This window comes from Streptomyces sp. P9(2023), from assembly GCF_032436795.1.
Lineage (GTDB): Bacteria > Actinomycetota > Actinomycetes > Streptomycetales > Streptomycetaceae > Streptomyces.
In genome coordinates this window covers 1-56,141 of record NZ_JAUPWM010000020.1, presented here as the reverse complement: position 1 = coordinate 56,141, position 56,141 = coordinate 1, and the positions used below count along the sequence as shown (strand labels likewise).

At 72.2% G+C, this 56,141-nt stretch carries 51 protein-coding genes and 2 pseudogenes (1 of these 53 running past the window's edge); 22 read left to right on the top strand and 31 right to left on the bottom strand.

The window, feature by feature from the left end; all coding sequences use genetic code 11:
- The 3 genes in view from Q5762_RS23725 to Q5762_RS23715 are tightly spaced (each overlapping or abutting the next) and all read left to right on the top strand, a layout consistent with a single transcriptional unit that may run on beyond the window.
- Positions 1–385, top strand: partial view of a glycosyltransferase family 4 protein gene (locus tag Q5762_RS23725; protein ID WP_315894236.1) — the final stretch only. Its footprint begins 761 nt before the window's first position; the window shows 385 of its 1,146 coding nt (coding positions 762–1,146); its start codon lies beyond the left edge, outside the window; its stop codon occupies positions 383–385.
- Positions 382–1,521, top strand: coding sequence for a glycosyltransferase family 4 protein (locus Q5762_RS23720; RefSeq protein WP_315894235.1), 1,140 nt, complete (start codon positions 382–384; stop codon positions 1,519–1,521). Before Q5762_RS23725 ends, Q5762_RS23720 begins: the two co-directional genes overlap by 4 nt.
- Positions 1,496–2,575 carry an LCP family protein gene (locus Q5762_RS23715; protein ID WP_315894234.1) on the top strand — a complete coding sequence of 360 codons (1,080 nt, stop codon included), beginning with the start codon at positions 1,496–1,498 and terminating at the stop codon, positions 2,573–2,575. The genes Q5762_RS23720 and Q5762_RS23715 overlap by 26 nt, the downstream gene beginning before the upstream one ends.
- Here Q5762_RS23715 and Q5762_RS23710 read toward each other — a convergent pair.
- From Q5762_RS23710 to Q5762_RS23685, 6 genes are read right to left on the bottom strand one after another with little or no spacing between them, the layout of a single operon-like run.
- Positions 2,572–3,621 carry a hypothetical protein gene (locus Q5762_RS23710; RefSeq protein WP_315894233.1) on the bottom strand — a complete coding sequence of 350 codons (1,050 nt, stop codon included), beginning with the start codon at positions 3,619–3,621 and terminating at the stop codon, positions 2,572–2,574. The genes Q5762_RS23715 and Q5762_RS23710 overlap by 4 nt on opposite strands.
- Positions 3,584–5,137, bottom strand: a complete 1,554-nt coding sequence (locus Q5762_RS23705; RefSeq protein ID WP_315894232.1) for an oligosaccharide flippase family protein — start codon at positions 5,135–5,137, stop codon at positions 3,584–3,586. The genes Q5762_RS23710 and Q5762_RS23705 overlap by 38 nt, the downstream gene beginning before the upstream one ends.
- Positions 5,134–6,201 (bottom strand): glycosyltransferase, encoded by a 1,068-nt coding sequence (locus tag Q5762_RS23700; protein WP_315894231.1) that lies wholly within the window; start codon positions 6,199–6,201, stop codon positions 5,134–5,136. Before Q5762_RS23700 ends, Q5762_RS23705 begins: the two co-directional genes overlap by 4 nt.
- Positions 6,198–7,253 carry a GDP-mannose 4,6-dehydratase gene (gene gmd / locus Q5762_RS23695; protein WP_315894230.1) on the bottom strand — a complete coding sequence of 352 codons (1,056 nt, stop codon included), beginning with the start codon at positions 7,251–7,253 and terminating at the stop codon, positions 6,198–6,200. The genes Q5762_RS23700 and gmd overlap by 4 nt, the downstream gene beginning before the upstream one ends.
- Positions 7,254–7,257: 4 nt before the next feature.
- The gene (locus Q5762_RS23690; protein ID WP_315894229.1) at positions 7,258–8,589 is read right to left on the bottom strand and encodes a hypothetical protein; all 1,332 of its coding nucleotides are present in this window, start codon (positions 8,587–8,589) and stop codon (positions 7,258–7,260) included.
- Positions 8,586–9,419 (bottom strand): glycosyltransferase, encoded by an 834-nt coding sequence (locus Q5762_RS23685; protein WP_399495250.1) that lies wholly within the window; start codon positions 9,417–9,419, stop codon positions 8,586–8,588. The genes Q5762_RS23690 and Q5762_RS23685 overlap by 4 nt, the downstream gene beginning before the upstream one ends.
- A gap of 287 nt (positions 9,420–9,706) precedes the next feature.
- Here Q5762_RS23685 and Q5762_RS23680 point away from each other — a divergent pair, with 287 nt between their 5' ends.
- Positions 9,707–11,152, top strand: a complete 1,446-nt coding sequence (locus tag Q5762_RS23680; protein ID WP_315894227.1) for a polysaccharide biosynthesis tyrosine autokinase — start codon at positions 9,707–9,709, stop codon at positions 11,150–11,152.
- A 163-nt stretch (positions 11,153–11,315) separates the two neighbouring features.
- The gene (locus Q5762_RS23675; protein WP_315894226.1) at positions 11,316–11,855 is read left to right on the top strand and encodes a low molecular weight phosphatase family protein; all 540 of its coding nucleotides are present in this window, start codon (positions 11,316–11,318) and stop codon (positions 11,853–11,855) included.
- Here the strand turns inward: Q5762_RS23675 and Q5762_RS23670 are convergent.
- The 4 genes and pseudogenes from Q5762_RS23670 to Q5762_RS23655 form a co-directional block, all read right to left on the bottom strand.
- Positions 11,821–12,819 (bottom strand): polysaccharide deacetylase family protein, encoded by a 999-nt coding sequence (locus tag Q5762_RS23670; RefSeq protein WP_315894225.1) that lies wholly within the window; start codon positions 12,817–12,819, stop codon positions 11,821–11,823. The genes Q5762_RS23675 and Q5762_RS23670 overlap by 35 nt on opposite strands.
- Positions 12,816–13,712: a class I SAM-dependent methyltransferase gene (locus Q5762_RS23665; protein ID WP_315894224.1), complete on the bottom strand. Its 897-nt coding sequence runs from the start codon at positions 13,710–13,712 to the stop codon at positions 12,816–12,818. Before Q5762_RS23665 ends, Q5762_RS23670 begins: the two co-directional genes overlap by 4 nt.
- Positions 13,713–14,377: 665 nt before the next feature.
- Complete coding sequence (locus Q5762_RS23660; RefSeq protein WP_315894287.1) at positions 14,378–14,770, bottom strand: hypothetical protein; 393 nt, start codon at positions 14,768–14,770, stop codon at positions 14,378–14,380.
- Positions 14,771–14,788: 18 nt separating this feature from the next.
- Positions 14,789–14,884, bottom strand: a pseudogene (locus Q5762_RS23655) (helix-turn-helix domain-containing protein); the annotation flags it as partial.
- A 431-nt stretch (positions 14,885–15,315) separates the two neighbouring features.
- Here Q5762_RS23655 and Q5762_RS23650 point away from each other — a divergent pair.
- A complete protein-coding gene (locus Q5762_RS23650) occupies positions 15,316–16,857 on the top strand; it encodes an amino acid permease (RefSeq protein WP_315894223.1) in 1,542 nt (513 codons plus the stop codon).
- A gap of 18 nt (positions 16,858–16,875) precedes the next feature.
- On the opposite strand, the gene Q5762_RS23645 is transcribed toward Q5762_RS23650, so the two are convergent.
- Positions 16,876–17,562 carry a helix-turn-helix domain-containing protein gene (locus tag Q5762_RS23645; protein WP_315894222.1) on the bottom strand — a complete coding sequence of 229 codons (687 nt, stop codon included), beginning with the start codon at positions 17,560–17,562 and terminating at the stop codon, positions 16,876–16,878.
- A gap of 157 nt (positions 17,563–17,719) precedes the next feature.
- Between Q5762_RS23645 and Q5762_RS23640 the strand changes: the two genes are divergently transcribed.
- The 6 genes from Q5762_RS23640 (at position 17,720) to Q5762_RS23615 (ending at position 26,348) form a co-directional block, all read left to right on the top strand.
- The gene (locus Q5762_RS23640; protein WP_315894221.1) at positions 17,720–18,562 is read left to right on the top strand and encodes an urea amidolyase associated protein UAAP1; all 843 of its coding nucleotides are present in this window, start codon (positions 17,720–17,722) and stop codon (positions 18,560–18,562) included.
- On the top strand, positions 18,559–19,209 hold the full coding sequence (locus Q5762_RS23635) for an urea amidolyase associated protein UAAP2 (protein WP_315894220.1): 651 nt from the start codon (positions 18,559–18,561) through the stop codon (positions 19,207–19,209). Before Q5762_RS23640 ends, Q5762_RS23635 begins: the two co-directional genes overlap by 4 nt.
- A gap of 5 nt (positions 19,210–19,214) precedes the next feature.
- A complete protein-coding gene (gene uca, locus Q5762_RS23630) occupies positions 19,215–22,802 on the top strand; it encodes an urea carboxylase (protein ID WP_315894219.1) in 3,588 nt (1,195 codons plus the stop codon).
- A complete protein-coding gene (gene atzF, locus Q5762_RS23625; RefSeq protein WP_315894218.1) occupies positions 22,799–24,499 on the top strand; it encodes an allophanate hydrolase in 1,701 nt (566 codons plus the stop codon). Before uca ends, atzF begins: the two co-directional genes overlap by 4 nt.
- Before the next feature lie 206 nt (positions 24,500–24,705).
- A complete protein-coding gene (locus tag Q5762_RS23620; RefSeq protein WP_315894217.1) occupies positions 24,706–25,848 on the top strand; it encodes a caspase family protein in 1,143 nt (380 codons plus the stop codon).
- Complete coding sequence (locus tag Q5762_RS23615) at positions 25,845–26,348, top strand: hypothetical protein (RefSeq protein ID WP_315894216.1); 504 nt, start codon at positions 25,845–25,847, stop codon at positions 26,346–26,348. Before Q5762_RS23620 ends, Q5762_RS23615 begins: the two co-directional genes overlap by 4 nt.
- A 104-nt stretch (positions 26,349–26,452) precedes the next feature.
- Here Q5762_RS23615 and Q5762_RS23610 read toward each other — a convergent pair whose 3' ends face one another.
- The 3 genes from Q5762_RS23610 to Q5762_RS23600 form a co-directional block, all read right to left on the bottom strand.
- Positions 26,453–27,811, bottom strand: a complete 1,359-nt coding sequence (locus Q5762_RS23610) for an AMP-binding protein (RefSeq protein WP_315894215.1) — start codon at positions 27,809–27,811, stop codon at positions 26,453–26,455.
- A 156-nt stretch (positions 27,812–27,967) separates the two neighbouring features.
- Entirely contained in the window at positions 27,968–28,495 is a 528-nt protein-coding gene (locus Q5762_RS23605; protein WP_315894286.1) for an NUDIX hydrolase family protein, read from the bottom strand.
- A gap of 83 nt (positions 28,496–28,578) precedes the next feature.
- Positions 28,579–28,983 (bottom strand): heavy metal-responsive transcriptional regulator, encoded by a 405-nt coding sequence (locus tag Q5762_RS23600; RefSeq protein WP_315894214.1) that lies wholly within the window; start codon positions 28,981–28,983, stop codon positions 28,579–28,581.
- A gap of 105 nt (positions 28,984–29,088) precedes the next feature.
- Between Q5762_RS23600 and Q5762_RS23595 the strand changes: the two genes are divergently transcribed.
- Together Q5762_RS23595 and Q5762_RS23590 are read left to right on the top strand one after the other, a co-directional pair.
- Positions 29,089–29,295 carry a hypothetical protein gene (locus tag Q5762_RS23595; protein WP_315894213.1) on the top strand — a complete coding sequence of 69 codons (207 nt, stop codon included), beginning with the start codon at positions 29,089–29,091 and terminating at the stop codon, positions 29,293–29,295.
- The gene (locus Q5762_RS23590; RefSeq protein ID WP_315894212.1) at positions 29,292–29,507 is read left to right on the top strand and encodes a heavy metal-associated domain-containing protein; all 216 of its coding nucleotides are present in this window, start codon (positions 29,292–29,294) and stop codon (positions 29,505–29,507) included. The genes Q5762_RS23595 and Q5762_RS23590 overlap by 4 nt, the downstream gene beginning before the upstream one ends.
- 58 nt (positions 29,508–29,565) lie before the next feature.
- Here the strand turns inward: Q5762_RS23590 and Q5762_RS23585 are convergent, their stop codons facing one another.
- The 4 genes and pseudogenes from Q5762_RS23585 to Q5762_RS23570 form a co-directional block, all read right to left on the bottom strand.
- Positions 29,566–30,264, bottom strand: a complete 699-nt coding sequence (locus Q5762_RS23585) for a sigma-70 family RNA polymerase sigma factor (RefSeq protein WP_399495249.1) — start codon at positions 30,262–30,264, stop codon at positions 29,566–29,568.
- Positions 30,265–30,417: 153 nt separating this feature from the next.
- Complete coding sequence (locus Q5762_RS23580; protein ID WP_315894210.1) at positions 30,418–30,741, bottom strand: hypothetical protein; 324 nt, start codon at positions 30,739–30,741, stop codon at positions 30,418–30,420.
- Positions 30,742–31,363: 622 nt separating this feature from the next.
- Positions 31,364–31,846, bottom strand: a pseudogene (locus Q5762_RS23575) (malate synthase A); the annotation flags it as partial.
- Between the two features lie 27 nt (positions 31,847–31,873).
- Positions 31,874–32,041: a hypothetical protein gene (locus Q5762_RS23570; protein WP_315894209.1), complete on the bottom strand. Its 168-nt coding sequence runs from the start codon at positions 32,039–32,041 to the stop codon at positions 31,874–31,876.
- Between the two features lie 285 nt (positions 32,042–32,326).
- Between Q5762_RS23570 and Q5762_RS23565 the strand changes: the two genes are divergently transcribed.
- Both Q5762_RS23565 and Q5762_RS23560 read left to right on the top strand, forming a co-directional pair.
- A complete protein-coding gene (locus Q5762_RS23565) occupies positions 32,327–33,277 on the top strand; it encodes an ion transporter (protein ID WP_315894208.1) in 951 nt (316 codons plus the stop codon).
- A gap of 51 nt (positions 33,278–33,328) precedes the next feature.
- Positions 33,329–33,628, top strand: a complete 300-nt coding sequence (locus Q5762_RS23560; protein ID WP_315894207.1) for a DUF1876 domain-containing protein — start codon at positions 33,329–33,331, stop codon at positions 33,626–33,628.
- Between the two features lie 57 nt (positions 33,629–33,685).
- On the opposite strand, the gene Q5762_RS23555 is transcribed toward Q5762_RS23560, so the two are convergent.
- The 5 genes from Q5762_RS23555 to Q5762_RS23535 all read right to left on the bottom strand — a co-directional run bounded on the left by Q5762_RS23555 (position 33,686) and on the right by Q5762_RS23535 (position 38,377).
- The gene (locus Q5762_RS23555) at positions 33,686–34,393 is read right to left on the bottom strand and encodes a CBS domain-containing protein (protein ID WP_315894206.1); all 708 of its coding nucleotides are present in this window, start codon (positions 34,391–34,393) and stop codon (positions 33,686–33,688) included.
- A 75-nt stretch (positions 34,394–34,468) separates the two neighbouring features.
- Positions 34,469–35,698 (bottom strand): glycoside hydrolase family 64 protein, encoded by a 1,230-nt coding sequence (locus Q5762_RS23550; RefSeq protein ID WP_315894205.1) that lies wholly within the window; start codon positions 35,696–35,698, stop codon positions 34,469–34,471.
- Between the two features lie 111 nt (positions 35,699–35,809).
- Positions 35,810–36,370, bottom strand: coding sequence for a 3'-5' exonuclease (locus Q5762_RS23545; protein WP_315894204.1), 561 nt, complete (start codon positions 36,368–36,370; stop codon positions 35,810–35,812).
- A gap of 95 nt (positions 36,371–36,465) precedes the next feature.
- Entirely contained in the window at positions 36,466–37,131 is a 666-nt protein-coding gene (locus Q5762_RS23540; protein WP_315894203.1) for a GntR family transcriptional regulator, read from the bottom strand.
- A 70-nt stretch (positions 37,132–37,201) separates the two neighbouring features.
- Complete coding sequence (locus Q5762_RS23535; protein ID WP_315894202.1) at positions 37,202–38,377, bottom strand: CoA transferase; 1,176 nt, start codon at positions 38,375–38,377, stop codon at positions 37,202–37,204.
- A gap of 135 nt (positions 38,378–38,512) precedes the next feature.
- On the opposite strand from Q5762_RS23535, the gene Q5762_RS23530 reads away from it, so the two are divergent.
- Complete coding sequence (locus Q5762_RS23530; RefSeq protein WP_315894201.1) at positions 38,513–39,727, top strand: acyl-CoA dehydrogenase family protein; 1,215 nt, start codon at positions 38,513–38,515, stop codon at positions 39,725–39,727.
- Positions 39,728–39,757: 30 nt separating this feature from the next.
- Here Q5762_RS23530 and Q5762_RS23525 read toward each other — a convergent pair whose 3' ends face one another.
- Both Q5762_RS23525 and Q5762_RS23520 read right to left on the bottom strand, forming a co-directional pair.
- Complete coding sequence (locus Q5762_RS23525) at positions 39,758–40,297, bottom strand: FBP domain-containing protein (protein ID WP_399495248.1); 540 nt, start codon at positions 40,295–40,297, stop codon at positions 39,758–39,760.
- Between the two features lie 46 nt (positions 40,298–40,343).
- Positions 40,344–41,726: a DUF6777 domain-containing protein gene (locus tag Q5762_RS23520; protein ID WP_399495247.1), complete on the bottom strand. Its 1,383-nt coding sequence runs from the start codon at positions 41,724–41,726 to the stop codon at positions 40,344–40,346.
- A 106-nt stretch (positions 41,727–41,832) separates the two neighbouring features.
- On the opposite strand from Q5762_RS23520, the gene Q5762_RS23515 reads away from it, so the two are divergent.
- Positions 41,833–43,173 carry a streptophobe family protein gene (locus Q5762_RS23515; protein ID WP_315894198.1) on the top strand — a complete coding sequence of 447 codons (1,341 nt, stop codon included), beginning with the start codon at positions 41,833–41,835 and terminating at the stop codon, positions 43,171–43,173.
- A 13-nt stretch (positions 43,174–43,186) separates the two neighbouring features.
- On the opposite strand, the gene Q5762_RS23510 is transcribed toward Q5762_RS23515, so the two are convergent.
- The 3 genes from Q5762_RS23510 to Q5762_RS23500 all read right to left on the bottom strand — a co-directional run bounded on the left by Q5762_RS23510 (position 43,187) and on the right by Q5762_RS23500 (position 47,740).
- The gene (locus tag Q5762_RS23510) at positions 43,187–44,221 is read right to left on the bottom strand and encodes a serine/threonine-protein kinase (RefSeq protein ID WP_315894197.1); all 1,035 of its coding nucleotides are present in this window, start codon (positions 44,219–44,221) and stop codon (positions 43,187–43,189) included.
- Positions 44,221–44,871, bottom strand: a complete 651-nt coding sequence (locus Q5762_RS23505; protein WP_315894196.1) for a hypothetical protein — start codon at positions 44,869–44,871, stop codon at positions 44,221–44,223. The genes Q5762_RS23510 and Q5762_RS23505 overlap by 1 nt, the downstream gene beginning before the upstream one ends.
- A 121-nt stretch (positions 44,872–44,992) precedes the next feature.
- Complete coding sequence (locus tag Q5762_RS23500; RefSeq protein ID WP_315894195.1) at positions 44,993–47,740, bottom strand: FHA domain-containing protein; 2,748 nt, start codon at positions 47,738–47,740, stop codon at positions 44,993–44,995.
- Between the two features lie 88 nt (positions 47,741–47,828).
- Between Q5762_RS23500 and Q5762_RS23495 the strand changes: the two genes are divergently transcribed.
- Positions 47,829–48,449, top strand: a complete 621-nt coding sequence (locus Q5762_RS23495) for a helix-turn-helix domain-containing protein (protein ID WP_315894194.1) — start codon at positions 47,829–47,831, stop codon at positions 48,447–48,449.
- 13 nt (positions 48,450–48,462) lie between these two features.
- Here the strand turns inward: Q5762_RS23495 and Q5762_RS23490 are convergent, their stop codons facing one another.
- Positions 48,463–49,269 (bottom strand): class II aldolase/adducin family protein, encoded by an 807-nt coding sequence (locus tag Q5762_RS23490; protein WP_315894193.1) that lies wholly within the window; start codon positions 49,267–49,269, stop codon positions 48,463–48,465.
- A 187-nt stretch (positions 49,270–49,456) separates the two neighbouring features.
- Here Q5762_RS23490 and Q5762_RS23485 point away from each other — a divergent pair, with 187 nt between their 5' ends.
- Together Q5762_RS23485 and Q5762_RS23480 are read left to right on the top strand one after the other, a co-directional pair.
- A complete protein-coding gene (locus tag Q5762_RS23485; protein ID WP_315894192.1) occupies positions 49,457–50,152 on the top strand; it encodes a ThuA domain-containing protein in 696 nt (231 codons plus the stop codon).
- A 135-nt stretch (positions 50,153–50,287) separates the two neighbouring features.
- Positions 50,288–51,679: an NADP-dependent succinic semialdehyde dehydrogenase gene (locus Q5762_RS23480; RefSeq protein WP_315894191.1), complete on the top strand. Its 1,392-nt coding sequence runs from the start codon at positions 50,288–50,290 to the stop codon at positions 51,677–51,679.
- Between the two features lie 15 nt (positions 51,680–51,694).
- On the opposite strand, the gene Q5762_RS23475 is transcribed toward Q5762_RS23480, so the two are convergent.
- Positions 51,695–52,708, bottom strand: a complete 1,014-nt coding sequence (locus Q5762_RS23475; RefSeq protein ID WP_315894190.1) for a PHP domain-containing protein — start codon at positions 52,706–52,708, stop codon at positions 51,695–51,697.
- A gap of 16 nt (positions 52,709–52,724) precedes the next feature.
- Positions 52,725–54,830: a SpoIIE family protein phosphatase gene (locus tag Q5762_RS23470; RefSeq protein WP_315894189.1), complete on the bottom strand. Its 2,106-nt coding sequence runs from the start codon at positions 54,828–54,830 to the stop codon at positions 52,725–52,727.
- Between the two features lie 138 nt (positions 54,831–54,968).
- Between Q5762_RS23470 and Q5762_RS23465 the strand changes: the two genes are divergently transcribed.
- Positions 54,969–56,141 (top strand): BTAD domain-containing putative transcriptional regulator (locus Q5762_RS23465; protein WP_315894188.1); only part of this gene is annotated, 1,173 nt, incomplete at its 3' end.

The window sequence follows — 56,141 nt, the reverse complement described above, 5'->3', positions numbered from 1 at the left end:
GGACTGCCGCGCCCTCGCGCCCGCCTCCGTACGCTTCCTCGGAGCCCTGGACCGCCGCGCGTTGCGCGAGCTGCTCCCCGGATACCGCGGCGCCGTCTTCACGAGCCGCTGCTACGAGGGGGCCGTGCCGCTCGTCTACGTCGAGGCCCTCGCGGCCGGTCTGCCGGTCCTCGCCGTCGAAGGCTCGTCGGTGCCGCTCGCGGTCAGAGCCGAAGGGACCGGAGCGGTCACGTCGTGGGACGCCCCGCTCGCGGACGCCCTGCACGCGGCCGACCGCGCTTTCCCCGCATTGCGGGAACACTGCCGGGGCGTGTACGCGCGGCGGTACGGCGAGCGGGCCTGGACGGAGCGCATGGTCGGGCTCTACCAGGAGGTGACGGCGTGACCACGGCCCGGGTGGGCCTGGTCGTGCCGTACCTCACCGCCTACCGGCTGCCGTTCTTCGCCCGGCTCCGCGGCGAACTCGACGCACGGAACATCGAACTGGCCGTAGCCCACGGCCTGCCGACCGGACTGTCCGCGGCGCGGCGCGACACCGTCGAACTGCCCGGCTCCGTCGCGCTGCGCCAGCGCGCGTGGAAGATCGCGGGCCGTGACCTCATCTGGCTCGGGCTCGGCGAACTCGCCCGCACCAGCGATGCCCTGGTCCTGCCGCAGTCCATGCACCATCTGCACACCTATCCGCTCCTGGCCCGGCGTCGCCCCCGGATCGGGCTCTGGGGGCATGGCAGGACCCATGTGTCGGCCCACGGGTCGGTGGCCCGGCGCGCCAAGGCGGCGCTGACCCGCCGAGCCGACTGGTTCTTCGCCTACACCGAGGCGGGCGGGGCCTACGCCGTACAGGCCGGGCTGCCCCGCCAGCGCGTCACCGTCGTCCACAACTCCCTGGACACGACGGCGCTCGCCGCAGCCCGCGACGCCGTCACCGACGCCGACGTGGCGGTCCTGCACGAGCGGTACGGCCTGACCGCCGGCCGCACCGCGCTCTACATCGGAGGACTCGACGAGCTCAAGCGAACTCCGTTCCTGATCGCGGCCGCCGAGCGCGTCGCCCGACAGCTGCCCGGCTTCCGGCTGGTCGTCGCCGGCGACGGCGCACACCGGCCGCTTGTCCAGGCCGCCCAGGCCTCCGGCGGTCCCCTCGTCTACCTCGGGACCGTCGGCGACCGCGACAAGGCGCTGCTCGGCGCCGCCTCGGACGTCCTCCTGGTGCCGGGCGCCGTCGGGCTGTGCGCCGTCGACTCCTTCGCGCTGCGCACGCCCGTGATCACCTGTCCGTGGCCCTACCACGGACCGGAGTTCGAGTACCTGGAGAGCGGACGCAACGCGCTCGTCGCACCCGGCGACCCGGAGGCGTTCGCGGCGGCCGTCGCCGGACTCCTCACCGAGCCGGGCGAGCTCTCCCGGCTGCGCCGTGCCTGCCAGGCGGACGCGACGCGCTACACGGTCGAGGGAATGGCCGCCAGGTTCGCGCGCGGCGTGGAAGGTCTCCTCCATGGCACGACGCGAGGCGGAAACTGACCAGCCGGACGCAGCGCGCCCGGGACCCCGAACCCGAACCCGGCGGATCCTCATCCTGACCGGACTCGGACTGGCGCTGCTCCTGGTGACGACCGCGGCAGCGGCCTCGCTGCTCTACGCGCGCCTCGACGGGAACATCCGCACCGACGAGGCGGCCGCTCGTGCCCTCGCCGCCGACCACGCCTCCCGTCCCCAGGCGCTGGCACCCCGGGCACGGAACATCCTGCTGCTGGGCTCCGACCTGGAGACGGTCAAGGACAGCGAGCGCAGCGACACGACGATCCTGCTGCACCTGTCCGCGGACCGGAAGAGCGCCGCCGCTGTGAGCGTGCCCCGCGACCTCATGGTGAACATCCCCAGCTGCCTGCGGCCGGACGGCAGCCGCAGCCGGGCGCAGTACGCCCAGTTCAACTGGGCCTTCCAGTTCGGCGGCGCGGGCTGCGCCATCCGCACCTTCGAGGACCTGACCGGCATCCGGGTCGACCACCATCTGGTCGTCAGCTTCACCGGATTCGAGGAGGTCATCGACGCCGTCGGTGGCGTCGAGGTCGATGTGACGGAACCGGTGAGCGAACCGGAGTACGGGGTGACGCTCCAGCCCGGGCACCAGCTCGTGAAGGGCAAGGAGGCGCTGACCTTCGTACGGACCCGGGTCGGCGTCAGCGACGGCAGCGACCTCCAGCGCATCGAGCGGCAGAAGCAGTTCGTCCGTTCGCTCTACGACAAGCTGCGCGACGCGGGCACGCTCAGCAACCCCACCCGGCTCTGGCCGCTCCTCGACGCCGCCACCTCCGCGCTGACCACCGACCCCGGTCTCGAGTCGCCGGGGGAGCTGTTCGAGCTGATGAGCAGTGCCGGCAAGATCCCCTCCGACCAGGTGCGGATCGTCACGCTCCCGTGTGTGGAGGACCCGCAGCGCTGGGGCAACTACCAGATGGTCGAGGGGCAGGGGCAGGCGCTGCTCAGGGCGCTCCGCGAGGACAAGCCACTGCCGGAGCACCTCTACAACGCCTACCGGCCGGACGGCCGCCCAAGCACTGAGGCAGCCCCCTAGCCGGTGCCGAGCGCGGCGATCGCCGGCCAGGGGCCCGACCGGGGCGCCGGCACGGGCAGATGATGCGCGAGCATGTGGCGCAGCGCGTGCAGCTCGGTCAGATGGGCGCGGGCCCACGCCCGGCCGCGGGCTCCGTCGGCGAGCAGGCGCTCGGGTCCGGCGCCGAGCAGGTCCCGCACCCGCTCGGCGGCCTCGCGCGGGGTGTCCGTGAGATGCAGCCCGGTCTCCGGTCCCGGCAGCCAGCCCAGGTCCGGCTGCCGGGAGGTGACATGGGGGCGCCCCGCGGACATGGCGATGGGCAGGCGGTCCGAGAAGTACCCCGGGTGGCGACGGAAGCGGTCCCAGCCGGCGGTGATCAGCGCCCGCCGCATGACCGCCACCTGATCGTCGTACGGGACGGGGCCGACGGCGTGCGGGCCGCGCCAGCCCCTCCCGTAGATCGACAGCCCGCAGTCCGGGACGCGCGCCAGCTCACGCGCCAGCCGGGTGCGTTCGCCGTCGTCCGGGATCAGCTCGATGCCGCAGAAGGTGAGCCGGGAACCCACCAGGGCGACCCCGCGCGGCGCGGCGCCTTCGTGCGGGGCTTCGTCGGGGGCCTCGGCGAAGCAGAGCGGCGTCACGTGCGGGACGTAGCGCACGGGGCGCCCGCCGGCCCGCCGCAGCAGCTCGGCCTGCCGGCCGAGCGCCACGCTGTACACACCGTCGGCGTGCCGCAGCCACGCCACGTTCCGTGCCCGCAGCCGCTTGCGCCCGCCCCAGGCGTCGCCCTCCCAGACGACGACAGGAGGCGAGCCGAGCCTCCGGAGCAGCGCGGCGACGTCCCGCCGCGTCCAGGGGTGGGGCTGTGGCGACTGGACGAAGACGAGGTCGGGCAGGCCGCCGGCCGCGAGCCCGGCGATCCGTTCCGGGGTGGCGGCCGGGGCGATCCACTCGTGCCGGAGCACGCCCTGGGCGGACAGCTCGCGAAAGGCGCGCAGGAAGCCGTAGTCGGCACTGACGGGCGGGTGCTCATTGCTGACGTGCAGGACGAGCGGCGGACTGGCCACGGATACTCCAGGTGGACGGACGGGGGAGCAGACCGTGGCGCTCGGCCACGGTGTACAGCGGAAGCCGGGCGCGCAGCGGCAGCGCGCACACGAGGACGGCGAGCAGCGCCGCGGTGCCCAGCAGCAGCCCGTGGAACGGGGTGTCACCGGCCGCCGCGCCCCCGTACGCGGCCAGCGCCAGTGCGGCCCCGGCCGCGAGGTGCGTGGCGTGGACGCGCAGCAGCGGAGCCAGGGCGATGACGCCGTGGGCGCGCCAGCGCAGCAGTTGAGCCACATGTCCGACGAGCGGACCGCTGACGGTGGCCGCGGCGAGCAGCGTGAGCGAGTGCCGGGCGACGACCGCGGCCAGCGTGACGGCGATCGCGGAGGCCGTCCAGGCCTGGGTGACAAGGAGTGAGCGCCGGTCGTCCCGCGCCTGGTTGACGCTGTCGCCGACCGAGGTAAGCAGCGTCAGGGCCGAGGCGACGGCCAGAAGCGGCACCAGCGCGGCCGCGGTGTCCCAGCCCGGCCCGAGCAGCAGGTTCAGCGCGGAAGGCCCCAGACCCGCGACGGCGCCGAAACCGATGAAGGCGATCGCGGACGTCAGACACAGCACGTCGGACACCGCCTGCCGGGACCGGCCGCGGTCGGCGGCGAGCGCCGGGGTGCTGGTGAGGCTGATGCCCCGCGCCAGCACCGTCAGTGGGAGGCCGGTGAACAGGCTCGCACGCGAATAGTGCCCGGCCGCGCTCGCGCCGAGCCGGCCGGCGAGCCACAGGGGTGCGCTGTTGAACACGTACTGCGTGAGGCTGAATCCGCTGAAGAAGCCGGAGGCGTCGACAAGCCCGCGCACCTTGGGCCGGGAGCCTTCGGGCAGGTTCTGTCCGCGCAGCAGCCACAGCGCACCCGCCAGCAGGACGGCCGAGCCCACCGGGGCGGAGACCGCCAGGGCCAGGGGGGACCATCCGGCGGCGAGCAGCCCGAGCGAGGCGGCGGCTCCGACCGTGTGTCCCACCAGTTCGAGCCGCACGGCCTGCGGTGTGAGCCCGCAGCGCCGCAGCGCCGCCGCCGCGGCGAGCCCCGCGGGCAGCGACAGGAACTGGCAGCTGACCAGCCGCAGCATCGGACCCGCCTCGGGCATGTCCCACACGGCGGTCACCGCGAAGGTGACCGCCTGTGCCGCGAGGAAACACAGGACTCCGCTCACCGCGCCGATGCGCAGGGCCATCGCGGTCAGGGACCTGGTGAGCCGCTCGGCGGTCAGCAGGCAGGTGGCGACGCCGCTGTTGGAGAAGAACCCGAGCACCCCGGCCACGGCGGACGCCGTGGCGAAGGCGCCGAACGCGGCGGGCGACACCATCCGCGAGGTGCACGCCGTGTAGACGAGCTGCAGCACGATGGTGGCGGCGGAGCCCGCGTAGTTCCACAGCAGCCCGCGCACGGCGCGGTGTGCGCGGCTGCCCGACGGGTGGTCCGCCGGCGGCTGTTCGGAAGCCGGAGGTTCTGCGGTGGTGGAGGCGTCGGACGTCCCGCTCATGCGGGGACGAGGGGCTGGGCGAAGGCCTGCCACGGGTCCGCCGGCGGCAGCGGCAGCGTCACCAGGCCGCCCAGCATGTGCAGCAGCGCCTCCCGGTCGGTGAGCCGCTCCCGGACCCACGCGTGGCCGCGCAGACCGGCGGCGTGCAGTTCGTCGTCGTCCACCGCGAGCAGACGGCGCACGAGGGACACCGCTTCGGCGGGAGTCCCGGCGAGGTGCAGGCCGGTCTCCGGGCCCGGCAGCCACTCCAGGCCAGGCTGCCGGGACGTGACATGGGGGCGCCCCGCGGACAGGGCGATGGGCAGCCGGTCGGAGAAGTAGCCCGGATAGCCGGTGAAATGATCCCAGCCCGCCGTGATCCGTCCCTGACGCAGGACCTCGACCTGACGGGGGAAGGGCGCCGGACCGCGCGCACCGCGCCCGCGCCAGCGCGAGCCGTACACCGCGAACCGGCAGCCGGGCAGCCGGCGCAGTCCGCGGACCATGCGGACACGGTCCAGACTGCCCTCAAGCCCGCCCCAACAGCCGAAGCGGACATAGCAGTTGCCCACAGCGACGACATCGTCGGAGGCCTGGTCGAGCGGCGGCACGGGGGTGTCGTCGAACGACAGCGGCAGCACATGGGGGACGTAGCGCACGGGTGCACGGGAGTGCCGTCGCAGCAGGGCGGCCTGGGGGCCGAGGGCGACGGAGTGCACACGGGCGGCGGCACCGAGCCAGGCCACGGACCCCGGCGTCAGTTGCTTGCGGCCTCCCCAGGCATCGCCCTCCCAGAAGACTACGGGCGGGTCTCCGAGCAGGCCGAGCAGGGCCCGGACGTCCCCGTCGGTCCAGGGGAAGGCTCCCGGAGACTGGACGAGGACCGCGGCGGGCCGCAACCCCCGCACCTCGGTGTGAAGTTGATCCAGTGCCGTTTCCCGCCCGCCCGCGAGCAGGGTGAGCGGGGAGACCACGGTGTGGCGCAGCAGCCCTTCGGAGGCGAGTCGGCCGAAGGCCCGCACGAAACGCGAACCTGGCTCCAGGGCCCGCTCGTTGGCGATCTGCAGGACCAGCGGTGGCGTCATCGGGGCGGTACGGGGACGGTGGCGGAGGGCAGATCCGAGGAGGCGGCGGGCACGGCCGGGCCGGGCACCGCGGGGGTGTTCCGGCCGAGCTCGGCGTCGACCATGATGCGGGCGAGCTCCGGGGTGCGGACCGATGCCCGCCAGCCGAGGAGTCGCTCGGCCCTGGAGGCGTCGCCGATCAGCTCCGGTACCTCCGCGGGCCGCAGGTACCGCTCGTCGAAGCGGACATGGCATTCCCAGTCGAGTCCCGCGTGCTCGAAGCACAGGGTGAGGAAGTCGCGCACGCTGTAGCTCGTGCCGGTGGCCACGACGTAGTCGTCGGGCTCGTCGCGCTGGAGCATCCGCCACATGGCCTCCACGTACTCGGGCGCGTACCCCCAGTCGCGGCGCGCCTCCAGATTGCCGAGGTGTAGTTCCTTCTGCTCGCCGCGGGCGATCCGGGCCGCGGCGATGGCGATCTTGCGGGTGACGAAGGTCTCGCCGCGACGCGGGGACTCGTGGTTGAAGAGAATGCCGCTGACGGCGTGGATGCCGTATGCCTCACGGTAGTTGCGGGTGATCCAGTGCGCGTACACCTTGGCGCAGGCGTACGGCGAGCGCGGGTGGAACGGTGTGGTCTCCGACTGCGGGGCGGGCGAGATGCCGTACATCTCGGAGCTGGACGCCTGGTAGAAGCGGCAGGGCAGTCCGGTCATGCGGATCGCTTCGAGGAGCCGGGTGGTGCCGAGGCCCGTCGTGGAGCCGGTGAACTCGGGCTCGTCGAAGGAGACCCGGACATGGGACTGGGCGGCCAGGTGGTAGACCTCGTCGGGCTGGATCGCCTCCAGCAGCGTGCTGATGCGGGAGCCGTCGGCGAGGTCCCCGTAGTGCAGCCGCAGCCGGGCGTCGGGCTCGTGGGGGTCCTGGTAGAGGTGGTCGATCCGTCCGGTGGAGAACGACGACGAGCGGCGGATCAGGCCGTGCACCAGATAGCCCTTGGAGAGGAGCAGTTCGGCGAGGTACGAGCCGTCCTGTCCGGTGATTCCCGTGATCAGTGCAACCTTCGGCGGCATGAGGTCACCTCAACTGTGCGGTAGGGGGAGCGCGGGTCGGGTCGGGTGGGGGAGAGGCCGGACCAGTCGGCCCGGACGGTGCGAGGTGGGGTGCGAGGCCGACGCCGAGGGCGCAGAGCACACCGAGGACCAGGCCTTGTTCGGGGAAGACCTGATAGGTCAGCGCATAGACGAGCTGGCCGCAGGCGAGCATGCCCAGCGCCCGGGAGGTGAGGTCCGCGTCGCGCCGCAAGGCGGGTGCAAGGACCGCCGCGTACAGGGCGAGGAAGGCGAGCAGTCCCAACAGGCCGATGCGAAGCAGCAGATGGAGGAAGTAGTTGTGCGGGGAGACGCCGACGACGCGGCCGTCGACCAGCCGGTCGAACCCCGCGCCGAAGGGCCGGCCGGTCAGCCACTCTCCGGCGCCGTCGAGGGTGCTGAGCAGTCCGTACCAGCCGGTCGCCCGCCAGGCGAGCGTGCCGCTGTCGGAGGCGGAGACGGTCAGACCGGTGCCGAACCGGCCGAGCAGACCGGTCGACACGGCGAAGGCGCCGAGGCAGAGGCCGGCCGCGGTGAGCCCGAGCCGCAGCCCGCGTCGGCCGCGGGCCGAGGCGTTCCCGGCGCCGGTCCCGGTGATCAGCCAGCAGGCCAGCATCACGGCGGTCACCAGCCACACCGTCCGGTGCTGCAGCAGGACCACGGTGAGCAGCAGGGGAGCGGCGAGCAGGTGACGACGGGCGCCGAGCGGGGTCGCGTACAGCAGGATCATCGCGGCCTGGGCGATCAGCAGCGCTTCGGGGGCCGACAGCGCGCGGGACTCGCTCGCCAAACCGTCGATCACCACCTGTCCGACGGCCGAGCCGATGCCGTGCTCCGTCCACCACAGCACGGCCCACAGGGTCTCGACACACGCGGCCACGACCCAGACGGCGGCCAGGCGGTGCACCAGCGGTGCGGTGTACGGCAGTGTGATGCCGTACAGGGCGAGCCCGAAGACGTACAGGAACGGCATGCGCATGTCGTTGCCCGCGGCCTGCGGCCCGAACACGGCCGCCCCGACGAGGAACGATCCGGCCGTCAGCAGCAGGATGAGCGACAGCAGCAGCAGGGCCCGGTGGGCGCGGGGCGGGCGCCGCACCAGATTGACGCCGGCCGCCGCCAGCGCGCAGGACACCAGGAGGTCCTGCGGCGTCAGGCTCACGCCCAGGTGGACGACGGTCTCGGAGCGGGCCGCGGGCCACAGTCCTGCGGTCAGCAGCAGCGCGACACCGACGCTGGGCGCGCGTACGTAGAGAACGGTCAGCATGCCGAGGGTGAGCAGGCCGGTGAGGGCGAAGAGCAGGAGCGTGGGGGTCACCGGGCGGCCGCCGCCCCCAGTACGGTCCGCACATACGGCGAGACCATCAGCAGCGGCGCCCAGGGCCAGTTGTGCCGCAGGCAGTAGACCCACCATTGGCGGGGCGGTAGTTCGCGCTGCGAGGTGACCCGGCGCAGGGCCTCGCGGACACCGATGCCCGGTTCGCGGGAGCCGGCGAGCGGCGGATTGGCCTCGCACACGCCCACGTGGCGCGGTGCCACATAGGCGCGGAAGCCCGCCTTCCGTGCCCGGAACCCGTGGTCGTAGTCGCCCATGCCGTGGTTGAAGGGCCGATCGATGTCCCCGACGCGCTCGCGTACGGCGCGCGGCAGCAGGACGACATTGCCGTTGTACGTGTCGCAGGGCTCGGGGCGGCCGGTCGGCTCGACCAGGTCCAGCGCGCGGCCCCGGCGGCCGGAGTACGTGGTGCGCGTGCCGGTGCCTTCGCCGCTGCTCTCGGGGGAGCGCACGGCGCCGACGACCACCGCGTCCTCGCCGACTTCCTGCGCGGTGGCGAGGAGCACCGCCAGGGCGTCGTCGGCGAGTTCGACGTCGTCGTTGAGCCACAGCTGGTGCGTCCAGGGGGCGCCGTCGCCGGCGGCACAGCTCTCACGGCCGGCGATGCGCATGCCCTCACCCCAGAAGACATCCGTGCCGACACTCCGCAGCCGCACCCCGGGGTGGAGGCGCCGCACGGCGTCCGGCGTACCGTCCGTGCTGCCCGCGTCGACCAGGTGGGTGCGCACCACGGTCCCGGCGGGCAGCGCACGCTGCCGGTCCAGCGCGGCCAGCGCCGACAGGGTCTTGGCGCACCGGTTGTGACTGGTCATCAGGACGGCTACGTGGGGAGCTGGCGGCATACGGCCCTCGGGTTGCGTTTCGCGGATATGTGCCGCATGAGTGTTGAACACGGTGTCGGGAGAATCGCCGGACCACGCTCAAGAGGGCGCCGTCGACCGCCCGCTTGGCCGCACAGCCCCGGGACCGGCCCACGCATGGCTGAACGTACGGCTCGGCTGCGTGTGATGCCGCGGAGCGAATGCCTATGCTCAGCACGCAAGTATGAATAAATCGGAAAAGTCGGGCGTCCGGTCCTGACCTGGCTGAGGGGCATTCCTTGGATCTCCGTGGTTTCCTGACCGTTGTCGTCAGACGCTGGCCGTCCTGCGCCGCGTGCCTGCTGCTCGGAGCCCTCGCCGCCTGGGCGGTGAACGCGCTGACCACTCCCGTGTACGAGGCCCGCACGCAGCTGTTCGTTGCCACCCACGCCGGCTCCGACACCATGCAGCTCAACCAAGGTCAGAGCTTCTCGCAGGCCCGAGTCCTCTCGTACGCCGACATCGTGAACACCCGTCAGGTGACCGAAACGGTGGTCAAGGAGCTGAAGCTGCCCACCACCCCGGACGAACTCGCCGGACGCATCCGGGCCGAGGCGCCCGTCAACACCGTCCTCATCGACATCACGGTTTCCGACACAGACCCGCGGCGCGCCGCCCGCACCGCCAACGCCGTCGCCGTCCGCTTCGGTCAGGTCGTCGAGCGACTGGAAACCCCCCACACCGTCGAATCCGCCGACTCCATGGGGGTCGCTGTCGCGCCGGTCTCCCCGGTGACGCTCGGAGTGACCGATCGAGCCACCGTGCCGGATGTCCCCGTCTCACCGAGGCCGCTGCTCAATCTCGCGGTCGGGCTGCTCGGTGGACTCCTGCTCGGCGTCGCGCTCGCCGCACTGCGGGAGACCCTCGACACCACCTTCAAGACCGCCGAGGCGCTGAGCGAGCTGACCGCGCTGCCGCCGCTGGCCACGATCCCGTTCGACAGCGACGCCCCGCTCCACCCCATCACGGTGGGCGAGGCGGCACACTCGCCGCGCGCCGAGGCCTTCCGCAGACTGCGCACCAACCTGCAGTTCGCCCAGGTCAGCGAGCGGCCCCGGATCATCTCGGTGACCAGCTCCCTGCCCGGCGAGGGCAAGACCAACACCGCGGCCAACCTGGCGGTCTCCCTGGCCCGGGCGGGCATCGCGACCTGCCTCGTCGACGCCGACCTGCGCCGGCCCTGCGTGGCCCGCACCTTCGGACTCGTCCAGGACGCGGGACTGACGAGCGTCCTGATCGGGCAGGCGTCGGCCGCGGACGTGACGCAGCAGGCGACCGCCGGACTCGCGGTCCTCACCAGCGGCCCGATGCCACCCAACCCCACCGAGCTGCTCTCCTCGGCCCGGATGGGCGAGGTGCTCCAGGAGCTCGCCGCCACCTACGAGGTCGTCATCGTCGACACCGCGCCGCTGCTCCCCGTCGCGGACACCGTCGGCCTCGCCCCGCTCACCCAGGGCACCCTCCTCGTCGTACGTGCGTCGAAGACCTCGCGCGAGCAGGTCCGCACCGCCGTGGACTCGCTGCGCAACGTCGGCGCCCGCCCGCTGGGCGCGGTGTTCAACATGGCGGAGGTCGCCAAGGGCGGATACGGCAGCTACGGCACGTACGGCGAACTGCCCGCGCCCCGCCCAGCGGTGTGGCGACGGCCCGCGAGCGAACCGCACGACACCGGGGCGCGCGGATGACGCGGCGGAACGGTGCCCGTCGAGGAGTACGCCGATGATTCCCGAACCCGCGCCGGCGGCATGCTCCGTTCCTGCCGATCCGGTGACCGAGGCGGGCCTGTCCCCCTCGGCGGGTCCGTCGGACGTCGGGTCCGGTCCGCATGCGACCTTCACAGTGCTCTTCGTGTGCACGGGAAACACCTACCGGTCGCCGCTCGCCGAGCGGCTGCTCGCCGCCCGACTCGGACCGGGTACGGGAGTGCGGGTCGGCAGCGCCGGCACCGAGGCGCCCTGGGGCGATCGGATGGACCGGGCCACCCGGTCCGTACTGACGGGTCTCGGCGGCGATGCCGAGGGCTTCCGGCCCCGGCTCCTCACGGCGGAACTGGTGGCGGACGCCTCCTTGGTGCTGGGTCTTGAGCGTCGACACCGGGAAGCCGCTGTCCGGCTGGTTCCGGTGGCGCTGCGCCGCTGCTTCACGCTCAAGGAGTTCGTCCGGCTAGCGGAGGGCGACGCGGGACCCGAGCAGGGGATCGACGTCGTCGCGCGAGCCGTCGCCCGCCGCGGCACGGTGTGCGCGCCCCGCCCCGCGGACGACGACATCGCCGACCCGTGGGGCGAGCCCTACGACGTGCTGAGGCGCTGCGGGGAGGACATCGACGCGGTGGCCGTCCGCCTCGCCGCGCTGCTCAGCGCCGAGAGCGGATCTGCCGCACCGCTCTGACCACACCGAGACCGGTCCGGTACACGGCGGGCTGCAGTCCTGACAGCACCGTCGCGAACCGGGCCGGCGAGGTACGCGTCGATACCCTCAGCCGGCTGAGCCGCAGCGGGTGCTGGACTGCCGGGTTGCTCAGCGCGTGGTCGTAGAGGAAGCCGGAGTGGTAACCAAGCTCGCGCAGCACGGCGTCGGCGCGTACGTCGAAGTCACCGTTGGGGTAGGCGAAGGCGGTCGGCGCGTGCCCCAGATGGTCTGTCAGTAGCCGGTGCGCCTCTTGTACTTCGTCCCGGATCGTCGTCTCGTCGCAGCGGTGGAGGCACGGATGCGTGAGGGTGTGGCTGCCGACCATGACGCCACCCGCTTCCAGGGTGCGCAGGTCGGCGGCGGTGAGTTGACGCCCGCGGGGCGCGGGCAAGGAGGACGTCTGCCGCAACTCGGCGAAGGCGTCGAGGCGTTGGGCGTCGGGAAGCTGTTTGAGGGCGTAGGCCGCCGCACGCGGGGGGACGTCCCGCGACAGGCCGCGATACGTTCCGCCGTGCGCGAGCAGATGGTCCAACTCGTCCCACCAGAAGGGTTCGTCGCCGCCGATGAGTCCGGCGATGACGAAGCACACGGCGGGGACGCCCCGCTCGGCCAGCAGCGGCAGCCCGTACTCCAGTACGGACGGGTCACCGTCGTCGAAGGTGACCAGCACACTGCGGGGCGGCAACGGGACGCCGTCGCGCACCGCCGCCTCGACCTGGCCGAGGGAGACAGGGCGGGCGGTCGCGGTCAGCCGGTCGAGCTGGGCGGCGAAGCCGGCCGGGTCCTCGACGCCGTGATATCCGAGCACGGCGAGGCGGCCGGCGGCGCGGTGACGGAACCACAGCTGGGCGGGGGAGCGGTGCAGCGCCCGGTCGAGGCCGTGCCACCGTTCGTAGCGTTCGTACCAGGCGGTGCGGCGGGCCGCGTCCGTGGTGAGGCTCATCCGCGAGGCCCGGGAGTCGCGGCGTCGGTGGAGACACCGGTGAAGAGGTCGGGTGACGCGCTGGGGAAGGACGCTCCGTACCCCTCACCGGGATGCCAGTGCTCGGCCGGGTCCTCGCGGAAATGCAGGAAGGCGCGGTCGTGGCGCTCGGACCACTCCGCCAGCGAGCCCAGGAAGTGGCTCGTCGTCGACAGCACCACGGCCCGTTCGCCGAGCACGGGCAGCGCGGCAGCGAGCTCCGAGGTCTCGTGCCGACTGTCGACGTACGTGTCGAGCACGAGCAGGTCGATGGCCCGTTCCCGCACCCGCGCACTGCCCAGGGTGGCGACCGAATCGCCCACGACCCGGTCGACGACGGAGGCGTACGGGCCGCCCCGGATCAACTCCCCGGACTGCGGATCGAAGTCCACGGCCGTCAGCCGCCCCTGGCCGTTGCGCAGCAGAGCGGCAGCGATCAGGCAACTGGTGATGCCGCGATGTACCCCTGCCTCGACGACATGCTCGGGTCGCAGAGCCCGCACCACGGCGTAGGCAGCGGCTCGCCGCGCATAGCGCACCAGATGATCGCAGGTCCGCCGCCGGGGTCCGGCGGCGAGCACCTCACGCATGTGGGTGCGCAACGCCGCGTCGGCCTCGACCTCGTCGAGGTAGCCGCGCAGCTCCCCGACCGGCCGCCCGGTGATGGTGGCGGTGAACCAGGCGAGGTGCTCACGGTTGACCGGGGTCAGGTCGTAGGTGAAGCAGGCGTTCTCACGGGACCGGATCAGCCAACGGCCGGAGCGGCGCAGGACGGACGCGTTGTGTCGTGCGACGGTGGCGAACCGGAGGGGAAAGGCGGCGAGTGGCGCGAACGGACTGGCGGCCAGCCGCCGCGTCAGAGAAGTGGGTTGCACCGACTCACCGTAGAAGGGGCGAGCCATTCTTCACCGAGCGAAATGCACAGCCCTCGCGGGATGTCACTCGACTGGAGAGCCGGGTGCGGCCGACGCCGCGCCCGAGGGAGGAACAGGGATTCGTCAGCTGCCGGTGGCGCTCCGGTCGCCGAGCCAGTCCTCGATGTCTGGTCGGCACCCTGGGGCGTCCGCCAGCTTCGGACGATCGCCGCCCACGACGCCTCTGCCGGACGCCTGACGGGCAGGAGACCAGGTCAGGCGCCTTCTGTCGTATGCCTAGAAGAAGCCCAGCTTGTTCGGGGAGTACGACTTGGCGCTTTCGCTGCGGCGGGGGAACGAACGGCGACGAGGTGGCCGAGAGGACGGCGCCCGCTCGGTGCCGATCCAGGGAGGGCCGGTCGAGGTAGTCGGTTCGACCAAGTCACCACCGATGTCACCACGGGTATCGGCGCCGTCGTCTACACGGCAGGCTGATACCTGAGGAGGTCGGGAACCAGCTGAAAGCCGCGAGCTGTTGCCTGCGCTGATCCGCCCTTGCAGTCCACCTGATGCCGCGGCGACGGCGACAGGCCCTGCCGAAGCCCTCAGGGGCGGGCATGGCTCGGCGGCCAACGGGGCCGGACGGAGCTCCGACCGGTCGGAACCCGTCCGCGGGCAGAAGTCCGTCAGCTCGACAGGAGCAACGCGGAGCCGATCTCGGTGAGGCGGTCCGCCAGGTCCGCGCGCCGGCCCAGGCGGCCCGTGCGGGCCGCGTTGTCGACGATGGTGAGGACCGCGCAGACGGTGATCTTGGCCTCGGCCGTGTCGAGGCCAGGCCTGACTTCGTCCAGGACGCGGAGCCAGAGGGCGAGGTAGTCGCGCTGTGCCTGCTTCGACGCCTTGCGTTCCTTCTCCGGCAGCTGGTCGAGCTCGCCGATCAACAGGCCGATCAAGTGGCTGTGCTGGAGTGCGAATTCGACGTACGAGCGCAGCAGGAGGCGCAGGCTCTCGTCAGGGGTGGTGGCGCGGGCCAGTGCCGCCGCGGTGCCGGCGCGGCGCTGTTCGCCGGCGCGGACCACTGCGGAGACGAGGAGGTCGGTCTTGCTGGGGAAGTGCTTGTAGATGCTCGGGCCCGACGAGCCGATGGCCTCTCCGATGTCGTCGGTGCTCACCGACTGGTAGCCGCGCTCGTCGAAGAGGCGTCGCGATCGTCCCGTAGAACGGGTCGGGCTCGTCGTCGAGCCCCAGAGAGATCACTGGTCTGTCCATCGCCACTTGCTGTGTAGGAGACCCACAAGGGTCGGAGAATCGCCGCACTCACCTCGGGCGCTCCGTCACGTGGTGAGGAGGCTGGTTCCGCGGCAGCAGTGCCACATTCAAGCTTCTCCTTTTCGTACGGGCAAGTACCGGTGTGATGGATCGCCGCCGGTTGCCGCACGTGAGGCCCTTTTCGCCTGAATTGCCCGGACGGGAACGGTTCGCCGGTGATCGTCGACAGGGCCGCCCGGAGAGGAGTCACTTACCGCGGAGACATGGTCGCGATACGCGGCGGAAACCGGCCGTCCCTAATTTCTGTCATCCGACAGGTATTCGCAGGAACTCGCCTCCGCGACAGGGGACCGCCATGACCGTCACCATCGATCCCACTCCGCCGGCGCCTCCCTCGCCCGGCGCCGCGGACGACGGCTCGCTCGCCGCGTTCGGCTACCCCCAGGAGCTGCGGCGCCGGATGGGGCGGTACGCGTCCTTCGCTGCCGGGTTCTCCTTCATCTCCGTGCTGACCACGGTCTTCCAGTTCTTCTCGCTCGGCTACTCCTTCGGGGGACCGCTCTTCTTCTGGACCTGGCCCGCCGTCCTCGCCGGCCAACTCCTCGTCGCCGCCTGCTTCGCCGAACTCGCCGCCAGGCTGCCCATCGCGGGGGCGATCTACCAGTGGGCGAGCAGGCTCGGCAGCCCGGCCTTCGGCTGGTACGCGGGTTGGATCATGGTCATCGGGCGGATCGTGGTCGTGGCAGCCGCCGCCCTCGCGCTCCAGGTCGTCCTGCCGGCGGTGTGGCCCGGCTTCCAGATCGTCGGCGGCGATCCGTCACCCACGACGACCAGCGGCGCCGCGAACGCCGCTCTCCTCGGACTGGTCCTGCTCGCGCTCACCACCCTCCTCAACGTCCTGGACAACCGCGCGCTGTCGGCCGTCAACACCATCGGCGTCACCGCCGAGATCGCCGGCGTCGCTCTGATCGTCACCCTCCTCGCCACCCACGCGGAGCGCGATCCCGGCATCACCCTGCACACCGGCGGCGAGGGCGGCCTGATCGCGGCGCTCCTGGTGGGCTCGTTCACGGCCGCGTACGTACTCATCGGCTTCGAGAGCGCGAGCGAGATGAGCGAGGAGACCCTCAACCCGCGGCGCACAGCCCCTCGTACGACGCTCAGCGCGCTCACCACGTCCGGCGTCTGCGGCGGGCTGCTGCTGCTCGGCGGGCTGCTCGCCGCGCCCAGCCTCACCGACGGACGCCTGGCGACCGAGGGCCTCGGCTACGTGCTCACCAGCACCCTCGGCGACGACCTCGGCAGGGTCCTGCTCGCCGACGTGGCCCTGGCCATCTGCGCGGCGACCCTGGCGATCCAGACCTCGGCGACCCGCATGCTCTACTCCATGGCGCGCGACGGCGTCCTCCCGTGCTCGGCGCGGCTGGCCAGGGTGCCGCGGCGGACGGGGATGCCGGGCACAGCCGCGGTGGTGGTCGGCGTCGGCGCGGGGCTGCTGCTCCTGCTCAACCTCGCCTCGCCGCAGGCGTTCCTGGCCATCGGCACTACGTGCATCGCGATGGTCTATCTGGCGTACGCCATGGTCACCGGGCCGATGCTGGTCCGGCGACTGAGGGGCGAGTGGCCGCCGGCAGCCGACGGCGACCGCGACGAACTCGGCAAACCGCTGTTCTCCCTGGGCCGCTGGGGGCTGCCCGTCAACGCGCTCGCGGTCGGCTACGGACTCTTCATGACGGTCAACCTCGCCTGGCCGCGCGCCGAGGTGTACGACCCGGAGGGCGGACACTGGTACTTCCAGTGGTTCACCGTCCTGGTCGTCGGCGCCACCGTCGCGACGGGTGCGGCGTACCGCTGGTACCGCCGCCGGTCCCCGTCGGCCGAGGTCGGCGTCAGCTGATCATCGACGGCCGCCGGGTCAGGCATCCGCCGCGAGGAGCCGCCGCCCCTCGCGGCGCAGCCGTGCCAGGGAGCGCTGCGGCACGCCCGCCACCCGAAGTGCCGCGTCGGCCGTGGCCGGCGCCAGGGCCCGCTGGTCGCGGGCCGGGTCGCCGCGCCGGATGAGGATCACGCTCTCGGTGAGGCCGAAGAGAAGGTCCGTCCGGAGCGCCAGGTCCTCCGCGCCGAGCGCCGCTCCCGGCTCCGTGGCGGCCAACAACTCCCCGTAACACTCCTTGAGTTCGTACCGGACCCGGTGAAAGTCGGCGAAGTGGTCCGTCCGCACCTCGGGCAGCAGGTAGAGCGCCCCGAGGTTGTACGGTCCGCCGCACAGCAGCGCCGCGTCGGAGTGGCACAGGGCCCACAGGTGTGCCTCCGGGGCCGCCTCCGCGTGGGACACCAGCCCGCGCGCCACCTCGAGCGAGGGGCGGACGGTTCCTTCGAGCAGCTCCGCGAGGATCGCTTCCTTGCCGTCGAAGTAGTGGTACAAGGACGCCTGCCGCAGTCCGGCGCGCTCGGCGATCGCGCGGGTGGAGGTCGCGGTGTAACCACGGGTGGTGAACAGCTCGGCCGCCGCGGCCAGGACTTCGTCGCGGGGCTCAAGGCCGCTCGCGGGACGCTCCTGGACCCGCGGTCGGCCGACTCTTCTGCTGGTGGGCGTGGTCACCCGGTGATCCTCGCACAGGCCGGGCGGCTCCCTCCGGGACGAGGCCTCGGGTGAGCTTCCGGTAACCGACCCGAAACGCAAGGGCAATGGCCGTGAAGCGACTGCTCCCTAATTTCTGTCAAGCGACAGAAATTACTCCCGGACCGGAGGTTGAGCGATGGCGACACCGTCAGCGACAGCGTCGACACACGGCGCGCGCGATCACGCCCGCGCCCAGGAGGGCACGTGGGTCGACGCCATGCCCGTCCTGCCCGCGAGCAGCTGGCCGGCGCCGCCCGAGGGCGTGGCCGCCGGGGACGTCGTGTGGGCCGAGACCGTGGCGGGCGGCACCTACACCCACAAGGTGCTCGCCCGTGGCACCGAGCTGCGACTGACCGACGTCACGGGTGACGCCTGCGCGCACGTCCTGCTCCACAGCGCCGACCGCCCCTGGGAGCGGCTGAACGTGGCCGACACCGTCAAGGTGCTCTGGAACGCGTACCTCGGCGCGGGGCACCTGCTCCTGTCCGACCAGGGCCGGGTCCTCGCCTCCCTCGTCCAGGACACCTCCGGCCGGCACGACGCCCTCACCGGCACCTCGACCCTCGCGCGCAACACCGAGCGGTACGGGGACGGGACCCCGCAGTCGGCTTCCCCAGCGGGGCGCGAACTGTTCAAGCTCGCCGCCCTGAAGAACGGCCTCGACCCGCGCGACCTTCCGCCGTCCGTCTCCTTCTTCCAGGGCGTACGGATCGACGAGGACGGCTCCACCCGGTTCACCGGCTCCGCGGGCCCCGGCGGGAGCGTCACGCTCCGCGCCGAGCAGGACGTCACCGTCCTCGTCGCCAACGTCCCGCACCCCTTGGACCCTCACCCCGAGTACGTCTGCGGGAACCTCGGCGTCCTCGCGTACCGGGCCCGCCCGACCGCCCCGGGCGACGCGCTGTGGGACGCCACTCCCGAAGGTCGCCGTGCCTTCCTGAACACCGCCGACCACCTCACCGCCAGGGGGATCGTATGACCACCACCGCCCTTCCGGGCGGGGACCGTGTCGTCTCCGACGACACGGTCCCCGCCCGCGCTGCCTGGTCCGCGGTCGTCCGTAAGGGCCAGTCGCTGACCATCACCGACCTTCACGGCAACCAGGCCGCGGACTTCCTCCTCTACGACGCGCACGACACCTCCGTGCGCTACAGCGCCCCCGACACGATCCAGGCCCAGGGCACCCTCTTCCTGACCACCGGCTCGGTGCTGGTGTCCAACGAGCACACCCCGCTGATGACCGTCGTCGAGGACACCTGCGGACGGCACGACACCATCGGAGGCGCCTGCTCAAAGGAGTCCAACACCCTCCGCTACGGCCACCACACCTGGTCGCAGCACGCCTGCGTGGAGAACTTCCTCGCCGAGGGCGCCCGGCACGGGCTCGGCAAGCGCGACCTGGTCTCCAACATCAACTGGTTCATGAACGTGCCGGTCGAGCAGGACGGCACCCTCGGCATTGTCGACGGCATCTCGGCCCCCGGTCTGAGCGTCGTGCTCCGTGCCCAGACCGACGTCCTGGCGCTGCTCTCCAACTGCCCGCAGATCAACAACCCCTGCAACGGATTCGAGCCGACGGCCGTACGGATGACGATCACCGAGCCCGACGACAGCGACGAGGTCTGACCACGATGACGTTCGACACCCTGCTGGTCGCCAACCGCGGCGAGATCGCGGTACGCATCATCCGCACGGCCCGGCAGCTCGGCCTGCGCACCGTCGCGGTGTACTCCGACGCCGACCGCGGCGCCGAGCACGTCCGGCTGGCCGACGAGGCCGTCCGGCTCGGCCCGGCGCCCGCCAAGGAGTCCTACCTCGACGCCGACCTGGTCCTGAGGGCCGCGAAGGACACCGGCGCAGGCGCCGTCCACCCCGGCTACGGGTTCCTGTCCGAGGACGCCGACTTCGCCCGCCGCTGCGCCGACGCCGGCATCGTCTTCGTCGGCCCCACCCCCGAACAGCTGGAGCTGTTCGGAGCGAAGCACACCGCGCGCGCCGCCGCTCAAGCGGCGGGGGTGCCGCTCGCGCCAGGCACCGGCCTCCTCCCCGAGCTGGGAGCGGCCCTCGCGGCGGCCGAGGAGATCGGCTACCCGGTGATGCTCAAGGCGACCGGCGGCGGTGGCGGCATCGGCATGCGGGCCTGTCACTGCGCGGCCGACCTCGCCGACGCCTGGGAACGGGTACAGCGCGTGGCCGCGGCCTCCTTCTCCTCCGCCGGCGTCTTCCTGGAGCGGCTCGTGGAGCGGGCCCGGCACGTCGAGGTGCAGGTCTTCGGCGACGGGCAGGGCAAGGTCGTCACCTTCGGCGACCGCGACTGCTCGCTGCAGCGCCGCAACCAGAAGGTCCTGGAGGAGGCGCCGGCGCCCGGCCTTCCGGATCGTGTCCGACGCCGCCTCGCCGCAGCCGCCCGGGACCTGTGCGCGTCGGTGGGCTACCGCTCCGCCGGCACGGTCGAGTTCGTGTACGACGCCGCCTGTGAGGAGGCGTACTTCCTGGAGGTCAACACCCGCCTCCAGGTCGAGCACCCGGTCACCGAGGAGATCTACGGCGTCGACCTGGTCGAGTGGATGCTGCGGCTGGCGCAGGGCGACACCGCGGTCGTCAGCGAACCCCCGTCGCCCGAGGGACATGCCGTCGAAGCCCGTATCTACGCGGAGGATCCCTCCCGTGACCACCGCCCGAGCGCGGGCCTGCTGACCCGCGTCGCCTTCCCCGCGGGCGTCCGCGTGGACACCTGGGTGGAGACGGGTACGGAGGTCACGACCGCGTACGACCCGATGCTCGCCAAGGTCATCGCGCACGGCGCCGACCGCGCCCAGGCACTCGACCGGCTGGACGCGGCGCTCGCCGCGACCCGCGTCGACGGCATCGAGACGAACCTCGGCCTGGTGCGGGCCGCGCTCCAGGACACCGCCGTACGCGCCGCCGGCCACTCGACCGCCTCGCTCGCCGCCGTCACCGACCCGACCCCGCGCATCGAGGTCGTCGCCCCGGGCACGCTGACCACCGTGCAGGACTGGCCCGGACGCACCGGCTACTGGCAGGTCGGCGTCCCGCCCGGCGGTCCGATGGACGACCTGTCCTTCAGGCTCGGCAACACCGCACTCGGCAACGACGAGGGCGCGCCCGGCCTGGAGTGCACCCTCCAGGGCCCCTCCCTGCGGTTCACCCACCCGACGACGGTCTGCGTCACCGGCGCCCCCGCACACCTGACGATCGACGGCAACCCCGCACCGCAGTGGGAGCCCGTCACCGTCGACGCCGGACAGACCCTCGCCGTAGGAGCCCCCGACGAACAGGGACTGCGCACCTACGTACTGTTCGCGGGCGGCCTCGACGTACCGGAGTTCCTGGGCAGCGCCGCCACCTTCACCCTCGGCCGGTTCGGCGGACACGGCGGGCGCGCCCTGCGCGCGGGCGACGTCCTGCACGGCGGCGAAGCCCGTACGGAAACCTGCGTCGTCCCGCTCGACGAGCGGCCGGTTCTCGACGCCGCCTGGCGCATCGGTGCGGTGGAGGGCCCGCACGCCGCACCCGAGTTCTTCACCGAGGACGACATCCGCGACTTCTACGCCGCGGACTGGAAAGTGCACTTCAACTCGGCCCGCACCGGCGTCCGCCTGGTCGGACCCAAGCCACGCTGGGCCCGTACGGACGGCGGCGAGGCGGGCCTGCACCCGTCGAACATCCACGACACGCCGTACTCCGTCGGCGCCGTCGACTACACCGGCGACATGCCCGTCCTCCTCGGCCCCGACGGCCCCTCCCTCGGCGGCTTCGTCTGCCCGGCGACGGTCGTCACCGGGCAGCGCTGGAAGCTCGGCCAGCTCCGGCCCGGCGACACGGTCCGCTTCGTACCGGTCACCACTGCGGCGGCGGGCGAGCTGCGGCGCACACCTGCCTCGGCCCCGCGGGCCGACCGTGAGGCCATCGTCGACGGCGGAGTCCTCGCGCGTCTGGAGGAGAACGAAGGCCGTCCGGCGGTCACCTACCGGCGCAGCGGCGACGACAACCTCCTCATCGAGTACGGGCCCATGCAGCTCGACCTGGCGCTGCGCATGCGCGTCCACGCGCTCGCCGAGTCGCTGGCCGCGCTCGGACTCCCCGGCGTCGTCGACCTGACACCGGGCATCCGCTCGCTCCAGATCCAGACCGACCCCGACGTGCTGCCGCAGCACGAACTCCTCGACGTCGCGCTGCGCGTGGAGGAGGAACTCCCCGCCACCGACGAACTGGTCGTGCCCAGCCGGACCGTGCACCTGCCGCTCTCCTGGGACGACCCGGCGACCCGCGAGGCCATCGCCCGCTACACGGCCGGCGTGCGCGACGACGCCCCGTGGTGCCCCTCGAACATCGAGTTCATCCGCCGCGTCAACGGCCTGGACAACACCGGCGACGTGTACCGCACCGTCTTCGACGCCGAGTACCTGGTCCTGGGCCTGGGCGACGTGTACCTGGGAGCCCCCGTCGCCACACCGCTGGACCCCCGGCACCGTCTGGTCACGACCAAGTACAACCCGGCCCGCACCTGGACCGCCGAGAACTCGGTCGGCATCGGCGGCGCCTACCTGTGCATATACGGCATGGAAGGCCCGGGCGGCTACCAGTTCGTCGGCCGCACCACGCAGGTGTGGTCGGGCTGGCAGCAGCGCGGCGCCTTCGAACCGGGCAAGCCCTGGCTGATGCGGTTCTTCGACCGGATCAAGTGGTATCCGGTCGGGCCCGACGAACTCCTGGAACTGCGCGCGGACATCATCTCCGGCCGCTTCGTCCCGAAGACCGAGGAGGGCACCTTCTCGCTCGCCGAGTACCGCGCGTTCCTCGACCGGAACGCCGCGTCGATCGCCGCGTTCCGGGCCCGGCAGAGCACGGCGTTCGGTGCCGAGCGCGACGCCTGGGAGGCCGCCGGCGAGTTCGCCCGCGCCGAGGCGGCCTCCGAGGTCACGCCCCCGGCCGCCGACGTCGAGGTGCCCGAGGGCGGCCGACTGGTCGAGGCCGAGTTCACCGCCTGCGTCTGGCAGGTCGACGTCGAAGTCGGAGACCGGGTGTCGGCGGGTCAGCAGCTGGTGTCGCTGGAGGCGATGAAGATGGAGGCGCCGGTACCGGCACCCGCCGACGGCATCGTCGCGGAGGTCCTGATCAAACCGGGCAGCCAGGTCGAGGCGGGCACCGCGCTCGTCGTCCTCGCTCCCGTCGAGACCGCGGAGGCGACAGCATGATCACCGCAGTGGAGCGGGTACGGGCCGCGTACGCCCGCATCGCCCAGGTGGACCGGCCCGAGGTGTGGATCGGCCTGCGCCCGCAGGAGGAGGCGGAGGCGGACGCCGCCGCGGTGGACGCGAAGACCGCGGTCGGCGAACGGCTGCCGCTGGCAGGAACGGTGTTCGCGGTCAAGGGCAACATCGACGTGGCCGGGCTCCCGACCACGGCCGGCTGCCCTTCGTACGCCTACCGGCCGGAAGCCGACGCCCCGGTGGTGGCGCGCCTGAAGGCGGCGGGCGCGGTGCTCCTCGGCACCACGAACCTCGACCAGTTCGCGACCGGCCTGGTCGGCACGCGCAGCCCGTACGGCGCGGTCCGCAACGCCGTCGACCCCACGTACGTCTCCGGCGGCTCCTCGTCCGGCTCGGCGGTCTCGGTCGCCCTGGGGATCGCGGACTTCGCGCTCGGCACGGACACCGCGGGCTCGGGCCGGGTTCCGGCGGCCTTCAACGGCATCGTCGGGCTCAAGCCGACGCGCGGACTGGTACCGACCGAGGGCGTCGTCCCGGCCTGCGCGTCGCTCGACTGTGTGACGGTCTTCGCCCGCACGCTCCCGGAGGCCGAGCGGGCGCTGTCCTTCATGGCGGCGCCGTCGGCGCGCGAACTCCCCGCCCTGGAGCAGCGCCGCCCGGGACCGTGGCGGATCGCAGTGCCGGGGCCGGGGCCGGGGCCGGGGCAACTGGGTGAGCTGGACGAGGGCTGGGCCGAGGCATTCGAGGCGGCCACGGCCCGGCTCGCCGAAGCGGGCACCGAACTCCGGCCTGTCGACCTCGCGCCGTTCACCGAGGCGGCCGCGATGCTGTACGAGGGGGCGTTCGTCGCCGAGCGCTACACCGCCGTGGGCACCTTCGTAGACGCGGGTTCGGCGGACCTCGACCCCACGGTGGCCGGCATCATCTCCCGGGCTCGAGAGGTCCCCGCCCACCGCCTCTACGCCGACCGGGAGAAGCTGTCCTCCCTCCGTACCAGGGCCCTGGCCTCGCTCGGCGACGCCGACGCGCTGCTTCTGCCGACGACACCCGGGCACCCGACGCTCGTGGAGGTCGCGGCAGACCCCCTGGGCACGAACGCCCGGCTCGGCCGGTTCACCAACTCGACCAACTTGTTCGACCTGGCGGCGGTCGCCGTCCCGGCCGGCGATGTGAACGGGCTGCCGTTCGGCGTCATGCTGATCGGCCCGGCGTTCACGGACGAGCGGCTCGCCCGCATCGCAGGCATCCTCACCGCCCCACCGCTGCGACTGGCGGTGGTAGGTGCGCACCTGTCCGGGCAGCCGTTGAACGGGCAGTTGCTCTCCCTGGGCGGCCGGCTGGAGCGCTCGACCACGACCGCGCCCGCCTACCGGCTGTACGCCCTGGCCACGGCGCCTCCCAAGCCGGGACTGGTCCGGATCCGCGAAGGCGGTGCCGCGATCGAGGCCGAGGTGTGGCAGTTGCCGGCCGAGGGGCTCGGCGCGCTCCTCGCGACGCTGCCCCGCCCGATGGCGCTCGGCAGCGTCGAACTCGCAGACGGCAGCTTCGTGGCCGGCTTCCTCTGCGAGCCGCAGGCTCTCGGAGACGCCCGCGAGATCACCTCGTACGGCGGCTGGCGCGCCGCCCTCCAGTCCATGGAGGAGTGGGACCGCGTCAGCCGTGGCGCGGCATCTGCTGGGTAACCGCTTCATGGAGTGCCTGATGATGGAACAGAGCCGTTTTGCTGGGCGCCAGTTGGGGAGATGCGCAGGCAGGTGTACGACGCGCGCTCCGGCACTGGTCGCGGCCTGGTGCATCCAGTGGGCCTCTTCCCCTCCGACGGAGACGACCCGGTCCAGGCCGAGGGCGGCGGCGATGTGGCCATCGGCCATGGATGCTCTCAACGGGTATGTCCACGCACGCGCTCGTCATCGGGGTCGGGAAGTACACGCATCTGGACGGCGGTGAGTCCCCGACCACCCATGTCGGGGCCGCGGGAATGCGGCAGCTGTCCTCGCCACCACTGTCGGCGCGCGAGTTCGTGACATGGCTGATCAACGGCTACAACGAACCGCTCAAGCCGCTGGCCAGTGTGGCGCTGCTGCTGAGTGAGGCCATACCCTCGCCCTTCGTCCATCCGACGACGCATGACGAGCATGTCGTCCAAGCCGCAACCATCGAGAACATCGAGGCGGCGGTCAGGGAGTGGAAGCGCAGGGGCGACGCTGACGAGGACCACCGGCTCATCTTCTACTTCTGCGGCCACGGCGTCTCCCAGGGCGTCGACGTGTCCCTCTTCGCCTCGGACATGTTCGCCGACGAGGAGAACCCCTTCAACGGCGCGCTGGACTTCGGCGGGCTCTGGAGGGGACTGAACCGGTGTCTCGCCAGCCAGCAGATCTTCTTCGTGGATGCCTGCCGGGCCAGCTCCGACCGGCTCATCAGCCAGTTCGGCACGGACTCCCGGGGGAAGGTCCCCATCGCCGGCGGGGAGGACCGCCCCGAGGGATCCGTGAGGAAGCGCCAGCACGCCGTCTACTACTCCACGCTGGACGGCGAGAAGTCCCACGCACGGCCCGACTCCGTCAGCCTGTTCACGGAACCACTTATCCGGAGCCTCAAGGGCCCCGGCAGCCAGAACATTCACAACAACGTCTGGCGCGTCAGCGTGGACTCCCTGTCGATGGCGATGCGGCTCTTCATGGCAGAGCGTCAGTTCGCGGGCAGGGTCCCCGGAGTTCAGGTACCGGTCAACCCGGAGGCGTTCAACTTCGACTTCCATGTGCTGACGCACGACCCGGTCGTCCCGGTCTTCATCGGCTGCGACCCGGCCGACGACAACGATCTCGCCGAGTTCGTCCTCCGGCGGTCCGGCCAGCAGGACCGCCGGCGGGGCCCCGTGTCCGAACCCGAGACCCGCAACGCCGAGTGGGCCCAGGATCTGCCGCTCGGAACCTATGAGATCAAGGCCACGGTCGGCCTCGGCGACGTACGCACGGCCTCCCTTGTCAGCCACCCACCGATCCGCCACATCGGATTGGCCAAGCCATGAGCGCGACTCTCGCCGTCAGTCTTCTGCTGTCGGACTACGAGAACGACATCGCCGACGGCGCGATGATCGTCGGCGACATCTATCCGGCCGACTCCAAGGGCGTGACGAGGAACAACATCCTGATCCCCTGCGGAGACACTCCCGCCCCCAAGGAGTACGACGTGCCGCCGGGGCGGTACGTCGTGTCCGCGCGCCTTCCGTCCGGCATCGTGCTCTCGGCGGACGCGGAGGCACGCGAGGGCCCTTCGACCCCGGTCACGCTCAACATGGTGGACTCGCCGTACGAGTCGCACTCCACCAACGGTTCTCGCCACGGCCACCCCGACGACATCGCCATCGCCCGGATCCTCAAACACGGCGGGGAAACGAAGGATCTTGTCTTCAACTACCGTGCGCGTGCCTCGAACTGGGATGTCAGGAGCCTTGAGGAACAGTTCGGATACCACGTGCGGGCTCCCGCGCCGGAGGACGAGGACGGCTTCATCACCGTGGAGTTCTGAGTGCGGGACTCGAGCCCCGCCAGGTTCCCACCGCCACCGCAATCCGGTTGCGGGACGGAACCGGAAGGCAGCGGGAAGAGACGGGCTGCCCCACGCAGCCGAGGTCACGTGTGCCGGGCGTTCGTGCCCGTCACGACCAGGTTGCCGTCCGGGGTGCGCCGGGCGAGGTCGCCGGTGCGGAGATAGCCGTCGGGGGTGAAGGCGCGTGCGTTGTGGTCCGGCGCCCGGTAGTAGCCGCGCGGGGTGGCGGGACCGCGAGCGAGGAGTTCGCCGGTCTCCCCGTCGGGCACGTCCTTGCCGTCGGCGTCGACGATGCGGATCTGGTCGTCGGACGACAGCGGGAGGCCCTGCGTGGTGAGCACGGTCTCGACCGGATCGTCGGGCCGGGTGAGTGTGAGCACCCCCTCGGGCCTGCCGAACACCTGCTGCAGGCGACATCCCCATTCGGCACCGACGCGTACGGCGGTCTCCCGGGGCAACGGCGGCGCGCCGCCGGTCTGCACGAGGCGCAGACTGCTCACGTCGGCCCGGACCTTCGGCGTCGCGTCGAGCCAGCGCCGCACGACGGCGGGTGCCAACGAGGTGACGGTGACCCGCTCCCGCTCGATGACCGGCAAGCACGCGGCGGGACCCGGGTCCTCGACCAGGACGACGGTGCCGCCGGCGGAGAGCGTGCCGACGACGCCGGGCAACCCGTAGGTGAAGTGGAACTCGGCGGGCTGCGCGGCGAGATACACGTCGTCCTCGGTGAGTGCCACCAACTCGGCCGTGGCCCGCACCTGGTAGGCGTAGTCGTCGTGGGTACGCGGAACGAGCAGCGGCGCCCCGCCGGTGCCTCCGGACAGCAGGAAGAACGCGACCTGGTCGGCGTTCTGCCGCAGCGCCGGCGCGGGCGGGGCGTCGATCGAGCTCAGCGGGAAGTAGTGGCAGCCGGACGTGTCGGTCGTGAAACCGCCGTACGGGGAAGAGGTGCCCGGCGCCTCACGGGTGAAGACCCGCCGCAGGAAGGGGCTTCGGGCCGCGATGTCCGCGGCCATCGCCGTATGGTCGAAGCCCTCGTACGTCGAAGGACCGATGTAGCCGACGGCCTCGGCGACCCGTACGAGGTCGGACACCTCGGACGCGCGGTACGAGACCGGGCAGAACACGGGGACTACGCCCGCGCGCATCAGGGCGAACGCGGTGACGACGAACTCGGGCACGTTCGGCAGCTGGACGACGACCCGCTGCCCCGGCGGCAGGTTGAGCAGCCGGAATCCGGCGGCCATGCGGTCCACACGCCGGTTCAGCGCCGCGTACGTGAGGCGGGTGTCGCCGTGCACGAGGGCGGTCCGTGGCCCGTACTGCAGGGCCCAGCCCCGCAGCAGGTTGTCCAGCGTGTTGCCGCGCCAGTGCCCGACCGCCCAGTAGCGGTCGACGAACTCCTCGGGCCAGGGGGTGCAGCCGTTGAGCATGGATGCCATCCGCTTCCTTCTCGTCCCCCTGAGCAGGGGGCGTCACCGGGTGAACCGTGGCAATCCAATCCGTGAACATCCCCGTACTCAATGCGCGTTCCGAACCATCGGCGCGGAACTCCATGGGTGGAAGATCCAATCCGCGCCGATGACCAGGAGAAACGCTCAGTACGCGTGTCCCACATACGCGAGGGCCTGCTTCAGCAACATCCCCTGGCCACCGGGCATCTCGTTCTGGACGGCCGGTGAGGCTGCTTCCCGCGGGCTGAACCAGACCAGGTCCAGGGCGTCCTGGCGCGGGCGGCAGTCCCCGGTCACGGGCACGACGTACGCGAGGGACACCGCGTGCTGGCGCGGGTCGTGGAACGGGGTGACGCCCGCCGTGGGGAAGTACTCGGCGACCGTGAAGGGCTGCGGGGAGGCGGGCACGCGAGGCAGGGCCACCGGACCGAGGTCCTTCTCCAGGTGGCGCAGCAGCGCGTCACGGACCCGCTCGTGGTGCATGACACGGCCGGACACCAGGGCGCGGCTGATCGTTCCTTCCGCCCCGATCCGCAGGAGAAGTCCGATACTCGTGACTTCGCCGCTGTCGTCCACGCGTACGGGCACGGCCTCGACGTACAGGATGGGCATCCGGGCCCTGGCCGATTCCAGCTCGTCGTGGGCCAGCCAGCCGGGGGTGGTCTCCGTCATGTCAGACATCGCTTGATCATACTTTCCCTGTCGGCGCTCGGCCCAGGAACTGTGTCTGCCGGGCGGGTGGGGTTCGGAGCGGTCTAGGGCTGGGCCGGGGCGAGGATGGTGCAGATGTCGTCCGCGCCGCAGGCCGCGGGGTCGGTCCGGGCGGCGCGGTCCGCGAGCGTGCGCAGCGCGTCGCGGGTGGCGGCCAGTTCGGCCATACGCCGGTCGATGTCGTCCAGGTGCTGGTGGATGAGGCCGGTGACGTGGGTGCAGGGGGCATGGCCGTCGTCGCGCAGGGCGAGGACCGAGCGGATCTCGGCGAGCGTGAGGCCGGCGCGCTGGGCGTCGCGGACGAACCCGAGCCGGGGCACCGCGTGCTCGGGGTAGTCGCGGTAGCCGCTGGGAGTGCGTGGCGGCGCGGGCAGCAGCCCGCTGTCCTCGTAGAAGCGGAGGGTCTTGGTCGTCAGCCCGGTGCGGGCGGCGAGATCGCCGATGCGCATACCTCCAGACTAGCCCTTGACCTTCCAGTGCGCTGGAAGGTCTAGCCTCGGGAGTGCTGTGGACGAGAAACGGAGGACGAGGAACGGAACGGGAGGACCGGGGCGATGCGGATCAGGGTGTTGACGGTGGCGGAGTGCCCGAACGCGCGGCCCGCGCTCGACCGGGTCATCGCCGCGCTGGACGGACGCGAAGCCGAGGTGGAGCTGGTCGAGGTGGCCGACGAGGCGGAGGCCGAGGTGCTGGGCGTGTGCGGTTCGCCTACGGTCCTGATCGGCCCCCGTACCGCGCCTCCGAAGGAGACCAGCCGATGACCCTCCGCCTCGAATTCGCCGTCGCAGGCATGCACTGCAGCAGCTGCGGTCTCCTCATCGACGACGAGATCGAAGAACTGCCCGGCGTCACCGCCAGCACCACCGACGTGCGGACCGAACGCACCGTCGTCGAACTCGACCACCCGGTCCCGGCCGAGCGGATCATCGAAGCGATCGCCACGGCCGGCTACACCGCCGTCCCGGCTGCCTGACCGGACTCGGCCAGGCTCACCGGGAACCGGGCGGCCTTCGCACGCGGGGCCGCCCGGATCAGCAGGCCGGGGCGGGCACCCTCGGGAAGCGCCTGCGCGCAGATGTGGTGCTTCCCGGTGTCGACGGTGGCGCGGAGTCGGGGTTCGCCTCCTCGCGCAGCAAGGACACCAAGGAGGTCCGGGCGCGTGCGACGCGCGAACGGACCGTGCCGACCGGGCACCCGATGGCCTCGGCGGCCTCGGCGTAGGGCAGGCCCAGGAGTTGGGTCAGGACGAACGCGTCGCGACGCTCGTCGGGGATCGAGGCCATGAGGTCGGCGAGGGCGACACCGTCCTCGAATCCGGGCAGGCCCAGAGGCTGGGCGTGCTCCGCCTCCGCCTGCCAGTCGTCGCGGTCGGACAGGCGGGGGCGGGCGGCCGCGTACCGCAGGCTGTCGACCACGGTCCGGCGCGCTATCGACAACAGCCAGGTGCGGGCCGAGGACCGCCCCTGGAAGCGGGGCAGCGCGGCGATGGCGCGGAGGAAGACCTCCTGGGTGAGGTCGTCGGCGGCCTGGCGGTCGGCACTCAGGTGTGCCACATACCGCCAGACATCGCGGTGCAGGGCCCGCACGAACAGATCGGCCTTTACCGGATCGCCGTCCCGGGCGGCCAGCGCGAGCAGCGTCGTCGCCGCGTCGGTGGCCGCGTCCGGTACGTACGAGGACCGGGAGGGCTTCGCCGGTCGCTGAGGGAGGGTGTCGTGGGCAGGAGTCATCGCCACAAGTCCTTACGAGGCAAGGGGAATCCGACGGCGCGGCGCCGGAGCGCGGCGACGCCGGTCAGGGGTCACGGCCCGCCGCCAGGGCAGGGCCTGTGCCCGAGCGGTGCGGCACGCGGGCGCGAGCGGCACGGCTCGGGGAGCCGGCTGTCAGGAGACAGCGAAGGCCGGTGGGGGACCCCGGGAGATGACGGAGTGCGCGAGCAGGAGCTGCCTGGGAGCGTGCTCGTCACCGGCGCGGACGGCGCGGAGCCGAGGCGGCCGTGGCGTCACGGGGACCACGGCGGCGAGGAGCAGGCGCAGCGGCCGGAAGAGCCACAGCGGCAGCGCTCGTACGAGACGGAAGACGGCCCGCTCGCCGTAGGCCATCCACAGACCACTCAGGAGAGCGGCCAACAGGTGCGCGGACAACATACCGAGGGACGTGCCCATGTCCGTCATGTCGTGGGCGACGGGCCCGATACCGGGGGACATGTGTCCCATGGCCTTGTGGGACATGCCCATGTGTGCAGCACGCCCTGGACGGCCACGGTCGCCGCCGTCACCGCGAGCAGGCCGCGCTCGCGGCCCGCGAGGATCCAGGCGATGGCGAGGGTGCCCGTGAACGCGAGGCCCACGGCCGGCGGAGTGAGGTCCTGACCCGACATCAGAACGTGGCGTGCCCATGTGTTCCACGCCCGTATGCCCCATGCCGGACGGCAGGCCCGCCGACACCATGACCTGACTCTGCGCCCAGGAGAACACCGCGTGCCGACAGGACAGCGGGCGGTCGTACGGGCCGCACCCGCCCTCATGCCTCCGGAGAGGGGTGCAAGGATGGGCGCGCCATGACACCGGGCCGATGTTCGCGAGGAGTGCGGGCCGCGACGCCGGCGCGGGCGGCTCCATGAACCCGGTCCTCGCCGCCCTCCTGCACAACACCAGCAGCATCGCCGTCGTCGGCAACTCCGCCCGCCTCGTCAACCACACCCCGCACCTGCCCCGCGTGGGCGACGACGTCCTGAGGGCGGCCCCGCTGGAGGACCACCGGGTGCGCCGACACGCGAGGTACTGCTCGCGGCCCGGGCCGGCAGCTCGGGCCGCCGCCGTTCACGTGGCCGTGGCCGGCGTTGATCTGTCGCTGGGCGCAGTGGAAGAAGTACAGGCCGAAGTCGACGAGGGAGGCCGGCACCGGAGCGCCGCCGAAGTCGAGGTGCCGCTCTTCGAGGTGCCAGCCGCGGGGTCGGACCACGATCGTGGCGGGGTTCTCGCCGAGGCGGTACTCCTTGCCCTCAGGGCTGGTGAAGTCGATCCGCCGCTCGATCGCGTCGAGCAGGACGAGCTGGCCGCCGATCACGTCGTCCCAGGTGGGTGCCGTGGCGTCCTCGAAGTCCGCCATCCACACGCGGGCACCGGAGTTGAGCGCGTTGACGGCCATGCGCCGGTCGGGCGGGCCGGTGATCTCGACGCGCCGGTCCGTCAGACCCGGCGCGGGCGCGGCCACCCGCCAGGAGCGGTCGTCACGGACGGCGGCGGTCGCGACGGGGAGGTCGAGCGGGGCGCCGGTGGCGAGCCGGATGGCCCGGCGACGGCGCTCCTTGGCGGCACCTGCCCCCCCGTGGAACGTCTACGAGGCTTTCGCCGCCCCGGGACGCATCCATGTCCAGATGTCCGGGAAGAGCTCCCTGACCCTCAGGACTTCGTCCCGCGTGAGGCTGGTGACGGGGCCCTCGCACTCGTCGGCGTCCCACCTGATGAGGTCCCAGCCGAGGTTGTCGGTGTCGTTGTGAATCATGCTTCTCACAGTAGGAGAAGGCTCCGGTGGCCCGTACCACCTCATCCCGAGCCGAAGCCTCGCCCTGCGGGCGCGCCGGCCGCTGGTGGCCCCGCAGGGCTGCCTGGCGGGCATGGAGCACTCCTCCCCGGCCGCCCCGCCGGACGCGACGTCCGCCGCCCCTCGTGGAGGACGTGGACTCTGGAGCCGGGCCACCGGCCCCAGAGGTCGCAGGCGACCAGAACCCTTGCGCGCCCCCGCCGTTGGACCACCAGAGCAGGGTTCGACGAATCGAGGAGTGCCGTAATGCCGGATCAGTCCGCCCTGGTGGGTCGCGGTCACCGGGCCCTACGGGTGCGCGTGGCGGAACGATGTCGCGAGATCACCGAGGCCCGCTGGTTCGCCACCGCCGTCTTCCTCCTCATCCTCGGCAACGCCGCGGTCCTCGGGGTGGAGACGTACGCCGGCGTCAGCGCCCGCTGGCACACCGAGCTCCAGGTGATCGAGCACCTGATCCTCGCGGCGTTCACGACCGAGATGGTGCTGCGCGCCGGGACGCACGCCACCCGCCCCTGGGACTTCTTCAGGGACCCCTGGAACCTCTTCGACCTCGTCGTCGTCCTCGCCGCCTTCGTCCCCGCCGCCCGCGAGAACTCCACCATCCTGCGGCTGCTCCGCCTCGCGCGCGTGCTCCGCGCCGCCCGCTTCCTGCCCCAGCTGCGCATCGTCCTCGTCGCCGTCGGCCGCAGCCTGCCCGGCACGGTCAGCTTCCTGCTGGTCGGGGCGCTGCTGCTGTACGTGTACGCCATGGTCGGCTGGGTCTTCTTCGCCGCGCACGACCCGGAGCACTTCGGATCCATCGGCCGGGCCGTCCTCACCCTCTTCCTCCTGATGACCCTCGACGGGCTCGGCGACGCGGTCCACGCGGGCCTGGCGATCTCCCGGTGGAGCTTCCTCTACTACGTCTCGTACGTCCTCATCGCCTCCTTCGTCCTCGTCAACGTGCTGATCGGGGTCGTGATCAACTCTCTGGAGGAGGCCCGCGAGATCGAGAAGGCGGAGATGGAGAAGGCGACGGAGGCGGAGAAGAGGGCGGGGAAGGGGGCGGAAGCCGCGAACGACCGGTGCGGCGGGGACGAGGAGGGGCTGCGGGAGCGGATCGCCGTCGCCCGGCGCGCCCTGGACGACGTCGAATCCGCCCTCTCCGCGCTCCCGCCGCCGCGCGCTCACGCGCGCGTGGACGGATCATGGGAGTAGGAAGGGACGCGCGGCGGCCCTGCGCGTCCCGATGGTGCGAGGAGGCAGACCATGACACGGACGCTGGAGTGGACGGTCGGCCTGGATCTGGTCGAAGAGGACGGCAGGACCAAGGCCGAGGCGCATCTCAACACCGGCACGTCGACCCTCACCGGCCACGGCACCGCACGGTGCAACCCGTCGGACGTGGACGTTCCGGCGATCGGTGACGAGCTCGCCGCGAGTCGGGCCATGAAGGACCTGGCCGGGCAGCTGATGCGCGAGGCCAACCGGGAGATGGAAGCGGTGGGCGCGGGGACCGTACCCCAGCACACCGGTCCCGGGTACGGCTGGCCGGAGGCGGTCTCCTGACGGGACCGCCTCGGCCACCGGGCCCGCCGGCAACCCGCCGACGGGCCCGGCGGCGCGTCACACGCCGGGTGTCCGCTCGTCGACGCCCAGCGAGGGCCCGCCGTCGCTCTCGTCCTGGCTCGGGGACGGCTCGTCGTCGCCCCTGTGCCGGTCCCCGTGCCCGTCCTGGGCGCCGTCCTCGTCGTCGTACGCCAGCCGGTCCACGACCTCCACGACGCCGTCCACGCTCTCGCAGAGCCGTACGAAGACCGGCGCGAGGCTCTTGCGTTCCAGCCTGCCGCTGAGCGTGACCCGGCCCTCGTCCACGTCGACATGGAGCGCGGCGGGGGAGAGCCGGAGGATGCGGATGACCACGTCCTCCAGGATCTCCTCCTGGATCGCGCGGTCGCGGCGCAGGAACAGCTGGAGCAGATCGCTCCGACTGAGCACCCCGATGAGCCGGCCGTCCGCGTCCACCACCGGAAGCCGCTTCACCCGGTGCCGCTCCATCAGCCGCGCCGCCTCCACCGCCGTCCAGGACGGGCGGGCCACCACCACGGGGCTGGACATCATCGCCCCGGCCGTACTCGGGCCGTCCTTCGCGGTGTGGCGGCGCAGCAGATCCGCCTCGGACACCACCCCGATCGGCCGGTCCGCCTCGTCGACCACCGGCACGGCGGTGATGCCGTACTCGTCGAGCAGCCGTGCGATCTCCTTGAACGGCGTCCCCGGCTGCACGGCAACCGCGGTCGGCGTCATCAGGTCGGCGACACTGCGGTTGCGCATCGTCCCGTTCCGTCCCTTCTCCCGCTCCTTCGTCCATGATCCCTCACATGGACGAAGGCCCGGAACGGACGGTTATCAGTTGAACGGGTCGAGCGTGACGTACGCCTCCCGCGGATCGCCGTCGTGCACGAGGGACTCGTGGGCACCGACGTCGTCGAAGGCGAAGCCGTACGCCTTGCCGTCCACCATCTGCGCGTGGATCTTGCGCGCGTATTGGTTGGTCACCACGTCCTGGTAGAAGCCCGCCGAGGAGGTGTCCGGCTGGTTGGGGTTGGTGAGGAGGGTGGACCGGTTGTAACCGGCGCAGAGCGTACGGGAGATGGGGCCCCGGACCTGGTCGTTGGGCGCGTCGAGCCGCTTGTAGCAGCCGAAGACGCTGTCGGAGTCGGGCTTCTCGAAGGAGGTGACGACGGCGCCCGCGGTGTTGGTGAAGTTCATGACGTTGCCGGAGACGCGGCCGAAGTACTTCACGTTCGGCTGGTTCGAGAACGGCGTCACCGTGAGCGTCTGGGAGGCGTACTTCGTCCAGACGCGGTTGATGTAGTCGTTCATCACGCTCGCCGGCAGCGCGCCCGCCTCGATGCCGTGGCCCGGTGCCAGGGCGCGCAGGACGGTGCCGTCGGAGCGGGTCTGGATGAGGTTCGCCCAGCCGCCGGGCTGGCCGCGGAGCGCGTTCAGGAAGCCGTTGTAGCCGCCGGGCTTGAGCCGGCCCGTGGTGGCGACGCTGCCGTTCGGGCGCTTGACACCGACCGCGTACGGGGCCGAGACCATGTCGACCTGGGTGCTGTTGATCCAGAGGCCCGAGTCGTTGAGCGTGTACTCGGACCAGTTGAAGAGGATGTTCCGGTTGGGGTCGCTCGGGTTCTGGACGGCGGGCTGCACCAGGCCGCCCGTCGCCAGCTTGAACACGAGCTTCTGGCCGTAACTGAAGTAGATCCGGCCGGAGAACTTCGGCAGACGGATCGTCATGGACTGCCCCTGCGCGGGGCCGGGGATGGCGGCGTCGGGGGCCGGGATCGGCACGGATCCGCCGGCCGGCCAGGGGTGGAAGGTGCCGTTCGCGTCCGCCCAGCCCTGACGGCCGGTGGAGAGCTCGGTGCCGAGGTTGTAGACGTAGACCTGCTCGCCACGGCCGGAGTTGTTGGTGAAGGTGAGCGGAATCGTCGCCGGTACGGCGGCTGCTTCCGCGCCGGCCGCGTGGACCGTGGGGGAGGGGCCGACGACGATGACGGCGGTGCCGATCAGGGCGGCGGCGGTGACGGGGGCGAGCGTCGCCAGAACGCGGCGACGGCGATGGGAGGGCATGGGGGAGGCTCCTCGGGGTGGGGGAGACGAGGGCTTGAGAGCGCTCTCAGAATGGTGAGCGTGTGATGACCCTGTCAATGCCTCGGACGTTCTGAGACGAGGAGCGTGGTGTTACGAGGCCGGCCAGGCGCCGCGCTCGTGCAACTGGAGGACGAGCGCGGCGATGTTCCACGCGTCGTCCTCGCCCCGGTGGTGCCGGCCCTCCAGAGGTAGTCCCGCGATCTCCAGTGCGCGGGCCATCCCCGGGCGCTTGACCAGGCCGTTCGCCTCGGTGAAGACGGCCTTGGCGTTGGTGTGCCGACCGCTGAAGGGGTACTCCGTACGCGTCGCCCGGCACTGGGACGTGAACTGCTTGCGGTCGTAGTCGCCCCAACTGGCCCACGGCCGAACCCCGGTGGCGTGCTCCACGGCGAGCAGCCGGCAGGCGGCCGCGAAGTCCAGTCCGGTGTCGACCTCGGCCTGCGTGAGGCCCGTCAGCTCGGTGCAGAACGGACTGACCGTGGAACGGGCCGGCTTGACCAGTACCCGGTGCCGCGCCGTCCGCACGCCCGCGGCCAGGTCGACGACGGTGAGACCGATCTCGATGATCTCGCTCACCGCCCCCGGCGGCCGCTCGCCGTCCCAACAGGTCGCCTCGACGTCGACGACGTTCACCAGCTGTGTCCGGTCCATGGTCACGAGGCTAGGGCGGGGTTACGGGGGTGGGCATCCGGATTTCCGCTCGCCGCGGGGGCGGCGGCCGTTGCGCGGGTGCCGATGACGCGGGATCACTCCAGGTCGAGGATCTCCCGGAGGGCCGTGACCGCGTGCGCCCGGTGCTCGTCGAGGCCGCGTACGACGGCCTCCTCGTCGCCGTTGCGGACCGCCGAGATGACCGCCCGGTGCTCGCGCACGGCCAGTTCCCGGTTGGGGACGTCGGTGTAGTACAGCGAGCGGTAGGCGTCGGTGGCGTCCCAGAGGGTGGTGATGAGGCGGACCAGGCGGGGCATCCCCGAGGCCTCGATCAGGGTCAAGTGGAAACGTCGGTTGGCGGCGGCCATCTCCGTCACGTCCCCGGCGTCGGCGGCCCGTTCCACCTCCCGCTGGATCTTCTCCAGGGACGCGAGCAGGCCGTCCGCGGCGCGGCGGACGCCGACGCGGACCGCCTCGGTCTCCAGCAACTGCCGGATCCGGTAGACCTCCTCCAGATCCGCGAGGGACAGTTCGGCGACGAAGTAGCCCCGGTGGATGTGGTGGACGACGAGGCCCTCGCCCTCCAGGATCTTCAGCGCCTCCCGCAGGGGTACGCGGCTGACGTCGAGCTTGGCGGCCAGCGCGTCCTGCCGGATCTGACCGCCGGGCCGCAACTCCCCCGCGGTGATCGCGCGCCGCAGCTCCTTGAGGACGAACTGCTGGGCGGTCGGCGGCCGCCCCTTCTGCACCGCGCTGCTCATCGCCTGTGACCCTTCCGTCGTTCCTGCGTGGTCGGCCCGCGCCCGCGCGGGTCATGATCCGTATAACTTCCTACGGCGTGCCCGGCGCCCGCCCCAGCTCGGTGAGCAGGGACGCGGTGTGCTCGCCGAGGCGCGGGGGCGCGGCGCGGTAGGAGGCGGGGGTGGCGCCGAGTGTTATCGGGTTGACGACCTGGGCCGGTCCGGCCGCGTCGGCGGGGACCCGAGGCGCGAGGCCCAGCCGTTCGGCCAGGTCGAAGGCTGCCGCGAGATCGTTGATGGGGCCGCAGGGCACTCCTGCGGCGGTGAGCTCCTCGAACCAGCTGTCGGCGGTCCGTTCGGCGAGCGGACCGGCCAGCGCCGCGACCAACTCGTCGCGGTGGGCGACGCGGGCCGTGTTGGTGGCGAAGCGGGCGTCGCCGGCGAGAGCGGGCAGCCCGAGCCGCGCGCAGAGCGTGCGGAACTGGCGGTCGTTGCCCACCGCGAGGACCAGCGGCCGGTCCTGCGCCTCGAACACCTCGTACGGGGCGATGCTCGGGTGCCGGTTGCCCATGGCACGCGGGACGACCTCGGCGCCGAGGTACGCGGCCGACTGGTTGGTGAGCGCCGACAACAGGGAGGTGAGCAGGGAGACTTCGACCCGCTGGCCCTCGCCCGTACGTTCCCGGTGCCGCAGCGCGGCCAGGACGCCGAGGCCCGCGTGGAGGCCGGTGATGACGTCCACGAGCGCGACCCCCGCCTTCGTCCCCTGCCCGCCGGGCTCGCCCGTCACGCTCATCAGCCCGCCCATCGCCTGGACCAGGAGGTCGAAACCGGGCAGATGGGCGCCCTCGGCGGCCCCGAAACCGGTCACGGAGCAGTAGACGAGCCCGGGGTTGGACGCGCGTACGTCCTCGTAACCGAGACCGAGCTTCTCCATCGTGCCGGGCCGGAAGTTCTCGACGAGGACGTCGGCCCGGTCGACGATCTCCCGGGCCGTGTCACGGTCCGCCGGGTCGGTGAGGTCGAGGGTGATGGAGCGCTTGTTCCGGTTCACTCCGAGGAAGTACGTGGCCTCGCCGTCGGCGAAGGGAGGACCCCACGCGCGGGTGTCGTCACCGGATCCGGGCCGCTCGATCTTGATCACATCGGCGCCGAGGTCGGCCAGAAGCATCGTCATGTAGGGGCCGGCGAGGACCCGGCCGAAGTCGGCGACGACGATCCCGGACAGGGCGCCCGGGGTGGGCGTCTCCGGGCGATCTGCGCGCATCCCGCACTCCTCCGTCGGCGATTGGATCCGATGTGAACGTAGGGATCGGAGATCAGATATTCAATACTGGATCCAAAATCCGATCTGCGGCTACGCTCGGCACGCCGCAATGCCGCACCAGCCTGGAGGCCGTCCGTGAAGTCGTCGCCGCAGTCGCCGCAGCCGTCGAACGCGTCGAAGTCGTCCCCCGTCCATCCCTTCGATCTGCTGGCGATCGACGGCCTGTTGACGGACGAGGAGCGGGAGATCCGCCGGACGGTTCGCGCCATGGCGGACAAGGAACTCCGGCCCCACGTGGCGGGCTGGTTCGAGCAGGGCGCCATCCCCGCCCGCGAACTCGCCCGGCAGCTCGGCGGCATCGGCGTCCTCGGCATGCACCTGGAGGGCTACGGCTGCGCGGGCACCAACGCCGTCGCGTACGGACTGGCCTGCCTCGAACTGGAGGCCGTCGACTCCGGTCTGCGCAGCATGGTCTCCGTACAGGGCTCCCTCGCCATGTACGCGATCTGGAAGTACGGCTCCGAGGAGCAGAAGCAGCAGTGGCTGCCCGGGATGGCGGCCGGCGAGTACATCGGCTGCTTCGGGCTCACCGAGCCGGACGCCGGATCGGATCCTGGATCCATGCGCACCCGCGCCCGCCGGGACGGCGACGACTGGGTGCTCAACGGCACCAAGATGTGGATCACCAACGGCTCGGTCTCCGACGTCGCCGTCGTCTGGGCCCGGACCGACGAGGGCGTCCGCGGCTTCCTGGTGCCCGCCGGCACCACCGGCTTCAGCGCCCCCGAGATCCCACAGAAGCTGTCCCTGCGGGCCAGCGTCACCAGCGAACTGGTTCTGGACGACGTCCGCCTGCCCGCCGATGCGATGCTGCCCGAGGCGCGCGGCCTGTCCGGCCCGCTCGGCTGCCTCAACGAGGCGCGCTTCGGGATCGTCTTCGGCGCCCTCGGCGCCGCCCGCGACTGCCTGGAGACCGCGATCGCGTACGCCGGTGACCGCATCGTCTTCGAGCGGTCCCTCGCCTCCTACCAGCTGACGCAGCAGAAGCTCGCGGACATGGCCCTGGAGCTCGGCAAGGGCATGCTGCTCGCCGTCCACCTGGGACGCCTCAAGGACGCGGGCGGGCTCGCGCCCGAACAGGTCAGCGTGGGCAAGCTGAACAACGTCCGCGAGGCCATCGCCATCGCCCGCGAGTGCCGCACCATCCTCGGCGCGAACGGCATCACCCTGGAGTACCCGGTGCTGCGTCACGCCAACAACCTGGAGTCGGTCCTCACCTACGAAGGCACCAGCGAGGTCCACTCCCTGGTCATCGGCAAGGCACTCACGGGCGAACAGGCCTTCCGCTGACCGTCCGCCCGGGCCCCGACCCGATCCGCGCTAGCCGGCCGTCACCTTGGCGAGGAACGCGTCCAGGTTCCCCGTCATCCGCGCGATCCGCTGTTCCACGTCCAGCGACTCCTCGTGGCGGCCGGCCCGCAGCTTCGGCTCACGCTTGCCACGGACGTACAGCGAGCAGGCCAGGTCGGCGCAGAGGTAGATGCCGACCGTGTTCCCCTCGCGGCCGCGGCTTCCGGCCAGCGGCGCCGCGAGCAGGGTCACGCCCGAAGAGGCGTGCCCCGTCAGGCAGACCTGGCAGAGGCTGGACTTGACCGCGCTGGTGCGGCTCGTGGCGGGCACCCGCAGGGTGATGCCGAGCGGGCCGTCCTCGCGGGGCACGACGAGGTGCGCGCGCAGCGGCGCGCCCGGGTCGACCCAGCCGAGGAAGTCGAGGTCCTGCCAGGGGAGCTCGGCGAAGTCCAGCGGAAGCTTGAGCCTGCTTGCCTCGCCCTTCGTGCAGTTCACGAACGACGAGCGGATCTGTTGGTCGGTAAGAGGTTCCACTCGGTGGACCGTACACACATCACCGGGCGACAGCATCCCGATTTCCCGGCCTGCCCGGTCCCGGCCCATGCCCGGGAGTGCTTCACAGGACCGGGTGGGCGGCCGAGCCGTACGCGAAGGCACCCGGCCCGGGCTGCGGGGGCGACTCGGGGGTGACGTCCGCGGTGTCGGAGGCCGTGCCGTTGGTGGCCGTACCGTCCGTGGCCGGCCCTTCCGTCGCCGGTTCCGACTGCGGGCTCGGGGTATCCGGTGAGTCGGGAGTCGCGGGCGACTCGGGTGTCCCGGGCGATTCGGGGGTCGGCGGGGACGACGCTGGCGAGTCCGAAGGGCATGCCGAGGGGGTGACGCCACCGGTGGGCGTGGGTGTCTCCGTGCCCGTCACCGTCACACACGGCACCGGCGAGGACGGAGAGGTCGGGGAATCCGAGTCCGAGACGGAGGGCGACGGGGGAGCCGTCGGCCGGGTCGTCGGCTTGTCCTGCTTGCCCGTGTCACCCGGCTCGCGGGCGAACCAGCCGTCGTCCTCGGGGTCGAACACGACGAAGACGTTCACCACGGTCACCGAAGGCGCCACGACGACCACCTGGGAGGGCTGGTAGCCGGCCCATCGGGTACCCGTGGTCTTCGGTTCCTTCTGGGCGACCGGCGGGGTCAGCGGATTGCCGCAGGCGCAGCGCACCCTGGGCACACCGCGGTCGTCGACGAGTACGGCCGTACCGGCCTGGAGGACCGCCTGGTAGGCGGTGGGGGAGCCGTCGCGGAAGCCGTGGTTGGTCACCCGGGTGTCGACCCGGAGCTGAAGCGGGGTCAGGGAACGCAGGTACCCCGGCACTTCGTTGGCGGAGATGCCCTGGACCGAGGCGAAGGCCGCGTTCTTGGCCGGCTCGGCCGCCAGATAGCGCACCTGCTGCTCGACGTCGCAGCTCGCCGCGTTCTTCGTACCGCCGTACAGGCCCGCCGCCGAACCGGAGACGCTGCGCGTGGCGGAGGCGTCCGCCGTCCGGGTCGGGCTGGGCAGCGGGGTGGGCGACTGCGAGGCGTCCGCGGCGCGGGCCGTGGACTTGGTGAAGGGGTCGGGGCCGGTCGCGGAGGCGTTCTGCAGGAAGACCTCGCCGCCGCCGGAACCGCTGTCGCCGCCGTTTCCGTCCGGACGGGTGAGAACGACGATCAGGGCCACGGCCGCGACCAGTACGGCGGTGGCCGACGCGACCTTGGGGACGGAACGCCACCAGGGGCCGCCGCCACCGCCTTCGCCCGTACCGCCACTCGTGTCGCCGCCCCCGCCGGGACCCCCGCCGCCGGAACCGCCTGAGCCGCCTGAGCCGCCCCCCGTGCCGTCGTGCGGCGGCCCGGGGGGTGGTGGGGGACCGGCTTGCCCGGGGCTGGTGCTCGGGCCCGAGAGGGGGCCCGAAGGCGGACCTGAGGGAGGGACAGAGGGGCGGCCGGACGGTGGGTGGGAAGTCACGTTTTTCCCTTTCTTCCGTTCCGTGCCCATTGTGTGCGCGGAACGGGCCCCGCCCGCAAGCCGAGCTCATCCACAGGCCCTGCGGGGGAGATCCACCGGTACTAGCGTGGTGAGCGTGAGCAGTCGGCTCCCCACCACGTCCCGCCCGGTGCACGACACCGGGCAACTCGCCCGCCATTGGGGCGAGGCCCTGGCCGCCGTACTGGCCGGGTTCCTCGCGATGGCCGTCGTCGCCGCTCTCGGCCTGTGGGCCGCGGGCGCCGCCGACCTGCCCGGTGGCTTCGTGAACGTCGTCGCCGCGGTCGTCGTCATGGCCGTCGGCGGACAGATCGACCTCTCCGGCGACGCGAGCGCACTCGCCGGCACGAACGCCGAACTCACCGCCATGCCCCTCACCGTCACCCTGGTGGGCGCACTGGTCACCGGTTTCTGCTTCCTCCTCCCGCTACGCCACCACGCCGTCGCCCGGACCGGTGACCTCCTCGCCCGCGCCGCGCGCACCGTCCTGCTCTGGCTGGCGGCGCTCGCCGGCCTCTCCGCCCTGGCCCGGCGCGACTTTCCCGTCACCATCCCCGGCGGCCAGAGCCAGGATCCGTTGTCCGACCTCTTCGGTGAACTCCTCGACGCGGTGAACCCCACCGTCGGCTTCCGCACCGAGGTGGGCCCCACCCTGCTCTTCGGACTCCTGTGGATTCTCGGGGTGCTCCTGATCGCCCTGTTGGTCTCGCGCCGGACCCCGCTCCCGCCCCGGCTCGTCCGCTACCACCAAGCCGTCCGGCCGGTCGCCTCGGCGATGCTGCTCCTGCTCCTCGCGTACGTCCTCATCGGCCTGGTCATCGGGATCGTCGTGGCCGCCACCCGAGGCCACGCGGCCGAGACGTTCGCCGTCATCCTGCTCGGTCTGCCCAACGTCAGCTGGCTCGCCCTCGGCGTGGGGATCGGCGGCTCCTGGGAAGGCACGGTCGAAGGGCCGTTCGGGCTGCCGATGCCGCAGATCCTCGACTCGGTGCTGCGCACGGACACCGCGGGCCTCTCCACGGTCGACCTGTCCTCCCTCGCGTCGTACGACTCCAGGGCCTGGTGGCTGCTGCCGGTGGCGGCCGTCCTCGTCCTGGCCGTGGCCTTCGTGGGCGCCGTACGCTCGCCCGCCCGTACGCGGCTCTGGCAGCACGCCCTCCACCTGGGCGTCGCGTTCGCCCTGACGATGCTGGTCGTCGCCCCCGTCACGCTCGTCGAGGCGCGCTTCGGGCTCTCCATCCTCGGCATCGGCGAGCTCGAATCGCTCGGCGGCGAGGTCCTGTTGCGCCCGCACGTCTGGAAGATCGCGGGCTTCGCCCTGCTGTGGGGGCTCGTCGCCGGCTTCCTCGGCGGGCTCCTCGCCTCGGGCGTCCGCCGCCGCGGCGAGGCAGACCCGGACGCCGCCCGGGACGAACGGCCGAAGGCCTAGGACCACCGGGAGCCTAGGACCACCAGGATTCGGGCGGCTCCCGGAACACCGGGCGGGCCCACGACGGTGGTGCGGGAGGCGGGGTCGGTGGCTCGGGACCGCTTCGGCCCACAGGGCCGGGGCCGGGGCCCGGGCCGCCCTCCTCCAGGGCCGCCCGCAGCGCCGTGACGAACTCCAGGCAGGTGTCGTACCGCTCCTCCGGTACCTTTGCCAGCGCCTTGGCGAGCACCTGGTCGGCCGCCTCGGGCAGCTCCGGCCGTTCGGCGGACGGCGGGGGCGGCGGATCGTACTGATGGGCCCAGAGCAGTGCCATGTCGTCGTCGCGGCGGAACGGCGGCACGCCCGTGAGTGTCTCGTAGACCACGCATGCCAGGCCGTACTCGTCACAGCGGCCGTCCACCGGCTTCCCCGAAATCTGCTCGGGCGCGACGTAGTCGAGCGTGCCCACGAACTGCCCGACCGTCGTCAGACCGGTCAGCGACAGGGACTTCTTCGTCAGCCCGAAGTCCGTGAGGTACACGTGCTCGGGATGGTCGCGGTCGGTGCCCTCGGCGACCAGGATGTTGCCCGGCTTCACGTCCCGGTGCACCAGGTCGTGGGCGTGCGCGGCGTCCAGCGCGGAGGCCACCTGTACGGCGATGCGCCCCGCCGTCACCGGCGGGAGGGCGCCCCCGCGGTCGAGCAGCGCCCGCAGATCCTGTCCGGCGACGTAGCGCATAGCGATGTACAGGACGCCTTCCGTCTCGCCGGCCTCGAAGACCGGCACGATGTGCGGATGGTCGATCGCGGCCGCCACCCGCGACTCGTGCGCGAACCGTTTACGGAAGGTGTCGTTACGGGCGAGTTCTGGCGCCAGCAGCTTCAACGCCACCGTCCGCTCAAGCCGCAGGTCACGCGCCCGGTACACGACCGCCATCCCGCCGCGGCCGATCTCCGCCTCGACCACGTAGCCCGCGATCTGCTTGCCCACGAGCCCCGAGTCCCGCCCGGCGGGCAGATCGGTGTCCCGCGCCGCGTCCCTCGCCGAGTCCCGAGCCGCGTCGGCCATCAGCCCTCACCCGGCAGCCGCGATTGGTCGACGATCCGGGTGGGCGGCGGGCCGGTGGGGACGTCCCGGCGGGCGTCCTCCTCCTCGTCGAGGCGTGGCACCACCCGCGTCGGCTCATGCACGGCGGCGGCGACCGAGGGGCCGGCCGAGGCCGCGTACGTACTGAGCCCCGTACCGTCGCAGTACACCCAGCGCTCGTGCTCCGCGTCGTACAGCCACAGGGCCTCGCCGTCGACCACCATCCCCACCCGCAGCCCGTGCGTTCGCCGCCGGAACGTGTCCCGGTCGGCCCGCGAGGCCGCCAGCTCCTCCGCCGCCCGCCGGTACCGCCCGAGCGACTCCTCCGCCCGGGCGATCAGCGGCCGGGGGTCGGCGGTCCTGGCGAGCGGCTGCCGAGCCTCGGGGGGATCCACGGGTACGGAGACGAGCAGCCGGGCGTCGACCCACGCGGACCAGCCGTTCGAACAGAGGACCTGCCCCCAGTCGCCGACCCGCTCCGTGAGCTGCACGGGCAGGAACGCGTCGAGGGGCACGGTCGGCAGGCCCGGATCGGGCGCTTCCCAGGCGGACAGACCGTCGCGCGGCACGACATGGGTCGGCCGGAAGTTCGGTACGTCGTCCGGTACCGGGGGAGTGACCGGGATGCCCATGGGCCGCCTGCCTTCACTGTTCCGGATATTGGATATTTCATCCGAGATATTGGATCCCGGACATTGGATCCGAAATCGTGGATCCGAAATCGTGGATCAGGGAGCCGGTGGGGGACATTGGTTACTTCCGCATGATCGCCGGCTCCCGGCGCCGCAGCAGCCTCGCCACGACGAACCCGAGCACGAGGCAGAGCACGACCAGCATCCCCATGTCGAAGAGCCATGCGCTCAGGGTGTGGTCCATGAGGGGATCCGTCGTCTTCTCGCTCGGTGCGGTCTTCCCGATGTCGATGGTCGCTCCCATCGCGGCGAACGCCCAACGCGACGGCACCAGCCACGCCAGCTGTTCCAGGACCGGCGTCCCGGTGACGGTGAGGAGCGCACCGGAGAACACCACCTGCACGATCGCCAGGAGGACGAGCAGCGGCATGGTCACCTCCTCCTTGCGCACCAGGGCGGAGACGAACAGCCCGAGCATCATCGCGGTGAAGGCCAGCAGCGCGACCGCGAGCGTGAGTTCCACGAGCGGCGGCATGAGCACTCCCTTGCCGCCCGGGACGTTCAGCGGCACCCCGATCAGCGCGACGAGCGTGAGGACCACCGCCTGGACGACCGTGATCAGGCCCAGCACCACGACCTTCGACATGAGGTACGCGGAGCGGGACAGGCCGACGGCTCTCTCCCGCCGGTAGATCGTGCGTTCCTTCACCAGCTCCCGCACGGCGTTGGCCGCCCCCGTCAGGACGCCGCCGACACACAGGATGAGCAGCACGTTCAGCGTCGACTCGGGGTTGAGGCTGCCCTCCGACAGCGCCCGGGCCATCGCTCCCATCACGAACGGCAGGGCGATCATGATCGCCAGGAATGTCTTGTCGGCGGACAGCGCCGCCGCGTACCGGCGGACCAGCGTACGGAGCTGGGAGCCCCAGCTCTGCGCCTTGGGCGGCGGCCCGGGCTCCGGGACCTCGCCGGAACGGGACTGTCCCGGCCGCTCCATCGCGTCGGCGATGTACTGCCGGTGGAAGCGCGACGAGCGGTACTGCCCGGCCCAGTCGCGCCCGCGCTCGGTCTCGAAGGCCTCGAACGCCTCGGGCCACTCGTCGAAGCCGAAGAAGCCCAGCGTGTCGTCCGGCGGCCCGAAGTACGCGACGCGCCCACCGGGCGCGAGCACGAGCAGCCGGTCGCAGACGTCCAGACTCAGTACGCTGTGCGTGACCACGATGACCGTCCGGCCGTCGTCCGCGAGCCCGCGCAACATGTGCATCACCGAGCGGTCCATCCCGGGGTCCAGCCCGGAGGTGGGCTCGTCGAGGAAGAGCAGTGACGGCTTGGTGAGTAGTTCCAGGGCTACGCTGACCCGCTTGCGCTGGCCGCCCGACAGGCTGTGGATGGGCTGTTCGGTCCGCTCGCCGAGTCCGAGCTCGCCGATCACCTCGTCCACCCGCGCCCGCCGCTCGTCGGCGGCCGTGTCCTCGGGGAAGCGCAGCTCGGCGGCGTACGTGAGGGCCCGCCGCACGGTGAGCTGGAGGTGGAGGATGTCGTCCTGCGGGACGAGACCGATGCGCTGGCGCAGCTCCGCGTAGTCGACGTAGAGGTCCCGGCCGTCGTAGAGGACTGTGCCCCGGTCGGCGGGACGCTGGCCGGTGAGCGCGTTGAGCAGCGTCGACTTGCCCGCGCCGGACGGTCCGACCACCGCGAGCAGGCATTTCTGACCGACGGGGAAGGACACGTCCTCCATGAGCGTCTTCCGGCCGTGGTCGACCGTGACGGCGATGTCCTGCACGTCGAGGGAGACCTCACCGGTGTCGGTGAACTCGACGAGCTGTCCGCCGATGAGGCAGAACGCGGAGTGCCCGATGCCGACGATGTCGTCCGGTGTGACACGGGCTTCGGCGACGGGACGGCCGTTGAGGAAGGTGCCGTTGTGACTGCCGAGGTCCTGGATCCAGTACGTCCCGTCCGGGTGCGCCCGTAGTTCGGCGTGGCGTCGCGAGACGACGAGATCGTCGACGACGAGGTCGTTGTCCGGCGCACGGCCGATCCGCACGGTGCGCGTCGGCAGTGGCCGCACGGACGTGGGCTGCCGGAAGGTGCCGGTCAGGGCCGGGTGGGAGACCGAGGACGGCCGGGGTGGCGTGCGCGGTGGCGCCGGAGCCGGAGGCTCCGGAACCGGTACGGGAGGGGGCGCCGGTGGTGGTGGCTCAGGAGCCGGTACGGGCGGGGGTACGGGCGTCCCCGGCCCGGGCTCCCGCTCCCGTACGCCCGGACCGGCGGGCACTTCGGGAACGTCGGGCGCTTCGGGGGCTCCCGGCGCTCCAGGTGTTCCAGGTGCTTCAGGTGCTCCAGGTGCTCCAGGTGCACCGGAAACGGGGGCCTCGGGCCCCGAGCCCTCGGGCGCCGGTCGTTCCGGGGCGGCGGGGCCATCCGGGGCGACCGGGGCAGCGCCAGAGAGCGAGGAAGCCGGGGAATCGGCGGCGACCGAGGAATCGGCGGCGACCGGGGAATCGGGTACAGCCGGGGCCTCCGGTACGACCGGGGCGCCCGGACCCGCCGTGCCCGAGAGTACGGCGCGTGGGCCGTCTCCCGGGTGTCCGAACCGTATGACCGTCCCTGGACCGACCTCGCGCACGGCGATACGGCGGCTGTCCGCGAAGGTGCCGTTCGTACTCCCCTCGTCCTCAAGGGTCCAGTGGTCACCGACGGCCCGCAGGACCGCGTGGTGCCAGGACGTACGGTCGTCGTCAAGGACGACATCGCTGGTGGGGTCGCGCCCGATGCGGTAGACCCGGCTCGGACTCATGACGGTCGCGTCCCCGTTGATCTCGAGGACGAGCTCGGGTGCGGCGGGCGCGACTGGCCGCTCTCCCATGCGTGAATTTTATCTTCCGGGGCTCATCCGTGCCTGCGCGAGCCGCCGGTATCGTGGTCGCCTCCAGCGCGACCGAAGGAGCCCACCCGTGCCGAAAGGCGTCACGAAGCGTCGGCCCCGGACCCGGGCGGCCCTGCTCAAGGCGGCTCTGGAGACCTTCGCCGAGCACGGTTTCCACGCCGCCTCCATCGAGCAGGTCTGCGAGCGCGCCGGCTACACCCGGGGCGCCTACTACTCGAACTTCGCCAGCAAGGAAGAGCTCTTCCTCGCCCTCTTCGACGAGCACAGCGAACGGACCGTACGACGGCTCGCGGAGGCCGTCGACGCGCTCTCCGCCGAGGACTACACCCTGGAGCGGCTCGCCGAACTCGCCTCCCGGATCGAGCCGGACGAGCGGGACTGGTACCTGGTGACGACCGAGTTCACCCTGCACGCCATCCGGGACCGGCAGGCGGCATGGGTGCTGGCCCGGCACGACGCCCGGCTGCGGGCCGAGATCGCCCGGGGCGTGACGACCGTACTGCGCCGGGCGGGACGTGAACTGACCGTGGACGCCGACCGGTTCGCCCGGATGCTGATCGCCCTGCGCGAAGGTGGCCTCGCGCAGAGCTACGTCGAGCCGGCGGAGCTTCCGCCGGGCAGCCTGGAACGGGAGTTCCTCGCCCCGCTGTTGGCGGCGACGACCCGGGAGATCGACAGCGCCCGGTAAACCGGTAGGCCGGTCAGTCGAAGAGGTCGGGGTCCGAGGCCGTGATCTGGTCCCACAGCGGACGGGCCTGGAACCAGCCCGCCAGGTGGGTGCCGACCTGGCCCCGGGTGAGGAGGGCGGTCTCCCGGTCGATCAGCTGCGGCGTGCCGGCGGCCATCGCCAACAGCTGGGCCTGGCAGGAGCGTTCCATGGTGACGAACCACCAGACGGCCTCGGCGACCGAATGGCCGACCGTGAGCAGCCCGTGGTTCTTGAGGATGACCGCCTTGTGGCCCGCAAGGGCCTTGGCCACGCGCCGCCCCTCGTCCAACTCGTTGACCAGGCCACGGTAGTCGTCGTAGATCCCGTGGTCCTCGAAGAAGGCGCAGGCGTCCTGCGTGATCGGCGCGAGCGGGATGCCGAGGCTGGAGAACGCCTTGCCGTGCAGCGAGTGCGAGTGCGCGGCGGCGACCGCGTCCGGGCGGGCCGCGTGCACCTGCGAGTGGATGACGAACGCGGCACGGTTCACCGGGCGGTTGCCGGACAGCACCGTTCCCTCGTGGTCGACGAGGATCAGATCGGAGGCCTTGATCTGACTGAAGCTCATGCCGAACGGGTTGACCCAGAAGGCGTCGGGGTTCTCCGGGTCGCGGACGGTGATGTGCCCGGCGACCCCCTCGGAGAACCCGAACCTGCCGAAGAGCCGGAATCCCGCGGCGAGTTGCTCCTTGCGGTGGCGCCGCTCCTCCTCGACGGTGTCGAAGGTGGGCGGCAGCGGGAGGGCGACCCCTTCGGGCAGCGGGCCCACGACGGCGGACAGGGCGGGCGGGAGAGTGCTCACGGTGGGCTCCTCACGACGGCGGGACGTGGTGCCCGCCAGAAGATACAGAGACGTATCCGATTCGCCAATGGATCGCGCGGACCACCCTTGCGGGGCGGCGACGTCGGTGACTACGGTCGCCTCGACGCGGTAAGCGCTTACCGTCCCCGCCCGCTCTGCCTCGCCCGTCCCCTCCTGGAGCTGACCCGTGCCGATCGCGGACGTCCTGATCTACACCCGTACCGCCGGCTACCGCCACGACTCGATCCCGGCCGGTGCCAAGGCGCTCGCGGGACTGGCCGAGGCGGCCGGGTACGACGCCGAGGTGACCGAGGATCCGGCGGCCTTCACGCGGGAGCGGCTCCGGCGCTGCGCCGCGGTGGTCTTCCTCTCCACGACCGGAACCGTCCTGACCGAGGCGGGCAGGGAGGCGTTCGCGTCGTACGTCGTCGGGGGCGGAGGCTTCCTGGCGATCCACGCGGCGGCCAACGCGGAACCGGACTGGCCGTTCTACGGCGACCTGCTCGGCACGCGCTTCGACGGCCACCCGGAGATCCAGCCTGGCGTGGTGTGCGTGGACGTGCCCGACCACCCGGCGACGGCCGGGCTGCCGGCCCGGTGGGCCTGGACGGACGAGTGGTACAACTTCACGTCGAACCCCCGGGTCGAGGGGGTACGGGTGCTGGCCCGCGCGGACGAGTCGACGTACCGGGGCGGGACGCTGGGCGCGGACCACCCCCTGGTGTGGTGCCGCGAGGCGGGCCGGGGCCGGTTCTTCTTCACGGCGCTCGGACACGCGGCGGAGACGTACGAGGACGACGCGTTCCGGGGGCACCTGGCGGGAGCCCTGAGCTGGGTGGCGGGCGCCGGATCTCCCGTACGGGACACACCCCCGGGTCTCTGACCCCCGGACGACCCCCGGACGACCCCCACACACGCCTCGGGGCGTCGGCCGGTCACCCCCGCGCCCCCTCCCCGATTGCGGTCGGCACCGAGGCGCGGGAGGGTTCCTTTGGGGCGGACCGGCAGGAGGATACCAATGGGGATCGCCACCGTGAATCCCGCCACGGGCGAGACGCTACGCACCTACGACGCGCACGGCCACGACGAGGTCGAGCGGCGGATCGCCGCCTCGTACGAGACGTTCCGGCAGTACCGCGCCACCTCCTTCGCGGAACGCGCCCGGCTGATGCGCCGCGCCGCCGACCTCCTCGACGAGGACGCCGAGGACGTCGCCCGCACGATGACCACCGAGATGGGCAAGACGATCAAGGCCGCCCGCGCCGAGGCCGCCAAGTGCGCCAAGGCGATGCGCTGGTACGCCGACCACGCCGAGGCCCTGCTCGCCGACGAGCACCCCGCCCCGGCCGACGTACGGGACTCCGGCGCCGACTCCGCCCGCGTCCACTACCGCCCGCTCGGCCCGATCCTCGCCGTCATGCCGTGGAACTTCCCGCTCTGGCAGGTCATCCGGTTCGCCGCTCCCGCCCTCATGGCGGGCAACACGGGGCTCCTCAAGCACGCCTCCAACGTGCCCAGGACCGCGCTCTACCTCGGGGACCTCTTCCGCCGGGCCGGCTTCCCCGAGGGCTGCTTCCAGACCCTCCTCATCGGCTCCGGAGCCGTCGAGGCCGTCCTGCGCGACCGCCGGGTCGTCGCCGCCACCCTCACCGGCAGCGAGCCGGCCGGCCGCTCGGTCGCCGCCATCGCGGGCGACGAGGTGAAGAAGACGGTCCTGGAGCTCGGCGGCAGCGACCCGTACATCGTGATGCCGTCGGCCGACGTCCCCCGCGCGGTCAAGACCGCCGTCACCGCGCGCGTGCAGAACAACGGCCAGTCCTGCATCGCGGCCAAGCGCTTCATCGTCCACGGCGACGTCTACGACGACTTCGCCGAGCGTTTCACCGCCGCCATGACCGCCCTGACGGTCGGCGACCCCCTCGACGACTCCACCGACGTCGGCCCGATCGCCACCGAACAGGGCCGCGCCGACCTGGAGGAACTCGTCGACGACGCCGTACGCAAGGGCGCCACGGTCCTCTGCGGCGGATCGCGCCCCGAGGGCCGTCCGCACGGCTGGTTCTACGAGCCGACCGTGCTGACCGGCATCACCCCGGAGATGCGCATCCACCAGGAGGAGGCCTTCGGCCCGGTCGCCACGCTCTACCCGGTCAGTGACATCGAGGAGGCCGTGGCGGTCGCCAACGACTCGCCGTTCGGGCTCAGTTCGAACGTCTGGACCCGGGACGACGCCGACATCGCCTTCTTCGTACGGGACTTGGAGGCCGGTGGCGTGTTCGTCAACGGCATGACGGCCTCGCATCCCGCGCTCCCGTTCGGCGGCGTGAAGCGTTCCGGCTACGGTCGTGAGCTCTCCGGTCACGGCATCCGCGAGTTCTGCAACGCGAAGACGGTCTGGCAGCGGACCTGACCGTGCGGCTTCCCCCTACCGGTCCCGCGTCCACGCCAACAGGTCGTCCGCCGACCAGGAGTTGATCACCCGCTCCGTCGGCACCCCGCACTCCTCCGCCCGCGCGCAGCCGAAAATCTGCCACTCCAACTGCCCCGGCGCGTGCGCGTCCGTGTCCACCGCGAACCAGACGCCCGCCGCCACCGCCTGCCGCAGCAGCCGGCGCGGCGGATCGAGCCGCTCAGGGCGGCTGTTGATCTCCACCGCCGTCCCCGACTCGGCACAGGCCGCGAAGACCCGCTCCGCGTCGAAGACCGACTCGGGCCGCAACCGTCCGCCGCTCACCAGCCGTCCCGTGCAGTGACCGAGGATGTCCATCAGCGGGTTGCGGACCGCCTTCTCCATCCGCCGGGTCATCGCCGGCGCGTCCATCCGCAGCTTCGAGTGCACCGAACCGACCACCACGTCCAACCGGTCGAGCAGTTCGGGCTCCTGGTCCAGCGAACCGTCCTCCAGGATGTCGCACTCGATCCCGGTGAGCAGCCGGAACGGTGCCCACTCCTCGTTCAGCCGCGCCACCACGTCGAGTTGCTCGCGCAGCCGGTCCGGCGACAGCCCGCGCGCGACCTTCAGGCTGGGGGAGTGGTCGGTCAGGACGGCCCACTCGTGCCCGATCCGCGCCGCCGTCCGGCCCATGTCCTCGATGGTGCTGCCGCCGTCCGACCATTCGGAGTGGAGATGGCAGTCACCGCGCAGCGCCGCCCGGATCGTCTCACCGCCGGTGACCTCGGGGACGGGGAGCTCGGCCTCCAGACCCTCCAGATACTCCGGAACCCGCCCCTCCAGGGCCTCCCGGATCACCGCGGCCGTCTTCGGCCCGATGCCCTTGACCTGCTCCAGGCTCCCGGCCGTGGCGCGCCGTTCCACCTCGCCGTCCGCCATGGCCGTGACGGCGGCGGACGCGGTACGGAACGCGCGGACACGGTACGTCGGCGCCTGCGAGCGCTCCAGCAGGAAGGCGATCCGGTCCAGCGCCGCCACGGGATCCATACCGGCTCCTCGCTCCTCACCCTCGCCCGGACGGCTCGGAGGCACCGGAGGGCTCGGGCGTGGCCGTCGCGTGTACCGGGCCGATCTCGCACCACACCGCCTTGCCCTCGCCGCGCGGCTCCACACCCCACCGCGAGGACAGCGCGTCGAGCAGCAGCAGGCCGCGCCCCGAGGTCGCCGCCTCGCCCGGCGTACGCCTGCGCGGCCAGGCACTCGACCGGTCCTGCACCGAAAGCCGCACCCGGCGCACCGGCTCCGGGAGGACCTCAAGCGTGAGCACCGCGCCGCCCTCGGTGTGCAGGAGCACGTTGACGAGCAGCTCACCCGTCAACAGCTCGGCGTCGTCGGCGAGTTCGGACATGTTCCAGTCCCGCAGCGCCTGGCTCACCGCCGCCCGCGCGTCCGACAGGCCCTGCGGATCGGCCTGGTGGATGTACTGGTGGATGCGCGGCGCCCGTGGAGTCCCGGGGTCCGGGCTGCGCCGCAGCACCAGCAGGGCCACGTCGTCCCCCGCGCCCCAGCGCTCCCACAGCCGGTCCGACAGATGGTCCGCGAGCGCCTCCGCCTGCGGCGGGCCGATGCTCATCGCCTCCGACAGCGCGTCCAGACCGGTCTGGATGTCCGAGCCCGGCTGCTCGACCAGCCCGTCCGTGCACAGCACCAGCGTCTCGCCCGGTACGAGGTCGAGCCGGGTCTCCGGGAACTCCTCGTTCCCGAACACGGTCGCCAGGCCCAGCGGCAGCCCGCCGCGCAGCTTCGGCTGCCCGACCCGGCCGTCCGTGTGCCGGATCAGCGGTCCCAGATGGCCGGCGCGCACGGCGCGCACGGTTCCGGTACCCAGGTCGACCTGGGCGTAGGTGCAGGTCGCGAAGCGGTTGGTGTCGAGCTCGGCGAGGAACCGGGAGGCCCGCGCCAGTACCGTCGAGGGCGCGTGGCCCTCACCCGCGTACGCCCGCAGCGCGATCCGCAACTGGCCCATGATCGCGGCCGCGTGCGTGTCGTGCCCCTGGACGTCCCCGACCACGATCCCGACCCGGCCGCGCGGCAGCGGGATCACGTCGTACCAGTCGCCGCCGACCTGCCGCCCGCTCCACGCCGCGTGGTAGCGGACCGCGATCTCGCCGCCGGAGATCGCCGGAATACGGCGCGGCAGCATGGTCTCCTGCAGTCCGGTGGCCAGTTCCCGTTCCTCGTCGAAGAGGATGGCGCGCTGGAGGGACTGCGCGACGATGGCGGCAAGACCGAGCAGCAGGTTGCGCTCGTCCGCGTTGAAGGACGAGCGGCGCCGGTAGAAGAGCGCCATCCCGCCGAGCGACCGGGCCTGGGCGACGAGTGGCAGATAGCAGGCGGAGGTGAACTTCAGCCGCTCGATGTAGGGCGCGAGCTCCGGGAAGTCCCGGCCGAGGGTCTGGAACGAGGACACGAAGCGCGGCCGCCCGCTCAGTACCGTCTCCGCCAGCGGCAAGCCGCGGTCGAGGCGGCGCGACCGGAAGTCGTTCAGGGCGTCCAGGGACTCCCCGCTCAGCGCGATCACGTTGAGCGAACCGTTCTCCACCAGGCCGAGCGCGAGCCCGTCCGCCCCGAGCCGGGCGAGCCCGCCGGGACCTGTCATGGCCGCCGTCACGTCGTCGACGGTCACGGCCCGCGACAGCGCTTGCGTGGTCCGCTCGACGATGCTCGTCTGGACCTCGCGGCGCTTCTCCAGCTCCAGGACGAAGGCGGAGTGCGTGACCTCGGCGGTCGTGTCGCGGACGATGCCGACGATCCGGTGGGCCCGCCTGTCCGGCGTGCGCAGAATCCGCGCCTGGACGTGCGTCCACTGGGGTGTTCCGTCGTCCCCCTCGATCCGGAAATGCGCGGTGTACGAGTTCTCGCCACTCTTGATCGCCGCCCGTACGACCTCGTCGAGCCGGGTGCGCTCCGGGGGGTCGAGGCGCCGGACGAGCGAGGCGGGACGCCCGTCGAACTCGCTCGGTTCCATCCCGAACACCAGCAGCCCGGCCTCGTCGACGTCGATGGTGCCCGTGTCGAGGTCCCAGTCGAAGCTGCCGGTCCGATTCATGGCGAGCCGCTCGGTGGGCCCGATCTCGCCACTGCGCGTACTCCGGTCGTCATCGGTCATCCTCACCATTGTCGAACCCGTACCCCTGCGACGCCATGGCGGCGACACACCGATTGCCGGAGTTGTGACCGACGGACCGATGTCACTGCGAGCGGCGCACGGGGGTGTAGCGGGCGGCCAGGGGAGAATGAGCCGGTGATGATCGTCCGGTACCGCGTTCTCGGCCCCTGCCAGGCGTTCCGGGCCGACGGCGAGGAGGCCGTGCTCAGCGGCGCCCGGCTCCGGGCCCTGCTCGCGGCGCTGGCCGGGGCCGCCGGGCGCGGCGTCCGGACGGGCGAGCTGATCGAGCTGATCTGGGGGGCCGACCCGCCCGGGAACGGCACCGAGGCGCTCCAGGCGCTGGTCGGGCGGCTGCGCCGGGCGCTGGGCCGGGAGGCCGTGGACTCCGTCGCCGGCGGGTACCGCCTCGCCGCCGGGGCCGAGGACGTGGACCTGTACGTGTTCGAGCGGCTGGCCACCGAAGGCGCGGACGCGCTGAGGGCCGGGGAGACGGAGCGAGCGGCGCGGCTGCTCGAAGAGGCGCTCGCGCTGTGGCGCGGTCCCGCGTTCGCCGACCTGCCGGGCCGGGACGGCGACCCCCTGGTCGTACGGGCGGAACTGCGGCACGCGCAGGCCCGCAGGGACCGACTCGCCGCCGACGTGGCCCTCGGGCGGGCGGCGACCGTCGTGGCACCGCTGGAGGCCCTGGCGGCGGAGCAGCCCTTGGACGAGACCGTGCAGGCGCTGCGCATCCGTGCCCTGCGGGCCGCCGGGCGCGGGGCCGAGGCGCTGCGGGCGTACGAGGAGGTACGCGGCATGCTCGCCGATCGCCTGGGTGCGGACCCCGGGGCCGAACTGCGCGCTCTGCACGCGGAGTTGCTGGCAGGCGAGGGGTCGGCGACGACGACGGCGCCGCTCCGGCTGCCGGCGCGATTGACCTCCTTCGTCGGGCGGGAGCGGGAACTCGGCCTGTTGGCGGACGAGTTGGGGCTACGTCGGCTGATCACCCTGATCGGACCGGGTGGGGTGGGGAAGACCCGGCTGGCCCTGGAGGCCGCCGACGAGGCCGGGACGCGGCGGTGGCCGGACGGGGTGTGGTCGGCCGAACTCGCCTCAGTACGCGCGGAGTCAGAGGTGCCGGCCGCCGTCCTCACCGCGCTCGGCGGCCGCGAGACACCGTCGTGGGGAGCCGCGCCCCGGGACGCGCTCACCCTGCTGGTGGAGCACTGTGCGTCGCGTCGGCTGCTGGTGATTGTGGACAACTGTGAGCATGTGGTGGGTGCGGCGGCGGAGTTGGTGGACGTGCTGCTGGCGCGGTGTCCGGGGGTGACG

Excerpts from the sequence above, each read along its gene's own strand:
- Q5762_RS23715 (WP_315894234.1), top strand. The coding sequence starts at position 1,496 with ATGGCACGACGCGAGGCGGAAACTGACCAGCCGGACGCAGCGCGCCCG.
- Q5762_RS23705 (WP_315894232.1), bottom strand. The coding sequence starts at position 5,137 with ATGAGCGGGACGTCCGACGCCTCCACCACCGCAGAACCTCCGGCTTCC.
- Q5762_RS23700 (WP_315894231.1), bottom strand. The coding sequence starts at position 6,201 with ATGACGCCACCGCTGGTCCTGCAGATCGCCAACGAGCGGGCCCTGGAG.
- gmd (WP_315894230.1), bottom strand. The coding sequence starts at position 7,253 with ATGCCGCCGAAGGTTGCACTGATCACGGGAATCACCGGACAGGACGGC.
- Q5762_RS23685 (WP_399495250.1), bottom strand. The coding sequence starts at position 9,419 with ATGACCAGTCACAACCGGTGCGCCAAGACCCTGTCGGCGCTGGCCGCG.
- Q5762_RS23670 (WP_315894225.1), bottom strand. The coding sequence starts at position 12,819 with ATGAGCCTCACCACGGACGCGGCCCGCCGCACCGCCTGGTACGAACGC.
- Q5762_RS23650 (WP_315894223.1), top strand. The coding sequence starts at position 15,316 with ATGACCGTCACCATCGATCCCACTCCGCCGGCGCCTCCCTCGCCCGGC.
- Q5762_RS23640 (WP_315894221.1), top strand. The coding sequence starts at position 17,720 with ATGGCGACACCGTCAGCGACAGCGTCGACACACGGCGCGCGCGATCAC.
- Q5762_RS23635 (WP_315894220.1), top strand. The coding sequence starts at position 18,559 with ATGACCACCACCGCCCTTCCGGGCGGGGACCGTGTCGTCTCCGACGAC.
- uca (WP_315894219.1), top strand. The coding sequence starts at position 19,215 with ATGACGTTCGACACCCTGCTGGTCGCCAACCGCGGCGAGATCGCGGTA.
- atzF (WP_315894218.1), top strand. The coding sequence starts at position 22,799 with ATGATCACCGCAGTGGAGCGGGTACGGGCCGCGTACGCCCGCATCGCC.
- Q5762_RS23620 (WP_315894217.1), top strand. The coding sequence starts at position 24,706 with ATGTCCACGCACGCGCTCGTCATCGGGGTCGGGAAGTACACGCATCTG.
- Q5762_RS23615 (WP_315894216.1), top strand. The coding sequence starts at position 25,845 with ATGAGCGCGACTCTCGCCGTCAGTCTTCTGCTGTCGGACTACGAGAAC.
- Q5762_RS23610 (WP_315894215.1), bottom strand. The coding sequence starts at position 27,811 with ATGGCATCCATGCTCAACGGCTGCACCCCCTGGCCCGAGGAGTTCGTC.
- Q5762_RS23605 (WP_315894286.1), bottom strand. The coding sequence starts at position 28,495 with ATGACGGAGACCACCCCCGGCTGGCTGGCCCACGACGAGCTGGAATCG.
- Q5762_RS23600 (WP_315894214.1), bottom strand. The coding sequence starts at position 28,983 with ATGCGCATCGGCGATCTCGCCGCCCGCACCGGGCTGACGACCAAGACC.
- Q5762_RS23595 (WP_315894213.1), top strand. The coding sequence starts at position 29,089 with ATGCGGATCAGGGTGTTGACGGTGGCGGAGTGCCCGAACGCGCGGCCC.
- Q5762_RS23590 (WP_315894212.1), top strand. The coding sequence starts at position 29,292 with ATGACCCTCCGCCTCGAATTCGCCGTCGCAGGCATGCACTGCAGCAGC.
- Q5762_RS23585 (WP_399495249.1), bottom strand. The coding sequence starts at position 30,264 with ATGACTCCTGCCCACGACACCCTCCCTCAGCGACCGGCGAAGCCCTCC.
- Q5762_RS23580 (WP_315894210.1), bottom strand. The coding sequence starts at position 30,741 with ATGTCCCCCGGTATCGGGCCCGTCGCCCACGACATGACGGACATGGGC.
- Q5762_RS23570 (WP_315894209.1), bottom strand. The coding sequence starts at position 32,041 with ATGATTCACAACGACACCGACAACCTCGGCTGGGACCTCATCAGGTGG.
- Q5762_RS23565 (WP_315894208.1), top strand. The coding sequence starts at position 32,327 with ATGCCGGATCAGTCCGCCCTGGTGGGTCGCGGTCACCGGGCCCTACGG.
- Q5762_RS23560 (WP_315894207.1), top strand. The coding sequence starts at position 33,329 with ATGACACGGACGCTGGAGTGGACGGTCGGCCTGGATCTGGTCGAAGAG.
- Q5762_RS23555 (WP_315894206.1), bottom strand. The coding sequence starts at position 34,393 with ATGCGCAACCGCAGTGTCGCCGACCTGATGACGCCGACCGCGGTTGCC.
- Q5762_RS23550 (WP_315894205.1), bottom strand. The coding sequence starts at position 35,698 with ATGCCCTCCCATCGCCGTCGCCGCGTTCTGGCGACGCTCGCCCCCGTC.
- Q5762_RS23545 (WP_315894204.1), bottom strand. The coding sequence starts at position 36,370 with ATGGACCGGACACAGCTGGTGAACGTCGTCGACGTCGAGGCGACCTGT.
- Q5762_RS23540 (WP_315894203.1), bottom strand. The coding sequence starts at position 37,131 with ATGAGCAGCGCGGTGCAGAAGGGGCGGCCGCCGACCGCCCAGCAGTTC.
- Q5762_RS23535 (WP_315894202.1), bottom strand. The coding sequence starts at position 38,377 with ATGCGCGCAGATCGCCCGGAGACGCCCACCCCGGGCGCCCTGTCCGGG.
- Q5762_RS23525 (WP_399495248.1), bottom strand. The coding sequence starts at position 40,297 with ATGCTGTCGCCCGGTGATGTGTGTACGGTCCACCGAGTGGAACCTCTT.
- Q5762_RS23510 (WP_315894197.1), bottom strand. The coding sequence starts at position 44,221 with ATGGCCGACGCGGCTCGGGACTCGGCGAGGGACGCGGCGCGGGACACC.
- Q5762_RS23505 (WP_315894196.1), bottom strand. The coding sequence starts at position 44,871 with ATGGGCATCCCGGTCACTCCCCCGGTACCGGACGACGTACCGAACTTC.
- Q5762_RS23500 (WP_315894195.1), bottom strand. The coding sequence starts at position 47,740 with ATGGGAGAGCGGCCAGTCGCGCCCGCCGCACCCGAGCTCGTCCTCGAG.
- Q5762_RS23480 (WP_315894191.1), top strand. The coding sequence starts at position 50,288 with ATGGGGATCGCCACCGTGAATCCCGCCACGGGCGAGACGCTACGCACC.
- Q5762_RS23475 (WP_315894190.1), bottom strand. The coding sequence starts at position 52,708 with ATGGATCCCGTGGCGGCGCTGGACCGGATCGCCTTCCTGCTGGAGCGC.
- Q5762_RS23470 (WP_315894189.1), bottom strand. The coding sequence starts at position 54,830 with ATGACCGATGACGACCGGAGTACGCGCAGTGGCGAGATCGGGCCCACC.